This window comes from Faecalimonas canis (assembly GCF_054601575.1).
The window spans coordinates 57297-114967 of sequence record NZ_BAAHSI010000036.1 but is presented as its reverse complement, the minus strand read 5'-3'; the positions used below and the strand labels follow the sequence as shown (position 1 = coordinate 114967).

Genomic DNA, 57671 nt, shown 5'->3' with positions numbered 1-57671 from the left:
AATTCTTGAATTTATTGCAAAGAAAGAAAATTTAGATATTGCAGGATTAATGAACGTGTTAAATAAAAAATCAGGTGTATTTGGTTTGTCTGATAATTTATCAAGTGATTTCCGTGATTTGACTGCCGGAGCAGCAGATGGAAACAGACCGGCACAGATTGCTCTTGACGTATTCTGCTATCGTGTAGCAAAATATGTAGGAAGTTATACAGCGGCAATGAATGGAGTAGATGCAATTGCATTTACAGCGGGAATCGGTGAGAATGTATGTATCGTTCGTTCAAAAGTTTGCGAATATCTTGGATACTTAGGTATTACTGTAGATGAAGAAGCGAATGCAAAACGTGGAGAAGAAATTATGATTTCTACACCGGATTCAAAAGTAAAAGTATTAGTTGTACCTACAAATGAAGAACTTGCAATCGCTCGTGAAACAGTTGCGTTGATTTAATAAATTTTTTTAAAGAATGAATTGACAAATCTGTTTTACATGATATAATAGTTTAGGTATGAATAGGAGTAACACTATGTTAATTAACCTATCAGATGTTTTGTCTGAGCATCATAAGACAATTGAACAAGATTGTCCGATTGAAATGGAAGAATTTAAAAGTGAGTTAGGTGTTTTTCCAATTACAGAGAAAGAAACTTTTCATATTGTGATTAAGCATATAAAGGGAAGAGAACTTTTGATTAGGGGAAATGCAAAACTTACTATTGTAATTCCTTGCGACCGTTGTCTGACGGATGTTCCAACAGAATTTGGACTGGATTTTGAGAAGACTGTCGATTTAAGTGATGAACAGAAAGACGAATTAGATGAAAAGAATTATATTGACGGATATCATTTAGACGTAGACAAATTACTCTACAATGAGATTTTGATAGGATGGCCGATGAAAATTCTATGCAGCGATGACTGTAAAGGCATTTGCAACGTATGTGGTCAAAATCTAAATGAGGGAACTTGTGACTGTGAAGATACGAGTCTTGACCCTAGAATGTCAGTTATCCGCGATGTGTTTAAGAATTTTAAGGAGGTGTAATCTATGTCAATTTGTCCAAAAAATAAATCTTCTAAAGCAAGAAGAGACAAAAGAAGAGCGAACTGGAAAATGAGTGCTCCAAATTTAGTAAAATGTAGCAAATGTGGAGAATTAATGATGCCTCATCGCGTATGTAAAGCTTGTGGCTCATACAACAAAAAAGAAATTATTTCAGTTGACTAATAGGTATTTATGCCTGAGAAGCGTGAGTTTATACTGTGAACTCACGCTTTTTCTGTCTGAAAATTAGGTATTGCTTTTTAAGGTAATGTTTAGTAAAATTAGCATTAGCAATTAGGAGGTAGAATCATGTCTGAAATTACAAAAGTAGCATTAGATGCTATGGGCGGTGACAACGCACCCGGAGAAATTATTCAGGGAGCGATAGATGTCGTAGCAAAAAGACAGGATATTCATATTTTTCTTGTAGGACAGGAAAAGGTTATTGAAAAAGAATTGCAGAAACACGAATATCCAAAGGAACAGATTTCTATTATTAATGCAACAGAGATTATTGAAACGGCAGAACCACCGGTAATGGCAATTCGCAGAAAGAAAGATTCTTCTATTGTGGTAGCGATGAATATGGTAAAGAACGGAGAAGCAGATGCTTTTGTTTCCGCTGGAAGTTCGGGAGCTATTCTCGTAGGCGGACAGGTTCTCGTAGGGCGTATTAAAGGCGTTGAAAGACCGCCTTTAGCACCATTGATTCCGACACAAAGGGGAGTTTCTTTATTAATTGACTGTGGGGCGAACGTAGATGCCAGACCATCTCACCTTGTTCAGTTTGCCAAAATGGGCTCTATTTATATGAAAAATGTTATCGGTATTGAAAATCCGAGAGTAGCCATTGTCAATATTGGGGCTGAAGAAGAAAAAGGGAATGCATTAGTGAAGGAAACGTTTCCTTTATTAAAAGAATGTGAGGATATTAATTTTATCGGCAGTATAGAAGCGAGAGAGATTCCTCACGGAGAAGCAGATGTTATTGTCTGTGAAGCTTTCGTAGGAAATGTTATTTTGAAATTATTTGAAGGTGTAGGCTCGACATTAATAGGTGAAATTAAAAAAGGGCTGATGACAAATCTTCGCAGTAAAATGGGCGCTTTATTGGTAAAACCAACGTTAAAAGAAACTTTGAAGAAATTTGATGCAAGCGAATATGGCGGTGCACCATTATTGGGATTGAATGGATTGGTTGTAAAAACCCATGGAAATTCCACTGCAAAAGAGGTGGCTAATTCCATTATTCAATGTGTTACATTCAAAGAACAACATATTAATGACAAAATTAAAGAAACCATTCAGAAAAAGGATGAATAAGATATAAGAAAAGAGAGGATTAATTATGGAATTTGAAAAAATTAAAGCAATTATTGAGGATGTATTAAATGTAGGACCGGAAGAAATCACAATGGATACTACGTTTGTAGATGACTTAGGAGCAGACTCCTTGGATATTTTCCAAATTATTATGGGAATTGAAGAAGCATTTGATATTGAAATTGAAAATGAAGATGCGGAAAAAATTGTTACTGTAGGAGATGCGGTAGAGCAAATAAAAAATGCTATTAATTAGTCAATAACAGAAAAAGCCCTCAAGGGCTTTTTCATTTTATGAGGGAGAAATATGAAACAAAAATTAAGAGAATTAGAAAAAAAAATCGGTTACAAATTTCAACAGTTTGACTTATTGTGTCAGGCAATGCGTCACAGTTCTTATGCTAATGAAAAACATATGGAAAAGAATGAATGCAATGAACGTTTGGAGTTTCTTGGAGATGCTGTTTTGGAACTTGTATCAAGTGAGTTTTTATTTTTTGAAAATAAAAAGATGCCAGAAGGAGAATTGACAAGAACAAGGGCAAGTATTGTCTGTGAGCCGTCGCTGGCATTTTGTGCTAGAGAATTGGACTTAGGTTCATATTTGCTTTTAGGAAGAGGAGAAGAAAATACAGGGGGAAGATATAGAGATTCTCTTACTTCGGATGCTTTGGAAGCGTTGATTGGAGCAATTTATTTAGATGGTGGTTTTGCTAGTGCAAAAGAGTTTATACACCGCTTTATTTTGAACGATTTGGAACATAAAAAACTCTTTTTTGATAGCAAGACTATCCTGCAGGAGATTGTACAGGGGAATTTTAATGAGCCTATTGAGTATACACTCCTCAAAGAAGAAGGACCGGACCATAATAAATCCTTCTTTATTTCTGTTTCTATTGGAAATGAAGTTTATGGTAATGGTAAAGGAAGAACAAAGAAAGCAGCAGAACAGGAGGCTGCGTATCAGGCAATTTTGGAATTACATAAAAGAAAGTTAAAATAGGTGCTATATGTATTTGAAAAGTATTGAGGTACAGGGCTTTAAGTCTTTTGCCAACAAAATTGTATTTGATTTTCATAATGGAATTACTGGAATTGTCGGACCAAACGGAAGTGGTAAAAGTAATGTTGCTGATGCAGTTAGATGGGTTCTTGGAGAGCAGAGGGCAAAACAGTTGCGAGGCGGTTCTATGCAGGATGTTATTTTTTCGGGAACAGAAAACAGAAAGCCGCTAAGTTATGCGTCTGTTGCCATTACCCTTGATAATACAGATCATCAGTTAGCCATTGATTTTCAAGAAGTTACGGTGACAAGAAAACTGTATCGTTCGGGAGAAAGTGAATATTTAATTAACGGAAGTATATGCCGTTTAAAAGACGTAAATGAATTGTTTTATGACACGGGTATCGGTAAAGAAGGATATTCTATTATCGGACAGGGCCAAATTGATAAAATTTTGAGCGGGAAGCCGGAAGAACGCCGTGAGTTATTTGATGAAGCGGCGGGAATTGTTAAATTTAAAAAGAGAAAAAATATGTCTGTAAAAAAACTGGAAGAAGAAACACAAAATCTGCTTCGAGTTACGGATATTTTATCTGAATTAGAAAAACAGATCGGTCCATTAGAAAAACAATCCGAGAAGGCAAAAGAATATTTAAAAAAGAAAGAAGAATTAAAGACATATGATATTAATTTGTTTTTGTTAGAGAGTGTGCGTATGCGTGAGCAAATCCAAGAAGTAGAAAAGCAATTAGCAAATGCACAGGAAGAATTTTGCTCTGCACAGACAAAGTATGATAATACAAAAACAGAATATGAAGAAATTGAAGGTCAGTTAGAAAAGATTGACGATACAATGGAACGTACAAAAAATCAACTCAATGAAACACATTTGTTAAAACAGCAGTTAGAGGGGCAGATTGATTTATTGAAGGAGCAGATTAATAGTGCGAAAATGAGCGATGAACATTTTGCTCAGCGTTCTTCGCATATTTATGAGGAAATTGAGGAACGCAAAAAACAGCGTGAAGAATACTTGAAGGAGCAGGAAACCTTACAAGAACAGTTAGATACGCAAAAACGTATAGAAAATGAAATCAGTTCCCGATTGACTGAGATACAACTGCGAATTACAGAATTGACTGCAAATGTTGAACAGTGGAAACAGGACATTATGGATGTACTGAATCATAGGGCAGTGACAAAAGCGAAAATGCAGCATTTCGACACATTGCTTGAACAGGTACGTGTACGCAAAGCAGAGATGAATAAAAAGCTAATTGAAATCAGTAGCGATGTAAGTGTACAGGATGAGTCGATTCAACGGTATGAACAGGAATTAAAAGGAATTACCGAAGAAATTCAAGGATATGCTATTGAAGTGAAAGAGCAGGAAGAAAAAATAGAAATTCTGCAAAAAACACTTGCAAAGCAGACGGAACAGTTAAGAGCAGGACAGACTGCTTATCACAGGGAAGCCTCCCGTTTAGAGTCCTTAAAAAACATTACAGAAAGATATGACGGTTATGGAAACAGTATCCGAAAAGTAATGGAGAAAAAAAAGCAGGAAAAAGGATTACTCGGCGTTGTTGCTGATTTGATTAAAGTGGATAAGAAATATGAGATAGCCATTGAAACAGCCCTTGGAGGCAATATTCAAAATATTGTAACAGATAGTGAAGATACTGCCAAAAGAATGATTCAGTATTTGAAACAAAACAAATTTGGGCGAGCAACATTTCTTCCGCTTACAAGCATAACTGCTGGAGGTAGTATTCGTTATCCGGAGGCTTTAAAGGAGAGCGGAGTAATTGGCCTTGCAAACACACTTGTCACAGTGGAAGATAAATTTCATGTTCTCGCCGATAGTCTTCTCGGAAGAACAATTGTTGTTGAAAAAATTGATGACGGAATTTCCCTTGCACGAAAATACAGACAATCTCTCCGTATTGTTACGATAGAAGGGGAACTGATTAATCCAGGTGGTGCAATGACCGGTGGTGCATTCAAAAATACAAGTAATCTGTTAGGAAGACGAAGAGAAATTGAAGAGTTTGAAAAAACAGTTGTACAATTGCAAAAAGAAATGATTTCGATGGAGGCGGAAATTGCAGAGGCGAAACGTGAACGAACCGGCTGTTATGAAAAAATTGAAGAAACAAAACAACAGTTACAGAAAAAATATGTTATTCAAAATACATTAAAGATGAATTTGAATCAGGCAAACACTGAGAAAGAAAATATTTTGAAGATGACGGGGGATATGCATCGCGAAGGAAAGGAACTTGAAGAACAGGTTGCTGAACTTTTAGAAAATCAGGAATCCATTCAGATTGAACTGGACACTTCTGAAAATATGGAAGCAGAATTGAATAAAAAAATCGAGGAACAGCAGGCACTTTTAGAAAAAGAAAAAAATTCTGAGAATGAAACGATGCAGAAAGCAGAAAATATTCATTTGGCATTGGCAAATTTAGAACAGAAAAATGAATTTATTCTCGAAAATCTTTCTCGTATACAAGAGGAAACAGACAAGTTCCAAGAAGAATTACATCAATTACAGCAAAATAAGGAAAACTCCTCTTTAGAAATCGAAGACAAAGAAAAACAAATTCAGGAAATTCGGACAACCATTATCAATTCAAAAGAGTTGTTTGAGGAGATTGAATTAAAAATTCAAAAATTAAATAGTGAAAAAGAAGTTTTAACGCAAAAAAATAAAGATTTTCTTGCAAAGAGAGAAGAACTTTCTAAGCATATGGCGGATTTGGATAAGGAAAGCTTCCGATTAACAAGTAAAAAGGAAGGATTTGAGGAAACTTTAGAAAAACAAATCAATTATATGTGGGAAGAGTACGAGATTACATACAGCAAGGCACGTGAATTGCGAAACGAAAGTTTTACGGATTTGTCAGAAATAAAACGTCAGATTCAATTGTTGAAATCGGACATTCGCAGTTTGGGATCAGTCAACGTAAATGCGATAGAAGATTATAAAAACGTATCTGAGCGGTATGCATTTTTAAAAACACAGTATGATGATTTGGTGGAAGCAAAGGAAACTCTCATCCAGATTATCGAAGAATTAGATACAGCCATGCGAAAACAGTTTGCAGAACGTTTCAAGGAAATAGCAAGTGAGTTTGATAAAGTATTTAAACAATTATTCGGCGGCGGAAAGGGAACTCTTGAATTAATGGAAGACGAAGATATATTGGAAGCGGGTATAAGAATTATCGCTCAGCCTCCGGGGAAAAAACTGCAGAATATGATGCAGTTATCAGGTGGTGAGAAAGCATTGACGGCGATTTCATTATTATTTGCTATTCAAAATCTGAAACCGTCACCGTTTTGTCTTTTAGATGAAATTGAGGCGGCACTTGATGATTCAAACGTAACAAGGTTTGCACAGTATCTTCATAAACTGACGAAAAATACACAGTTTATTGTTATTACACACAGACGAGGTACAATGACTGCTGCGGACAGACTGTACGGTATTACTATGCAGGAAAAAGGAGTTTCCACACTCGTATCGGTGGATTTATTGGAAAAAGATTTAACAAAATAGGAGAAACATTATGGGTGAAGAGAAAAAAGGATTTTTTAAACGACTTGTTTCAGGACTAACAAAGACAAGAAACAGTATCGTTTCAAGTATGGACAGCATTTTCAAAGGGTTTTCTAAAATAGATGAGGAATTTTACGAGGAACTGGAAGAAGTGCTTATTATGGGTGATTTAGGCGTACAGGCAACTTACGCTGTTTTGGACGATTTGCGTGCAAAAGTTAAAGAGCAGAGAATTAAAGAGCCTATGGAATGCAAACAACTTCTTATAGACAGTATTAAGGAGCAGATGCGTGTGGGTGAAACGGCGTATGAATTTGAAAACAGAACGTCCGTTGTTCTTGTTATCGGTGTAAATGGAGTTGGAAAGACAACAACTATCGGGAAACTTGCAGGAAAACTTCGTGCAAATAATAAAAAGGTTGTATTGGCTGCCGCAGATACATTCCGTGCTGCTGCAGGTGAACAACTTGTAGAATGGGCAAGAAGAGCAGATGCAGAATTAATCGGAGGTCAGGATGGTGCAGACCCTGCTGCTATTGTGTATGATGCGGTAGCGGCAGCAAAGGCAAGACATGCTGACGTACTTCTTTGTGATACTGCCGGAAGACTTCACAATAAGAAAAATCTTATGGAAGAATTGAAGAAAATCAATCGTGTTCTTGAGAGAGAGTATCCTGAAGCGTACAGGGAAACATTAGTTGTTTTGGACGGTACAACAGGTCAAAATGCACTTGCACAGGCGCGAGAGTTTAATGAAGTGGCAGATATTACCGGAATTGTATTAACTAAAATGGATGGAAGTGCCAAAGGAGGTATTGCGGTAGCCATTCAGTCAGAGTTGAAAATACCTGTAAAATATATCGGTGTCGGAGAATCTATAGAAGACCTTCAGAAATTTGATTCTGACGAATTTGTCAATGCACTGTTTTATACAGATGACTCATCTGACAAATAGAAAGGGGAAATGGACATGGAGTATAAGACGGTCGCGAAAGGGGAATGTTACAAATTTCCGGAAGGAAAACGCTGTCAGGTTATAGAAGTGGCAACGGATTTTCAGACGGGGGAAGAAATGGTTGTCTATAAAGAAACTGGCGGAGAAGAGATGGTGTATGTAAGAAAACTTACTTCTTTTGTAACAGAAATGGAAAGAGTTTCTGATGAGGAAATGTATCTGATAGAAGAGTTTCTTGATATAGATGAAAATGAGCAGAAATTACATTTTCTGCAGAAACATAAACGTGACATCACAGAAAAATTTATTACTATCGCAGCACAGAGCATGGACTTTGTAGAGAAAGAAACTTCCTTGGAAATGCGGTATCAGGATATTTTACATTTTATCCGAATGAAAATGAAATATGAATGCGGTAGACTTTACTAAAGAGAATCTCCTTATCACAAATGTGGTAGGGAGGTTTTTTTCTTGACAAAAACTGTATAATTGTATACAATTATACAAAATGTAATCGTAGAGAGGAAAGTAAATGGAAAAGGATAGAGGATTTTCTTTAAGTGAAAAAGTATTTCACAAATTGCGTGATGATATTTTATCCGGTGTTTATGAGGAAAACGATGAGTTAAGGGAGATGACAATCGGAAAGGAATTAGGGGTTAGTAGAACTCCGGTCCGTGAAGCATTTAAAAAATTAGAATTGGAAGGACTTGTGAAAACAATTCGGAATAAAGGAACTTATGTGACGGGAATCAGTAAAGAAGATATACATGATATTTTCATTATCCGCTCCCTGTTAGAAAATTTATGTACGGAATGGGTAATTGATAATATTACACAGGAGGAAATGAATGAATTAGAAGAAATTATTCTTCTGTCGGAGTTTCATCTGAAAAAGTCAGGAACTGACAAAATGGCAATATTAGATGGAAAATTTCACCGTATTTTATATGAATCCTGTGGCAGTAAAATTTTAAAACATATTTTATCTGACTTATATAATTACGTTCAGTTTGCAAGAGTATATTCAGTAAAAACAGAAGGGCGTCTTGAACAGTCGGTAGAAGAACATAAGGCCATTTTGGAGGCGATTAAACAGAAAGATAAAGATCTTGCGGGACAATTGATAACCGAACATATGCAATGTGTATTACAAAATTTAGAAAAACATGGTTTTAAATAAAAGGAGGACACTAAAATGGAAAAAATTAAAATGACAACCCCACTTGTCGAGATGGATGGAGATGAAATGACACGTATTCTTTGGAAAATGATTAAGGATACTTTGTTAATTCCGTATATTGATTTAAAAACAGAGTATTACGATCTAGGGTTAGAAAATCGTAATGCTACAGATGATCAGGTTACTGTTGATTCCGCAAATGCGACAAAGAAATATGGTGTTGCTGTTAAATGTGCTACCATTACACCAAACGCTGCCCGTATGACAGAATATAATTTAAAAGAAATGTGGAAAAGTCCTAACGGAACAATTCGTGCTATGCTGGATGGAACGGTTTTCCGTGCACCAATTGTTGTAAAAGGAATTGAACCATGCGTGAAAAATTGGAAAAAACCAATTACGCTGGCAAGACACGCATACGGAGATGTATATAAAAATACAGAAATGATTATTGACAGACCGGGAAAAGTAGAATTAGTTTATACGTCAGAGGATGGCACGGAAAAGAGAGAACTTGTTCATCAGTTTAACGGAGCAGGAATCGCACAAGGTATGCATAATACAAATGAATCTATTGAAAGTTTTGCGAGAAGTTGTTTTAACTATGCGTTGGAAACAAAACAGGATTTATGGTTTGCAACAAAAGATACTATTTCAAAAAAATACGATCATACATTTAAAGATGTTTTCCAAGAAATTTATGAGAAAGAATATGATGCGAAATTTAAAGAGAGTGGTATAGAATATTTTTATACATTGATTGACGATGCAGTAGCGAGAGTGATGAAGGCAGAAGGCGGATTTATCTGGGCCTGCAAAAATTATGACGGAGATGTAATGAGTGATATGGTTTCTTCTGCGTTCGGTTCTTTGGCAATGATGACTTCTGTTTTAGTTTCTCCTGAAGGTTATTATGAATATGAGGCGGCTCATGGTACAGTGCAAAGACATTACTATAAGCACTTAAAAGGGGAGGAAACATCGACAAATTCTGTGGCAACTATTTTTGCATGGACAGGAGCGTTACGTAAACGTGGTGAACTGGACGGCAATAATGAACTGATGAAGTTTGCGGATAGATTGGAAAAGGCAACTCTTGATACGATTGAGAGCGGTAAGATGACGAAAGATTTGGCGTTAATCACATCTATTCCAAATCCAACTGTATTAAACAGTGAAGAATTTATTCAGGCGATTGCCGAGTTACTATAATAATAAAAGGCAAACCTTAAAACGATAAGGTTTGCCTTTTATTATTCCGCCAGTTCCTCCCACTGTTCATACAGAAGTTCCAGTTCCTGCATAATGTTTGCTTTTTCTTCGGAAAGTTCACGGCATTTTACAGAATTGGTATAAATGTCTTCCTGTGTCATTAGTTCGTCAATTTCACCGTCACGTTCCTCCAGAGCGGAAATTCGTTCTTCTGTTTTTCGCAAATCGTTTTGTCGTTTACGTTCTTTTGCCTGTTGTTCTTTTTGTGCTTTCCAATCCAATTTTGTTTCTGATTCAGTTTGGATAGAAGCGGAAGAGAGGGCTTCATTTGCATTTGTGTAAGCGGCAGTTAATTCTTCCTTTTTCTCCAAATAATAATCATAGTTTCCGATATAATTAACAAAGGTATGATTGACTAAGTCAAGAATACGTGTTGCTGTCTGATTGATAAAATATCGGTCGTGAGATACATATAAAATTGTTCCACTATAATCATTTAATGCTTTTTCCAAAATTTCTTTTGACGTAATATCCAAATGGTTTGTCGGTTCATCCAAGATTAAAAAGTTTGCTTCAGAAAGCATTAATTTTGCCAGAGAAACACGACCGCGTTCGCCACCACTTAAATCTTTAATCTGTTTATATACATCATCGCCTGTGAAAAGAAAAGCGGCAAGAGTATTTCGTATCTGTGTATTTGTCAAAGTCGGATAATCGTCTGAAATTTCATCAAAAATTGTTTTTTCCATATGTAGCACATGGTGTTCCTGATCGTAATATCCGATATGTACATTTGTTCCTAAGGTAAATACGCCGCTATCTGCAGGCTGTACCTCATTTAGAATTTTTAAAAGAGTTGTTTTTCCTGTTCCGTTGTCACCGATAACGGCAACGTGTTCGCCACGTTTGATTTCAAAACTAATATCCTGAAATAATTTTAACGCTCCAAAAGACTTGCTTAAATGTTCAACAGTCAGCACATCATTTCCGCTTACGCAGGAGGGTTCAAGAGAAATGTGAAATTCAGATGTCGCCTCCATAGGTTTTTCTACCAGTGTCATCTTGTCCAACATTTTTTCTCGGCTTTCTGCACGGCGAATGGATTTTTCACGGTTAAAAGAACGAAGTTTTTCAATAACTGCTTCTTGATGTTTGATTTCTTGTTGCTGCTTCATATATTCTTTTAATTTTGCTTCACGGACAAGTTTCTTCTTTTGGGCAAATGAAGTATAGTTGCCTAAAAACATCATAATATTGCCTTGCTCCACTTCAATAACTTTTGTCACGACACGATTTAAAAAATAACGGTCATGGGATACGATAAGCACTGCCCCCTGATAGTTGGAAAGATACGTTTCAAGCCATGCAATTGAATTTAAGTCCAAATGGTTTGTCGGTTCATCGAGAAGAAGAATGTCGGGTTTTGTAAGAAGAAGTTTACCTAAAGAAACCCTTGTTTTCTGACCTCCCGAAAGTGTATCTACGGATTTTCCAAAATCTTCTTCAGAAAAACCAAGTCCTTTTAAAACACCTGTTATTTCGCTTTCATAGGCATATCCATTAGCTCGTTCATAAGAAGCGGTAAGATGATGGTATGTCTGTAGACGTTTCTCCAGTTCTTCTCCCTTAAGGTGTTTTAATTCCAATTCGATAGAACGAATTTGATTTTCTAAGGCGATAATATCGGATTTAGCCGTCTTTACTTCCTCGTAAATGGTATTCCCACTTTCTAATTTCTGATGTTGGGAAAGATAACCGATTGTTTTCCCTTTTGCAAGAATAACCTCTCCGCTGTCCAAAGGCAATTCTCCCATAATCATTTTCAAAATAGTCGATTTGCCTGCCCCGTTTAATCCGATTAAGGCTGCTTTTTCATGTTCTTCTATATGAAAAGAACCATCTTTAACGATGATTTGTTCTCCAAATGCTTTATTAAGATTATGACATGCTAAAATCATAATAAATCCTCCCAAAATAACTCATATCTTTTATATTATACTCAAATAGTGCAAAATACAACTAAAAAATTGACTTTACGGGAACTATTCTATATAATATTGCGTAGAATAGATTGGAAGGTGAAATGGATGGAAGAAAGAGAGATTTCTCAGGCAGTAATCCGAAGATTGCCTAGATACTACAGATACTTAGGAGAGTTACTGGAAGACAATGTAGAGCGTATTTCTTCAAATGAATTAAGCAAAAGAATGCAGGTGACTGCTTCTCAGATACGTCAGGATTTGAATAATTTTGGCGGATTCGGACAGCAGGGATACGGCTATAACGTAAAATATTTATATACAGAAATCGGTAAGATTTTAGGATTGGATATAGACCATAATATGATTATTATCGGTGCGGGTAATTTAGGACAGGCGCTGGCAAATTATACATCTTTTGAGAGAAGAGGATTTATTTTCAAAGGCATTTTTGATGTGAACCCAAGACTTTCAGGTGTATCTATACGTGGTGTGCCGATTCGTATGATGGACGAATTGAAAGATTTTATCAATGAACATAATATTGATATAGCCGTTCTCACAATCCCGAAGGCAAAAGCGGTTGAAGTGGCGAAACTTTTAGTAGATAACGGTGTACGTGCTATTTGGAATTTTGCACATACAGATTTAGATTTACCGGAAAATGTTATTGTAGAAAATGTACATTTGTCCGAAAGTCTTATGCGTTTATCTTATAATCTCAGCCGTTATAACAAAGAACATACAGAATAGAATTGAAACAACGTATAGAGAAGATGTGGGAATCCGCCTTTTCCTATGCGTTGTTTTCTTCTGAATGGAAAATGGAGGTGTATGATGTGAGATATGTACTAACGGGCGAAGAGATGCAGTACGCAGATAAATATACGATTGAACAGATGAAAGTTCCATCTTGTGTTTTGATGGAAAGAGCGGCACTTAAAGTTGTAGAGATATTGGAAAAGGAAAAGATAGACTGTTCGGATACGCTGATTGTATGCGGTTCGGGAAATAACGGCGGTGACGGTCTTGTCATTGCACGGCTTTTACATCTGAAAGGGGTTCGTGTAGAAGTATGCTACATGGGTAATAGAGAAACTGCCAGCGAAGAAAACAAACGGCAGTACATGATAGCTGAAAATTATGGCATATCTATCAGAAACACATTAGTGAAAAAAGAATATAGTGTTATTATAGATGCTCTTTTGGGAATTGGGTTAAAAAGAGAAGTTTCAGGAAAATATAGAGAGATTATTGAACAGTTAAATGAAATGAAGGGTACAAAAGTGGCAGTAGATATACCTACAGGAGTATGTGATACAACAGGTGAAATAAAAGGATGTGCTTTTAGTGCGGATTTGACGGTCTGTTTTGCTTTTGAAAAAGTTGGAATGTTGCTTGGAGAGGGACGTCGGTATATTGGAAAAACATATGTTGCGGATATTGGAATTTCGCCGGATGCACTTCCGAGCGGACAGAAACTATATACATATGATCGAGATGATAAAGATGTTCCGATGCCACAGAGAAACCTAAACGGAAATAAAGGAACATTCGGAAAGGTACTTATCATAGCGGGAAGTAAGGGAATGGCAGGCGCTGCTTATTTGAATGCAAAGGCCGCCTATTTAGCAGGCGCAGGGCTTGTACAAATTTATACCCATGAGGATAACCGTGTGATTTTGCAACAGTTACTTCCCGAAGCAATTCTTTCTACATATGAAACATTTGACAAAAACCGTCTAAAAGAATTGTTTGATTGGGGAGATGTACTTTTGGTCGGCTCAGGACTTGGGAAAAGTGATTTGTCAGAAAAAATATTTACATATGCAATGCAGTATGCAAAAGTTCCGTGTGTAATTGACGGGGATGGATTAAATATTTTATCTGAAGATTTATCGCTTTTGGAACATAAAAAACAAGTCATACTAACTCCTCATTTAAAGGAAATGGCCAGGTTGCTTCAATGTACGATAAAGGAGATACAGGAAAACAGAATTGAGGCGATAAAAGATTTTGTCCGCGAATATCCTGTTGTCTGTGCAATGAAGGATGCGAGGACATTTGTAGCAAATGATGAGGAAGATATTTATATAAATACAACAGGAAATCAATCTATGGCAAAAGCAGGAGCAGGAGATGTTCTTGCAGGTATAGCGGCGGGATTTCTTGCACAGAAGATGACTTGCAGGGGCGCTTGTGAAACTGCTGTTTATGTACACGGATTGTGCGGAGATTATGTGCAAAAAGAAAAAGGAAGTTACAGTGTATTGGCAAATGATTTGCTTGATGCAATCGGTCGTGTAATGAAAAAACTTGAGAAGGAGCATACAAGATGAAAACTTACAGTAGAGTATATGCCAAAATCGATTTAGATGCAGTGACATATAATATGGAACAAATGAAACAGAGGGTCAACGGTGATACGAAAATTATGGCGGTTATCAAAAGCGATGGATATGGTCATGGTGCAGTTCAGGTTGCGGAGGTGCTGGAAAAATATGATTATATTTGGGGATTTGCAGTTGCCACACTCGATGAAGCGGTTGTTCTTCGTACGGAGGGGATCAAAAAGCCGATACTTGTGCTGGGATGTATTTTTCCTGACCAGTACTTAGAAATGCTGGATAATGATATTCGTATGAATGTGTACACGGAAGAAATGGCAAAAGAAATTTCTTATATGGCAAGAAGAGAAGGAAAAACTGCCTATTTACATATTAAATTAGACACCGGAATGGCCAGACTTGGCTTTGCGGTAAATGACGAAAGTATTGATGCCATTACAAGAATAAGTAAATTGCCAAACGTAAATATGGAAGGTGTATTTACGCATTTTGCCAAGGCAGATGAAATGGATAAAACATTTACAGAAAATCAGATTAGTCAATTCATAGCCATGACGGAGAAGTTAAAGGAGAGAGGGGTAACTTTCCCATATGAACATTGTGCAAACAGTGCTGCAATTATTGATGTGGAAGATGCTCGTTTTGACATTGTGCGTGCAGGAATTTCTACTTATGGATTATATCCGTCAGAAGAAGTGAACCAAGATGCCGTGCATTTAAAGCCTGCCCTTGCATTAAAGAGCCATGTTGCTTTTGTAAAAGAAATAGAAAAAGGAACACCTGTAAGTTACGGCGGTACATTTATTGCTGAGAAAAAAATGAAAATAGCCACCATTCCTGTCGGATATGGTGACGGTTATCCGAGAAGCCTTTCGGGGAAAGGCTACGTGCTTATTCGTGGGAAAAAAGCAAATATTTTGGGGCGTATCTGTATGGATCAGTTTATGGTTGATGTAACAGACATTGAAGGAGTAAGTTTTGGAGATAAAGTAACCTTAATAGGACGTGACGGCAATGAATCTATTTCTGTTGAGCGGTTGAGTGAATTGTCAGGCAGATTTAATTATGAATTTATCTGTGCATTAGGAAAACGAATTCCAAGAGTATATGTGAAAAACGGTAAAATTGCGGAGCAAGTTGATTACTTCGCATAGATAGGAAAACTCTATTTATAGAATACTTCCGAAAAAGATGGAAATACTAATTTTATCTTAAAGAAATCGGAGTGTGAGATAGAGTGCAGGTTAGACGCGGAGATATATATTATGCAGATTTAAGTCCGGTGGTAGGGTCGGAACAGGGCGGAATACGTCCGGTTCTTATTATTCAAAACGATGTGGGAAACAAACACAGTCCCACTGTGATTTGCGCTGCCATCACTTCAAAAATGAATAAGTCAAAACTTCCGACGCACGTGGAAATTGATGCGGGAAAATATCATATTGTAAAAAATTCAGTTGTATTGTTAGAGCAAATCAGAACAATCGACAAACAAAGATTAAGGGAACTGGTTTGCCATGTAGATAAAAAGTTAATGTTAAAAATTGATGAAGCAATCAAAATCAGTTTTGAACTTCATACATAGAAAAGGAGTAAAGAACAATGGAGGAAGGCAGTAGTCTGTGGGACAGACTGATGTATAATTTTTCTGAAGAAGATAAGGAACAGGAAGATGTAGAACACGAGATTTTATCTCTGATCCAGGAAGGCAGAGAAAGAGGATTTTTTGCGGGAGGTGAAGGAGAACTAATCAGTAATATTTTTTCTTATAATGAGAAAAAAGCAGAAGATATTATGGTTCACCGCAAACACATCATTGCCTTAGACGGTGAGAAAACAATTCAGGAAACAGTGGAATTTATGTTGGAACAGAAAAATTCCAGATTTCCGGTATATGAGGAAGATATTGATTCTATTATTGGCATTTTCCATCTGCGTGATGCGGTCAGGTGTTATTTTCAGAGAGATTTACGAAATATTCCTATCAAAAATTTAAAAGAATATATGCATCCGGTCAGTTTTGTTCCCGAAGCAAAAAGTATAAACAAATTATTCAAGGAAATGAAACAGAAGAAAAACCATATGGTTGTCGTGTTGGATGAATATGGACAGACAGCAGGTATTATTGCCATGGAAGATATTATTGAGGAGATTGTCGGAAATATTCAGGATGAGTATGATGATGATGAAGAGTGTATCCAAAAAATTTCTAATGACGTTTATATGGCGGATGGCATGACGGAATTGGATGAATTGGAGAAAATTTTACAGATTTCATTTGAAAATGAAGATTTTGGAACATTGAACGGGTATCTTGTTCACTGCCTTGAACATATTCCGACAGAGGAAGAAGATTGCTCGGTGGAGTATGAAGGGTATCGTTTTCACGTTATTTCCGTGAGCAATAATCTGATTGAAAAAGTACGGATTGAAAAAATCTAGCCTTGTAAACACTGGAAAAGAATGATAAAATAGGAAAAGCAATTTTAGAAAAAAGAAAAGAGGTACGAAAAATGTCAGGACATTCAAAGTTCGCAAATATTAAACATAAAAAAGAAAAAAATGATGCGGCAAAAGGAAAAATCTTTACAATTATCGGTAGAGAGATTGCCGTTGCGGTAAAGGAAGGCGGACCTGATCCGGCAAATAACAGCAGACTTCGTGATGTTATTGCGAAAGCTAAATCCAACAATATGCCAAATGATACGATTGAACGTGGAATTAAAAAGGCGGCCGGGGATGCCAATTCCGTGAATTACGAATCTGTTACATATGAAGGGTATGGACCAAGCGGAGTAGCAATTATTGTTGATGCTCTTACAGATAATAAAAACAGAACAGCATCTAATGTTCGTAATGCTTTTACAAAAGGAAGCGGAAGTGTAGGAACACAGGGATGTGTGTCTTATATGTTTGATAAAAAGGGACAGATTATCGTTGCAAAAGAAGAATATGAAACAGATGCTGATGAATTAATGATGCTTGCATTAGATGCAGGAGCGGAAGATTTCTCAGAGGAAGAAGACAGTTACGAAATTTTGACTGCACCGGAAGATTTCAGCGATGTGCGTCTTGCACTTGAAGAAGCAGGTGTTCCGATGGCATCAGCAGAAGTGACAATGATTCCACAGACATGGGTGGAACTTACTGATGAAACAGATTTAAAAAATCTTCAGAAAACATTAGATTTATTAGATGAAGATGACGATGTTCAGGTAGTATATCACAACTGGGACGAATAAGAGAAAATAGGTAGAGGAGGAATATCAGATGTATTCCGAGGCGCAGGAAACTTTAATCAATTTATTTGAAGATGCTTTAGTTTTAGGAAAGCGTTTTAAACGTGATGTTTATAAAAATGATTTTGAGGTACATTACAATAAATATAAAGATTTTTTTGTAAATGTAAATGAATCTTTGAGAGAAGAAGAAGGAAAAGATACGGTTATAGCAGAACTTGCCGGAATTATTCCAAAATATGTTGATGAAAAACTAAAAAAAATCGAACAGAAAAGAAAAAGGGAACTTCTTATTCTTGACTATAATATGGCTTTGGTTACTTATGTTCTCCCGGTAATCAATTACGGTGACGGTGAATATGGAAAAGCCATTTCAGAAAAACTTGTGGAATTATGGAATAATAATATTTCAACGGTTACAATTAAAAACGCAACCTACGAATCTATCACGGAAGGGTTTAAACAGAGATTATGTTATATTACGACAGCAGTATGTGAAAGTCTGGGAAAACCAGATAATTGTTATGAATTGGAATTGTTGAGAAACTACCGTGATAAATATTTGATTGAAGAAAATGCAGGAAGAGATATTGTACAGCAATATTATAATATTGCACCTACTATTGTAAAACGAATCAGTAAACGGAATGATGCAAAAGAAATTTATAACAGAATTTGGACAGACTATTTGACACCGTGTATTCAACTTGTTGAAGAGGATGAGAAAGAAGCCTGTAAAGAAGTGTACAGCGATATGGTACACGATTTACAAAAGAAATATATATATTCATAGGAGGGCAAGAGAATGAGCAGCAACTACAAAATAGAAACAAAATGTATCCAATCAGGCTGGCAGCCGAAGCAGGGAGAACCTAGAGTTGTTCCGATTTATCAAAGCACAACATTTAAGTACGACACAAGTGAACAGATGGGGCGTTTGTTCGATTTGGAAGATTCGGGATATTTCTATACAAGATTACAGAATCCAACAAATGATGTTGTTGCTAATAAGATTTGTGACTTGGAAGGCGGAGTAGCAGCAATGCTTACTTCATCAGGTCAGGCGGCAAATTTCTATGCAATTATGAATATCTGTGAGGCGGGTGACCATATTGTCTGTGCATCAGCACTTTATGGTGGTACATATAATTTGTATGCCCATACAATTAAAAAAATGGGAGTAGATGCAACTTTTGTTGATCCGGATGCAAGCGAAGAAGAAATCAGTAATGCTTTTAGAGAAAATACAAAAGCATTGTTTGGTGAAACGATTTCAAATCCGGCATTAGTTGTGTTGGATTTGGAAAAATTTGCAAAAGTGGCTCATGAACATGGAGTTCCGTTTATTGTAGACAATACATTTGCAACACCGATTAACTGTCGTCCGTTTGAATGGGGAGCCGATATCGTTACACACTCCACAACAAAATATATGGATGGACACGCAATGAGCGTCGGTGGCTGTATTGTAGACAGTGGCAATTTTGACTGGGCAGCATATGGAGATAAATTCAGTTGCCTGACATCGCCAGACGAAACATATCATGGAATTGTATATACAGAAAAATTTGGAAAAGGCGCTTATATCACAAAGGCAACAGCACAACTTATGCGTGACTTGGGATCTATTCAGTCGCCTCAAAATGCCTTTTTGCTAAATGTGGGATTGGAAACACTTCATTTAAGAATGCCTCGTCACTGCGAAAATGCAAAAAAAGTGGCAGAATTTTTGAAAAACCACGAAAAAGTAGCATGGGTTAGTTATCCGGATTTGGAAGGAGATAAATACCATGCACTCGCACAGAAATATCTTCCAAACGGAAGTTGTGGTGTATTGACCTTTGGCATTAAAGGTGGAAGAGATGCTTCTGTCACATTGATGGATAATTTGAAACTGGCTGCAATCGTAACACATGTAGCGGATTCAAGAACTTCTGTACTTCATCCTGCAAGTCACACACATCGTCAGATGAATGAACAGGAATTGATTGAAGCGGGCGTGCAGCCTGATTTGATTCGCTTCAGTGTTGGTGTTGAAAATGCAGAAGACATTATTGATGATTTAGCACAGGCTTTAGAATTAGTATAGCATATGAGGGAAAGAAAATTTCAGAAGAAGTTTTCTTTCCTTTTTTTATGGATTTTACATAAATGAGAATTTTCTGCAAATACTAAAAGAAAAAAAGGCAGGAAAGAAATATGAGTGAAAATGCGGAAAAACAAAATGAAGAAATAAAAGAAATGGGAACGTTGTCTTTGGCACATAATAAGAAACAGCATAATATTCAACTTCTTACCATCATCGGAGAAATTGAAGGACATGAAGCGGTTTCAGGAAACACAAAGGCAACAAAGTATGAACATTTACTTCCTAAACTTGCAGAAGTGGAGGACAACGAAGAGATTGAAGGGCTGTTAATTTTATTAAATACACTTGGAGGGGATGTGGAAGCCGGACTTGCCATTGCGGAAATGATAGCGTCCCTAAGTAAACCGAGCGTATCTCTTGTGCTTGGTGGAAGTCATTCTATCGGAGGTCCGTTGGCAGTTTCGGCAGATTATTCATTTATTGTTCCTAGTGGGACAATGGTTATTCATCCTGTGAGGTCAAGCGGTATGTTTATCGGAGTAATGCAAAGTTATCGAAATATTGAAAAGACACAAAATCGGATTACAAAATTTATTTCTAAGCACTCAAATATTAGTCAAAAACGAATTGAGGAATTGATGCTAGATCCGACACAACTTGTAAAAGATGTGGGAACGATGCTTGAAGGGGAAGAAGCAGTAAAAGAAGGATTGATTGACGAAGTTGGAGGTATGAAGGAGGCTTTGCAAAAATTACACGAATTAATAGAAAAACGGACGAAAAATAAATAATGACACAGGTTTCCTAAAATGCTATAATAGGATATGTATGTTTAAAGTTAGAGGAGGAGAGTTCATGGCAGCAAAGTCAAACAAAAGCAAAAAGGCAGCCAAACGAACGACAGCGAAAAAGACAACCAAAAAGCAGACGGGAAAAAAGGCAGTACAGCAAAATACATTTTTAAAAAACGAAATTTTCATTCTGCTTTCCCTTGCAGTATGTATTTTATTACTCATCAGTAATTTTGGTATAGGGGGAATTATGGGTGATATAGTATCCTCCTTTTTATTTGGAACTTTTGGGTTACCGGCATATATTATACCGATTCTTCTTTTTATCGGAATTGCTTTTGCTATTTCAAATAAAGGCAATTCCGTTGCGTACATAAAACTTGGAGCAGGAATCGTATTGACAATGCTGATATGTACATTTACACAATTACTTACGTTTGAATACAATGACACAGTGACATTGTTGTCCTATTATGATACATCTGCACTACATAAACAGGGCGGGGGAATTGTCGGAGGAATGTTTTCAAAATTTTTATGTCATTTTGTAGGCGTTATCGGTGCATATGTAATTGTAATTATTTTAAGTATTATCTGCCTTGTTATTATAACGGAGAAATCATTTCTGCGGGGAGTGAAAAAAAGTGGAGAAAAAGCATATAAGACGGCAAAAGCAGATGTGCAGAAAAGAAAAGAGCAGTCTGTTGTGCGAAGAGAAGAAAAACGCCAGAACAAAGAATTAAAAAGACGGGATAGACAAGTTAAGGGTGTATCTTTCGATACAACATTAATGCCAAAAGAACCTGCTAAAGATGTAAAGGAGCTATTTCCTGAGGAGATGCCTCCATTATATTCAGACGAACCTTTAGAATCACCGTTTCATGAAGAAGTAGAAGAACCGATTTCTGAAAATATGATTATTCATCGTACAGTAGAAGAAGTTTCGGAAATGCCAAAAGAATCGATGGCAAAAAAGAAAAAAGAAAAAGTAGATGCTTCCGCTCAAGTGGAAGAAGTTGAGAAAGTCATTGCAAATGAAAAAGGGCATTCCAATTCGGAATATGAATTTCCACCATTGGATTTATTGAAAAAGGGGAAACGTTCCAATGGTGATTCCGATACTTATTTAAGAGAAACAGCAATAAAATTACAGCAGACATTGAAAAATTTCGGGGTAAATGTTACTGTAACAAATGTAAGTTGCGGTCCTTCCGTGACAAGATTTGAATTACAGCCTGAACAAGGAGTGAAAGTAAGTAAAATTGTTGGACTGAGTGATGATATAAAACTGAATTTAGCGGCGGCGGATATTCGTATTGAGGCTCCGATTCCAGGAAAGGCGGCTGTAGGAATTGAAGTTCCTAATCGTGAAAATACAGCAGTAATGTTAAGAGATTTGTTGGAAACAAAAGAATTTCAATCACATCCGTCAAATATTGCTTTTGCTGCCGGAAAGGATATTGCGGGTAAAGTTGTTGTTGCCGATATTAAAAAGATGCCTCATGTTCTGATTGCAGGAGCGACAGGTTCCGGAAAGTCCGTATGCATCAATACACTTATTATGAGTATTCTTTATAAGGCAAGGCCGGATGAAGTTAAATTGATTATGATTGATCCTAAAGTTGTTGAATTAAGTGTTTACAACGGTATCCCGCATCTAATGATTCCGGTTGTCACCGATCCGAAGAAAGCATCGGGGGCGTTAAACTGGGCGGTTGTGGAAATGGAAAAACGTTATCAGTTGTTCGCTGAATATAACGTAAGAGATTTAAACGGATACAACGATAAAGTTGAGCAGATAAAAGATATTGAAGATGAAACAAAACCGGAAAAACTTCCACAAATTGTTATTATTGTAGATGAATTAGCCGATTTAATGATGGTTGCTCCGGGAGAAGTTGAAACTGCTATATGCCGTCTGGCACAGTTAGCGAGAGCTGCGGGTATACATTTAGTATTGGCTACCCAGCGTCCGTCCGTAAATGTTATTACCGGACTGATTAAGGCAAATATGCCTTCTCGAATTGCATTTTCCGTTTCATCAGGAGTAGATTCCCGCACTATCATTGATATGAACGGTGCTGAAAAACTGCTTGGCAAGGGAGATATGTTATTTTACCCTTCGGGTTATCAGAAACCTGCCCGTGTACAAGGGTCATTTGTATCCGACAAAGAAGTGCAGGCAGTTGTTGATTTCCTTGTAAATCAAAATGGAAATGTTTCATATGATGAGGAAATAACAAAACAGGTAAACAGTGCTTCAGTAGGCGGAGTAAATACAACTGCTGCAGGAAACGTTGGAAATGAGCGGGATGTTTATTTTGCTGATGCAGGTCGTTTCATTATCGAAAAAGATAAGGCATCCATAGGAATGTTGCAAAGAGTATTTAAAATCGGTTTTAACCGTGCAGCACGTATTATGGACCAACTTTTTGAAGCGGGTGTTGTAGGTGAAGAAGAAGGAACAAAACCGAGAAAAGTATTAATGTCTATAGAAGAATTTGAACAATATATAGAAGAAAATGTCTAAAACAAAGGAGGAAAAAAGATGAAAACAGATATTCAGATTGCACAGGAAGCAACTATGCAGCACATTAAAGAGGTGGCAGCCTCTATAGGAATTAAGGAGGATGATTTAGACTTTTACGGAAAATACAAGGCGAAAATCTCTGATGAATTATGGGAAAAAGTAAAAGATAACGAAGATGGTAAATTAGTATTGGTGACAGCCATCAATCCAACTCCGGCAGGAGAGGGGAAAACAACTACAAGCGTAGGTCTTGGGCAGGCGTTTGCAAAGTTAAATAAAAAGGCAATTATCGCTCTTCGTGAACCATCTTTAGGACCATGCTTCGGTATTAAAGGCGGTGCAGCAGGCGGGGGATACGCACAGGTTGTTCCTATGGAAGATTTAAACTTACATTTTACAGGGGATTTTCATGCAATTACGTCTGCAAATAACTTATTGGCAGCGATGCTTGACAATCATATTCAGCAGGGAAATGCTTTGCAGATTGATCCAAGACAAGTTGTATGGAAACGTTGCTTAGACATGAATGACCGTGTTTTGAGAAATATCGTTGTCGGTCTTGGAAATAAAATGGACGGAATGGTTCGTGAAGATCATTTTGTTATTACGGTAGCATCTGAAATTATGGCAATTTTATGTCTTGCAAATGATTTACAAGATTTAAAAGAAAGATTAGGAAAAATTATTGTTGCTTATAATTTTGCGGGAGAACCTGTAACTGCTGACCAGTTGGAAGCAACAGGTGCAATGACTGCCCTTTTGAAAGATGCAATCAAACCAAACTTAATTCAGACATTAGAACATACACCTGCATTAGTACATGGCGGTCCGTTTGCCAACATCGCACACGGATGTAACAGTGTTCGTGCAACAAAGACAGCATTAAAATTATGTGATATTGCCATTACGGAAGCCGGATTTGGTGCTGATTTAGGAGCAGAAAAATTCATGGATATTAAATGCAGAAGTGCTAATCTGAAACCTGACGCAGTTGTTTTAGTTGCCACAGTCAGAGCATTAAAATACAACGGTGGAGTTGCTAAAAAAGATTTGGCGGAAGAAAACTTAGACGCGCTGAAAAAAGGAATTGTAAACTTAGAAAAACATATTGAAAACGTACAGAAATTCGGAGTGCCTGTTGTTGTAACATTAAATTCATTTGTAACAGATACGGACGCTGAAAATGAATATATCAAAAACTTCTGTGAAGAACGCGGATGCGAATTTGCTTTATCAGAAGTATGGGAAAAAGGCGGCGAGGGCGGAATTGCTTTAGCGGAAAAAGTTTTGGAAACACTTGAAAAGAAAGAAAGTCATTTCCATACATTATATAATGATGAATTATCATTAAAAGAAAAAATTGAAACAATTTCAAAAGAAATTTACGGAGCAGCCTCTGTGGAATATGCTCCTGCAGCAGAAAAACAGTTGGCAAAAATCGAAAGTATGGGATTTGGAAATCTCCCAATTTGTATGGCGAAAAACCAATATTCTCTATCTGATGATGCCACATTATTAGGACGTCCTGAAAACTTTACAATTCATATCAGAGAAGTATATGTAAATGCGGGAGCAGGCTTTGTTGTCGCTTTGACAGGTGCTGTTATGACAATGCCGGGACTTCCAAAAGTTCCTGCTGCAAATGGAATTGATGTAAATGAAGAAGGTAAAATTACCGGATTATTTTAAATGTAAGGGGTGATACGATGCCGAAATTAATTGACGGAAAAAAAATTGCATTAGAGATAAAAAATGAATTAAAAACAAAAGTAGAACAACTTAAAAGAGAGGGAAAAGACGTATGTCTTGCAGTTATTCAGGTTGGGAACGATGCGGCATCGACAGTATATGTAAACGGGAAAAAGAGAGATTGCGAATACATTGGTATTCGCTCTCTGTCTTATGAATTGCCTGAAGAAACTACGGAACAGGAATTAGTAAATTTAATAGAGAAATTAAACGGGGATGTGAATGTACACGGTATTCTTGTTCAATTGCCTCTTCCTTCACATATACATGAAGAAGTAGTTACACAGGCGATTTCTCCTGAAAAAGATGTGGACGGGTTCCATGAAGTGAACATTGGACGTCTTTGCATAGGAGAACAAAGTTTTGAATGCTGTACGCCGGCGGGAATTATTCAGTTGTTAAAGCGTTCCGGAATTGAAATCACGGGGAAAGAATGCGTTGTTATCGGCAGAAGCAATATTGTCGGAAAACCTACAGCGCTTTTATTGCTTAGGGAAAACGGAACGGTTACAATTACTCATTCCCGTACAAAAAATTTAAAAGAAATTACAAAACGTGCAGATATTGTCATTGTAGCAATTGGAAAACCCAAATTTATTACAAAAGAATATTTAAAACAGGGAGCTGTTGTTATAGACGTAGGTATTCATCGAAATGAAGACAATACTTTATGTGGTGATGTGGACTTTGATGATGTAGCGGAAATAGTAAGTGCAATTACTCCCGTACCGGGCGGTGTAGGAGTGATGACACGGGCAATGCTTATGTATAATTGCGTCAGTGCAGTATGCAAGGAGGCATTATAGTGAAATGTAGGAAATGTGGTGCTGAAATAAAAGAAGGCTCTTTATATTGTGAAAGATGTGGAGAGGAAGTGCGAATTGTTCCGGATTACAATTCACTGGATGATCTTCTTGCTGAACATGTAAGAAATGAATTGTATAGTGGAAGTCAGCAAAAGCAATCGAAAAAAACATCCGGAAAATCAAAGAAAAAACGACAAAATAGTCATAAAAAAATAGTTATTATTTTAACTTCACTTCTTTTTGTCATTTTAATTGGATTGTTACTTTATCAGACCTCCTATGCGGGATATATCAAGAAAGGATATAATGCATTAGAAAAAAAGAAATATGATACGGCAATCCGTCATTTTGAATCCGCTATAGAAAAGGACAAAAAGAAGGCGGAAGGGTATATCGGAATTTCAGATGTATATTTAGCAAAAGATGATTTCTATTCTGCAGAAGAAGTGTTTTTAGAAGAAATAGAAAATCAGAAAAATAATATAGAATTATATAAAGGGTTAATTGAAGTCTATATGAATTCTGAAAAAAAAGACAGAATTTCCATCCTTATGGCAAACTGTAAATCCGATTCAGTTTTATCTGCACTTTCTGATTATGTTGTAGAAAAACCTACTTTTTCTTTAAAAAAGGACTCTTATGATGAAAAAGAAGAATTGGAGTTGTATTCTAAGGGAAATGATATTTACTATACGCTGGATGGTTCAGAACCTTCAGAAACTACCGGTGCAAAATATAATAAAGATTTACCGATACTTTTAGAGGAGGGAAATTGGATTGTAAGAGCAGTTGCCGTAAATAAAAAAGGTGTTCCGAGTCTGTTGTCAAAACATACATATAAAATAGAAACACCGCTTATGGAAGCTCCTATCGTTTCCCCTTCAAGCGGTTTGTATGAACAGCAGGAAAAAATTACGGTTGAAGTTAAAGAAGGATATACGGCTTATTATGCTTTCGGAACAACAGAACCTACGGAAGAAAACTGGAAAAAATATATAGGGCCTATACCTATGCCGCAGGGAAATCTGATTTTTAGTGCAGTGCTTGTAGAAAACTCTACCGGAAAAGCAAGTGCGGTAACAGTGCGAAACTATGACTTGGAATTGGATGTGACAACAGAAGAAAATGTATTGGAATAAAATATAAATTATTTGCATAAATTCACCAAAAAGTATTGCGTTAAATATTTAACAGTTGTATAATATTACTGTCGAAAATTTGACAAAGAATATATTCAAAGGAGATGCAGAATAATGAGCAGATTTACATTACCAAGAGATATTTATCATGGAAAAGGTTGTTTGGAAGAACTGAAAAACTTAAAAGGTAAAAAAGCAATTCTTGTAGTTGGTGGCGGTTCTATGAAACGTCAGGGCTTCTTAGACAAAGCGGTTAACTACTTAAAAGAAGCAGGTATGGAAGTTCAGTTATTCGAAGGTGTTGAACCTGACCCATCTGTAGAAACAGTTATGAAAGGCGCTGAAGCAATGCGTGCTTTTGAACCAGACTGGATTGTTGCCATGGGTGGAGGTTCACCAATTGATGCCGCTAAAGCAATGTGGGCATTTTATGAATATCCGGACGTAACATTTGAAGATTTATGTATTCCATTTAATTTCCCTGAATTAAGACAGAAAGCAAAATTTGCTGCTATTCCATCTACATCAGGAACAGCAACAGAAGTAACAGCATTCTCTGTTATTACAGATTATGCAAAAGGAATTAAATATCCTTTAGCAGACTTTAACATTACACCTGATGTTGCTATCGTAGATTCAGAACTGGTAGAAGGGCTTCCTGCACATCAGGTTGCATATACAGGAATGGATGCGTTGACACACGCTATCGAAGCATATGTATCTACTTTGAATTGTGCATATACAGATCCACTTGCTATTCAGGCAATTGAAATGGTATTTGATTACTTACCGGCATCGTTTAAAGGCAATATGACAGCAAGAGCAAAAATGCACGATGCACAGTGTCTTGCAGGTATGGCATTTTCTAATGCTTTACTTGGAATCGTACATTCAATGGCACACAAAACAGGTGCTGCATTCTCAACAGGACATATTACACATGGTCTTGCAAACGCTATGTACCTTCCATACGTTATTAAATATAATGCAAAAGACCCTGTAGCAGCAAAACGCTATGCTGAAATCGCTCGCAGAGTAGGTCTTGTAGGAAATTCAGAACAGGCATTAATCAATAGTTTATGTGCTAAGATTGATGAATTTAATGTAATTCTCGGAATTCCGGCAACATTAAAAGACTTTGGAATTAAAGAGGATGAATTTAAAGAAAAAATTTCTGCCATCGCAGAAAATGCAGTAGGAGATGCCTGTACAGGTTCTAACCCTAGAGCAATTGATCCGGCGACAATGGAAAGATTATTTACTTGCATTTATTACGGAACAGAAGTTGATTTCTAAAAAAATATTTTTAAATGGGCGGCTGCAAATCAGTCGCCTTTTTAGTACCTTATATGATGAATACTTTCCAATATTCATCTTGATATTTTGGGAATGATGTTTTATCATTATAGGTAGAGAAAATTTAAGGAGGCACGTGATGTATAAAATATTAAAAGCAGAAGAACTTGCAGATAAGATTTATCTCATGGACGTGGAAGCACCAAGAGTTGCAAAACATTGTGAGCCAGGTCAGTTCGTAATTGTAAAAATGGATGATAAGGGAGAGAGAATCCCATTGACAATTTGTGATTACAACAGAGAAGCAGGAACAATCACAATTGTATTTCAGATTGTAGGAGCATCTACTCAAAAAATGGCTGAATTAAAAGCAGGAGATAGTTTCAGAGATTTTACAGGACCTTTGGGATGTGCATCTGAGTTTGTTTCAGAAGATTTAGAAACATTAAAGAATAAGAAGATGCTGTTTGTAGCGGGTGGAGTTGGAGCAGCTCCGGTTTATCCGCAAGTTAAGTGGTTACATGAAAAAGGCATTGATGCAGATGTTGTTGTTGGATGCAAAACAAAGAATATGCTTATTTTGGAAAAAGAGATGGAAGACGTCGCAGGAAACCTTTATGTCTGTACAGATGATGGTTCTTACGGTCATGCAGGAATGGTTACAAGTATGGTTGAAAAACTTGTAAAAGAAGAAGGTAAAAAATATGACGTATGTGTGGCAATCGGACCAATGATTATGATGAAATTCGTTTGTCTGCTTACAAAACAGTTAGAACTTCCAACAATCGTAAGTATGAATCCAATTATGGTAGATGGAACAGGTATGTGTGGTGCCTGTCGTCTTCAGGTAGGCGATGAGATTAAATTTGCCTGTGTAGACGGTCCTGAATTTGACGGTCATTTAGTTGATTTTGATCAGGCAATGAAAAGACAGCAAATGTACAAAACTGAAGAAGGTCGTGCAATGTTAAAATTACAGGAAGGTGATACACATCATGGTGGATGTGGTCATTGTGGAGGTGACAACTAATGGCTGATGTATTAAAAAAAGTTCCGGTACGAGAACAAGAACCGGCAGTTCGTGCTAAAAATTTTGATGAAGTCTGTTTAGGATATAATAAAGAAGAAGCAATGGAAGAAGCTACAAGATGTATTAACTGTAAAAATGCAAAATGTATCGAAGGTTGCCCTGTTTCTATTAACATTCCTGCATTTATCAAAGAAGTAAAAGAAGGAAATATTGAAGAGGCATATAAAGTAATCGGACAATCTTCAGCACTTCCTGCCGTTTGTGGTCGTGTATGTCCGCAGGAATCACAGTGCGAAGGAAAATGTATCCGTGGTATTAAGGGAGAACCTGTATCTATCGGTAAATTAGAAAGATTTGTGGCAGATTATGCTCTCGAAAATAATATTAAACCGGTTGGTGCAGAAAAGAAAAACGGACATAAAGTTGCCGTTATCGGTTCAGGCCCTGCCGGACTTACATGTGCCGGTGATTTGGCAAAATTAGGATATGACGTAACTGTTTTTGAAGCACTTCATGAATTGGGTGGTGTATTGGTATACGGTATTCCTGAATTTCGTCTTCCAAAACACGCTGTAGTAGCTAAAGAAATTGAAAAAGTAAAAGAATTGGGCGTTAAATTTGAAACAAACGTTGTTATCGGGAAATCAACGACAATCGATCAGTTAATTGAAGAAGAAGGATTTGAAGCGGTATTTATCGGTTCAGGTGCCGGTCTTCCAAAATTCATGGGTATTCCGGGAGAAAATGCTAATGGGGTATTTTCAGCTAATGAATACTTGACAAGAAGTAACTTGATGAAAGCTTTTGATGAATCTTATGATACTCCTATTGCTGCCGGACACAAAGTTGCCGTTATCGGTGGAGGCAACGTTGCTATGGATGCTGCAAGAACAGCACTTCGTCTTGGAGCAGAGGTTCACATTGTATATCGTCGAAGTGAAGAGGAACTTCCAGCCAGAGTAGAAGAAATTCACCATGCAAAAGAAGAAGGAATTATCTTCGATTTATTGACAAATCCAAAAGAAATCTTAGTAGATGACGCAGGATATGTAAAAGGAATGGTTTGTGTAAAAATGGAATTAGGCGAACCGGATGCATCAGGAAGAAGACGTCCTATCGAAGTTGCAGATTCAGAATTTACAATTGACTTAGATACAGTTATCATGTCGCTTGGTACATCTCCAAACCCATTAATTTCTTCAACAACAGAAGGTTTGGAAGTCAACAAGTGGAAATGTATCGTTGCAGAAGAAGAAACAGGAAAAACAACAAAAGAAGGCGTTTATGCCGGAGGCGATGCCGTAACAGGAGCGGCAACTGTTATCTTAGCAATGGGTGCAGGTAAAGCAGGTGCAAAAGGAATTCACGAATATCTTTCAAACAAATAGAAAGAATATAAATTCTTGAAAAAGCATTGAAAAATATCTTTGGACAAAATGTCCAAAGATATTTTTATGCAGCCATATATGGCAAAATATTTATAGGATATTTTATTAGGGGGAAATTATGCAGAAAGAAAAAATCAGAAACAGTATATTACTTTTATTGACGGCAATTATTTGGGGAACGGCTTTTGTGGCGCAGAGTGTAGGAATGGACTACATAGGACCGTTTACTTTTAATGCAGCTAGATTTTTGATAGGAGGAACAGTATTAATTCCGTTAATCGTGTACCGTTCAAAGAAAAATCCGCTTTTGAGAAATCGAAGCATAGAAGAAAAATATACAAATCGAAAAATGGTTTGGATAGGTGGTATCTGTTGTGGTATTGCACTCTGTGGAGCCAGTCTTTTGCAGCAAATGGGTATTCAGCATACAACAGTAGGAAAAGCGGGATTTATCACAACATTATATATTATCATTGTTCCACTGGTCGAATTGCTTTTTGGTAAGAAAATTGCGAAGAAAATATGGATTGGTGCGGTTATGGCAGTCATCGGATTATATTTACTTTGCATTAATGAAAATTTTTCTATTGGTAAAGGTGATTTTCTTGTACTGATTTGTGCAGTTTTATTTGCAATACATATTTTAGTTATTGATCATTTTGCGCCAAAAGCAGACGGAGTTTGTCTATCTGCCATCCAATTTTTTATAAGCGGTACGATCAGCGCAATCGGTGCAATTTTATTTGAAAATCCAAATCTTTCGGCAATGACAGATGCAATTGTACCAATTTTATATGCCGGAGTTATGTCCTGTGGCGTTGCTTATACATTACAGGTTATCGGACAAAAAGATATGAATCCGACAGTTGCTTCTATGATATTAAGTCTGGAATCTGTCATTTCCGTTTTGGCAGGTTGGATTATTTTGGGGCAGGCATTAAGTATTAAAGAGATTATCGGTTGCCTTATTGTATTTATGGCAGTTATTCTTGTTCAGTTACCGGAAAAGAAAAAATAATATTACTTATAAAACAAATCTATAAATGTATGAAAATAAACAATAAAAAGAACTTCTTATTGTATGTTAAACTATAACAGTAAAGAGTTTATACATAAGGAGGAAACAACAATGAAAATTGGAGTAACTGAAATCAGTCCAAGAACCGTTCAACAAGTGGCTGAGAAAAAATTTAAGGAAGGGTATTATTGCTGTGAAGCTTTAGTGAGCGCTATCCGCGATGAATTTAAGTTGGATGTTCCCAAAGAAGTTATTGCAATGGCGTCAGGTATGGCCGTAGGTGCAGGAAAGTCAGGATGTGTCTGCGGAGCATTTAATGGCGGAATCCTTGCCCTTGGACTGTTTTTCGGGCGTACAGAGCAGGATGGCCCAACAAACCCCAAAAGCATAAAATGTATGGAACTTACAAAAGAACTTCATGATTGGTTTAAAGAGGCAAATGGTAAAAATGTAATTTGCTGTCGTGTCCTTACAAAAGAATTTGATAAAGGACGTGGAGAACACAAAGAACAATGTATCTTTTTTACAGGACTTTGTGCGTGGAAAGTTTCTCAAATCATTTGTCGTGAATTAGGAATAAGAAATTTGGATGAAATCGATGAGCCTGCGCAAAGACGTGTGATTGCCGATATTTAAGATAAAGGAAGGGATGAAAATGAAAAAGGTAATTAAAAAAATTCCACTTTCCCTTTCCGGAGTTATTCTTGGATTTGCGGCTCTTGGTAATCTTTTACAGAGTTACGGAGAAAGCGTTCGATATATCTGCGGAATGGCGGCTGCATTTTTGCTTCTTTTACTTATTTTGAAACTGGTTATGTTTCCCAAATTAATAAAAGAAGATATGCAAAATCCTATTATGGCCAGTGTTTCGGCTACATTTCCGATGGCATTGATGCTCTTAAGCACTTATATCAAACCATTTATTAGTACAGGTGCAAAAATTATTTGGTTTTTTGCAATTTGCTTACACATAGCATTGATTGTTTATTTTACAGTAAAATTTATACTGAAAATTCAATTCCAAAAAGTATTCGCAAGTTATTTCATTGTATATGTAGGAATTGCCGCTGCGGCTGTTACTGCCCCTGTTTTTGAAGAATTAAAAGTTGGTGTTTTTGCATTTTGGTTTGGGCTGATTACATTATTTTTCTTATTGATTCTTGTAACAATGCGTTACATAAAATACAAAAATATTCCGGAGTCAGCAAAACCTCTTTTTTGTATTTATGCAGCGCCGACAAGTCTTTGTATCGTAGGATATGTTCAATCTGTTACACCAAAATCAAAAGCTTTTTTATTGGTTATGTTATTTGCGGCAACAGTATTTTATGTTTTGGCACTTATAAAAGCAATTGGTTATTTAAAATTAAAATTTTATCCAACCTATGCGGCATTTACATTCCCATTTGTAATCAGTGCAATCGCAACGAAACAGACAATGGTCTGTCTTGCAAATATGAAACAACCGCTTCCCATTCTTCAATACATTGTTTTAATTGAAACAATAATTGCCGTGCTGTTTGTATTGTATACTTTTGTTCGATTTATGCAGTTTATTTTTGCGGGGAATTTAGCAAATAAATAATGAAGTGTCTCTTTACGTTAATAGAGAAATATTATAAAATGTCTTTGTGTGATGTTTACACAAAGACATTTTTAGTTAAAGGAATAGAAAAATGAAGATTACAGTTATTACCGTTGGAAAGTTGAAAGAAAAATATCTGAAAGATGCTATTGCAGAATATACAAAACGTTTGAGTAAATATTGTAAATTAGAAATTATAGAAGTAACTGATGAAAAAACGCCGGATTCTGCCAGTGAAACACTGGAAACTCAAATTCGTTCTAAAGAAGCGGAACGTATTATGAAATATGTAAAAGAAGATGCGTATGTGATTACTCTTGAAATAGCAGGAAAACAACTCACCTCAGAAGAACTTGCTGATAAAATCGAAAAACTAGGCGTACAGGGGATAAGTCATATTACGTTTATTATCGGCGGTTCAATCGGACTTGGAAAAGAAGTGTTAAATCGTTCAGATTATGCACTTAGCTTTTCTAAAATGACTTTTCCGCATCAACTTATGAGAGTTGTTTTGTTGGAACAAATTTATCGCAGTTACCGTATTATAAATGGCGAACCGTACCATAAATAGAAAGGAGGATAAAACTATGTTGAAGCATGAACAAGAAGAATTAATGAACCTCTTCTTAAAAGGTGATGGAGGAAATGTTATTGAAAATTTAATGGAATTTAACAGACTCATGATGAAATATCGCTCGGCAATCAGGGAAGTGACTACGAAGTTAGAAGTTTTAAATGATGAATTATCTTTGGAAGGAGATCGTAATCCGATTGAGAGTATTCAAAGCCGTATTAAAAAACCAATCAGTATCGCCGAAAAACTTCAGCGTCTTGGAAAAACCTTCAGTAATGAAAATATTCAACAAAACTTAAATGATATTGCCGGAATACGTGTTATCTGTCCGTTTATTGAAGATATTTATCATGTGGCAGAAATGCTTACGAAACAAGATGATATATCTGTTATAACTGTGAAGGATTATATTAAAAATCCGAAAGAAAACGGCTACCGCAGTTATCATTTGATTTTAGAGATACCTGTGTTTTTCTCGGACTGTAAACAGCCTATGCGTGTGGAAGTACAGATTCGTACGGTGGCAATGAATTTTTGGGCGAGTTTAGAACATCAAATTCGATATAAGAAAAATATTTCCAATCAGCAGGAAATTTGTGAAGAATTGAAAAAATGTGCGGATACAATTGCTTCTACGGATGTTCGTATGCAGGAATTGCGTCAATGGATTGAAAGCGAGCAATAAATTCAAAAAAAGATTGACCTTATACCTACTATATCCCTTATATTTTAGGCAGAAAATAAGAAAAAGGGGGCAATTCATATGCTGAATATTAAATTTGTTGAGGAACAGACAGGAATTACAAAACAAAACATTCGTTACTACGAAAAGAAAGGACTTCTTTCTGTAAAAAGAAATACAGAAAATTCTTACAGAGAATATGATGATGAAGATATACGCACGTTAAAGATCATTAAATTATTGCGGAAGTTAGATATGCCTATCGAAGAGATACGAAAAATTCTTGCTGAGGAAATTTCTCTTTCTGATGCAATCATTGCCCAGAAAGAATATTTGGAAAAAGAACAGAAAAGGTTGCAGGGCGCCATCTTCTTTTGCGATAAGATGGAACAAAACACACTGTTTACTTTGGATATAGATACATATTTGGCAAATATGGAAAGAGAAGAAAGAAATGGTTCTGTTTTTGCCGATATTATGAATGATTTTAAAAAAATGGCAGCGGCCGAAGAGGTATGCGAGTTTTCGTTTCGTCCTGAAACGATGTGCATGAATTCAACCGAATTTACGGAAGAATTGCTGAAATATGCCAAAGATAATCATTTGAACATTTTCATTACCAAAGAAGGTATGTATCCTGAGTTTGAGTTAAATGGAGTAGAGTATATGGCATATAGATATTTTGGACGTTTTGGGGCGAATGTTGTTTGCAAGGCAAAAGATGCAGATAAATTTAAACCGAAAGATATATCAAAGGGGAATAAAATATTCTATACAATTTTCAAAGTATTATCTCCAATTATGGTGGTAGGTTTTCCAGTATTCCTCACATTTATACCAAAAACAAATGGAACTACATTTCTCCTTCTTGTATATATAATTATTTTAGTGGGAGGATTTTTCCTGTATAATCGTTTAAGAAAATAATGAAAGGTACTCTATAAATGACAATTGAATTAGAAAAGTATTATAATAAATTTTGTGAAGAAAAAAGACTGACAAGAAGACATGGTCAGGTGGAGTTTATTACTTCCATGAAATATATCCATGAATATTTGAAAGGAAAAGAAAGGGCGAGTATTCTTGATGTGGGAGCTGGAACAGGGCGTTATTCTGTCGCCCTCGCCGAAGAAGGATACGATGTAACTGCTATTGAACTTGTAAAATATAATTTGGGGATTTTGAAATCAAAAGGAAGTAATGTAAAAGCTTATCAGGGGACGGCGTTAAATTTATCACGTTTTCAAGACAATACATTTGATATGGTACTTGTATTCGGACCGATGTACCACTTGTATACAATGGAAGATAAAATAAAAGCACTTTCAGAAGCTAAAAGAGTTGTAAAAGAAAACGGAATTATTCTTGTTGCTTACTGCATGAATGAATATAGTATTTTAACTTATGGTTTTAAGGAAAATCACATTGAGGAAAGTATTCAAAGCGGGAAAGTAAACGGAGAATTTCATGTCGTTTCCGAGGCGGAAGATTTGTATGATTACGTTCGCATTGAAGATATAGACGAGGTACGAAAAGGAGCGGGATTAGAGAGAATTAAATTAATTTCTGCAGACGGTCCTGCCAACTATATGCGTCCGATTCTTAATGCCATGACACCGGAAACATTTGAAACATTTATCAAATATCATTTATCTATATGTGAAAGACCCGAATTACTGGGAGCCGGGGCACATACTTTAGATATTTTAAGAAAAACAGAAAGATAAAGGAGAATTTACGTGAGAAGAGAAGTGAGCATGGAAGAAATTTCAGATGGAAAGTTATATACTGCTAATGATCTTGTAAAAGCAGACTGTAATGATTGCCAAGGATGTTCTGCCTGTTGTCAGAAAATGGGGGAATCCATTATTCTTGATCCGCTAGATATATATCGTCTGACTTTCGGATTAAATCAAAGATTTGAACAACTTTTGGCAGATAAAATAGAATTAAATGTAGTGGACGGCGTTATTTTCCCCAACTTAAAGATGACAGGAAAAGAAGAACAGTGTGCTTTTTTAAATAGTGAAGGAAGATGTAGTATTCACAGTATCCGACCGGGAATTTGTCGTCTTTTTCCGCTTGGAAGATATTATGACGGAAAATCTTTTCAATATTTTTTACAAATACACGAATGCAAAAAAGAAAATCGTACAAAAGTTAAAATAAAAAAGTGGATTGATACACCTGACTTAAAGAAAAATGAAAAATATATTTCTGACTGGCATTATTTTTTGACGGATGTACAAAAAATATTAATTAAACTTCAAAATGATGAGAAGGCCAAAAAAATAAATGTGCTACTTTTACAGACGTTCTTTTTAGAACCATATCATCAGGAAGAAGATTTTTATACACAATTTTATGAACGTTTAGAAAAATTGAAAATATCTATTCAATTATTAACAGGGAGAGAATAGACGATGAAATACTATTTAGCACCACTTGAGTCGGTTACAACTTATGTTTTTAGAAATGCTTATCACAAATATTTTCTTCCGTTAGATAAATATTTTACTCCTTTCATTGTTCCTCATCCGAATAAACGTTTTAATACGAGGGAGAAAAAAGAACTTTCTATAGAGAATAATAAAGGGCTTTACGTTGTACCTCAACTTTTGACAAATAAATCTGAAGACTTTATTACAACGGCAAAAGAAATTCAAGATATGGGATATAAGGAAATTAATTTAAACTTAGGATGCCCGTCCGGAACGGTTGTTGCAAAAGGGAAAGGCTCAGGGTTTTTAGCATATCCTGAAGAATTAGATCGTTTTTTAGATGAAATTTATTCTAAATTGGATATGAAAATTTCCATAAAAACACGCATAGGCAAAAATTCAGTGGATGAATTTCATCGCCTGATTGAAATTTATAATAAATACCCGGTGGAAGAACTGATTGTTCATCCGAGATTACAGATTGATTTTTATAAAAATAAGCCTAATTGGGAGATTTTTCAAGATGCTGTAAATAAGAGCCGACATTCGCTCTGCTATAATGGGGATATTTATACGATTGAGGATTTTAAGCGATTTTGTGATAGATTTCCTTTTGTAGAAAAAATTATGTGCGGAAGGGGAGTAGTTGCAAATCCTTCACTGTTTTCTTCAATTGAAAAGAAAGTAAAACCAGATATAAACAGATTTAAAAACTTTCATGACGATATTTATGTTGCCTATCAAGAAATCAGTTCTGGAGAACGAAATACTCTATTTAAAATGAAAGAACTTTGGTCTTATATGGGACAGTCTTTTGAATATGCCGAAAAATATATGAAAAAAATTAAGAAATCGGAAAAGTTATTTACTTATGAAAAAGCCGTTACGGACTTATTTGCGAATTGTCCGTTTAAGAAAGGAATTTAACATTTATGAAAAAAACGTATATTTCCTTTGATTTGGAAACAACCGGATTAAATGAAGAGAAGGATTATATTATTGAAATAGGTGCTGTGAAAGTAAAAGACGGAAAGGTCATAGACAGGTTTGCACAATTTCTAAAACCACCTGTACCAATTTCAAATGCCATTACTAATCTAACCGGTATTACAAATGATATGGTGAAGAATGCGGGTGATACAAAAGAAGTAATTCAAGATTTTGTTACATTCTGTGACGGTTACTTTTTACTTGGACATAACATTCAGTTTGACTATAAGTTTATGAAAACATATGCTGTGCGTTATGGATTTACTTTTGAAAAGGAAGGGATTGATACGCTGAAAATTGCACGGAAAGTACATAAAGATTTGGAGTCAAAAAGTTTAGAAAGTTTATGCGGATACTATAATATCGTTAATGCGGCAGCGCATCGTGCTTATCATGATGCATTGGCGACGGCAAAATTATATCATATGCTGGCACATGATTTTGAAAAATCCGTTCCCTCTCTTTTTACTCCGACGCCTCTTTGCTATAAACCCAAAAAAGTTCAGAAGATTACTAAGAAACAGTTAGACTATTTAAGATTATTGCTTAATTATCATTCTCTGACTGAAAAAGAAGATTTGAAAAAGTTAACAAGAAGTGAGGCATCTAAAATGATAGATAAAATCATGTTAAAGTATGGATATATGCGGTAAGGAAGTGTGAAGGCACTTCTTTATTTTTTGTGAAGAAATCACAACCTAAATAATGAATGAATTTATATTATTCCTAATATTATCTATATTATATAATATTCATATTTTAATGAATAAGTATTGATTATAGATAATTATAGGTATATAATCTCCTTAAAAGGAGGTGTTTATATGTTTTTCTTCTTTTTTTCTAAACCATATATATCTATTGTCGGAGAAGTTCTTTCATCAAAGAATACTGAAGAAAAAAGGCAACAGCAAAAAAAGTTGAATACTGTATTACAAACAATTAATCAAGAACATGATGAAGATATTTCTGCAAAGTTTATGCCAACAATTGAAAATGAATTTCAAGGACTTATTTGTAGAGGATGTAATTTAATGAAATTGCTTTTAGAAATTAAAAATGAGATGTATCCTGATAGAGTTCGATTTGGCATAGGTATCGGTGAGATTGAGGCGGATTTTCAATCCGAGAATGCCATAACCATTTCAGGTGCGGGTTATGAAAAAGCGAGAGAATCTTTAAAAATATTGCAAAACAGAGATAAGAAAAAACAAAAAGCATTTACGGATATCCATTTAGAAATCGCAGGAGAGCAGAATGAAAGAGTACATCTCATAAATACTATTTTTTCACTTTTAGCCACTTTGGAATTATCATGGAGTGACAGGCAAAGAGAAATCATTTATAATATGATAAAGTATCAGGATACACAGACAACTGCTGCCAGACGTCACGGCGTAACACAGTCTACGATACAGAAAACTTTAACAGCCGGAAATTATTATGCCTATGAAGAAGCATCTTCTACTTTGACGGCAATATTTTCCGAAATAGGAGATAAACAATGAAAAGCAACAAATTAACAATCGGTATATTGGCCCATGTAGATGCAGGAAAGACAACCCTTGCCGAGAGTATTTTATATAAAACAGGTCAAATTCGGAAACTTGGACGTGTAGATCATAAAAACGCATTTTTAGATACAGATGCCCTTGAGCGTTCACGAGGCATTACCATTTTTTCTAAACAGGCAAATTTTTGTTTAAACGAGAAAGAAATCACGCTCTTGGATACTCCCGGACATATTGACTTTTCGGCTGAAATGGAACGTACTTTGCAAGTGCTGGATTACGCTATTCTCGTTATCAGTGGTGCAGACGGTGTGCAGAGCCATGTACAGACACTTTGGAAACTATTGGACAAATACAATATTCCGGTTTTTCTTTTTATTAATAAAATGGATCAGCAGGGAGCAGAACGAGAATCCTTGTTGAACGAACTGCAAAACCGCTTAAATTCACATTGTATTGATTTTAGCGATAAAGTAAATAAGGAAACTTTTATGGAGAATATTGCAGTTTGTGATGAAATACTTTTAGAAAAATATTTGGAAACTGAAAATATTTCTCAAGAAGAAATCCGAACACTTATAGAAAAACGTAAATTGTTCCCATGTTATTTTGGCTCGGCACTTAAACTGGAAGGGGTTGACTTTTTTTTAGAAGGAATTTATCAATATACAAATGAAAAAAACTATGGAGATGAATTTGGCGCAAAGGTATATAAAATTTCCCGTGACCAACAGGGAAATCGTCTTAGTCATTTGAAAATTACAGGCGGAACATTAAAAGTAAAAGAAAAAATAAAAGATGAAGAGAAAATAGAACAAATTCGTATTTATTCCGGCGCATCTTATCAACCGATAAATGAAGCGACAGCAGGGATGATTTGTGCTGTTACAGGTCTTAATACTTCAAAAGCAGGTGAGGGACTTGGAAATGAGAAACATTCTGAGAAACCTGTGCTTGAACCCGTATTAACATACTGCCTTCACTTTCCGGAAGAATGTGATATGCACGGAATGTTTCTAAATTTAAAACTATTAGAAGAGGAAGAACCGGAATTACATATCGTATGGAATAAAGAAGCAGGCGAAATTCACGCGCAGGTCATGGGCGAAATTCAGTTAGAAATATTAAAAAGTTTAATTTTCGAACGCTTTCACACAGATGTTTCTTTTGGACAGGGACAGATTATTTACAAAGAAACAATTAAGGAAGCAGTAGAAGGGGCAGGACATTTTGAACCTCTAAGACATTATGCGGAAGTCCGACTCCGGTTAGAGCCGAGAAAACGGGGAAGTGGACTGCGTTTTTCAACAGAGTGCAGTGAAGATGTTTTAAATAAGAACTGGCAGCGTCTGATTTTAACACATTTGGAAGAGAAACAGCATAGGGGAGTTTTGACCGGTTCTGAAATTACAGATATGAATATTATCCTTACAACAGGAAAATCACACATTAAACATACAGAGGGAGGAGATTTTCGTCAGGCAACTTATCGTGCCGTTCGACAGGGATTAAAACGTGCGGAATCTATTTTATTAGAACCGGTTTATGAATACAGGTTGGAAGTTCCAAGTGAAATGATCGGTCGGGCAATGTCGGATTTACAGAGAATGAAGGCAGATTTCTCATCACCTGAAACAGAAGGAGAAATGAGCATCTTAACAGGAACAGCACCTGTAGTACATATGCAGGAATATCAGAAGGAAGTTCTTTCTTATACAAAAGGACAGGGACGACTCTTCTGTTCATTAAAAGGTTATGAACCGTGTCATAATTCCGAAGAAGTGATTGAAAAAATACAGTATGATTCGGAATCTGATTTGGAGAATCCAACCGGTTCTGTGTTCTGTTCTCATGGTGCGGGATTTAATGTAAGTTGGGATAAAGTAGAAGAGTATATGCATACTTCATCCCAAGAGAAAAAAATAACAAAGAACATTTCCTGTGAAAGTGTATATCTTCCACCTGTCATTGATGAGGAAGAACTATTGGAAATTTTTGAACGAACTTATGGACCGGTGAAACGTAAGAAAATCAACTTTAAAAAACAGATTTCTTCTCAGAACACTATAGGAAAACCTGTAAAAAAGAAAGAATACGAAAAAGAGTATCTTCTTGTTGACGGTTATAATATTATTTTTGCATGGGAAGATTTAAAAGAATTGTCCGAAGTAAATATAGAAGGGGCAAGAAATAAACTGATGGATATTTTAAGTAATTATCAGGGATACCGTCAATGTACGCTAATCCTTGTTTTTGATGCTTATAAAGTATCGGGAAATGTAGGTGAAGTACAGAAATATCACAATATCCATGTCGTGTATACAAAAGAAGCGGAAACTGCTGACCAATATATTGAAAAGACCGTACATGAATTAGGAAAACATTATAAAGTCACTGTTGCAACTTCCGACGGTCTGGAACAGATGATTATTATGGGACAGGGGGCAAATCGTTTGTCTGCAAAAGGTCTTTTAGAAGAAATTCTTGTTGCAAATGAAGAAATAAGAAGAGAACATCTGAATCAGCCGATAAAAAATAAGCAATATCTGTTTGACAATGTTTCAAAGGATACGGCGGAATACATTGAACAGGTAAGAAATGGGGAAATGGAAGGTTTATGAATAAAATAAAAAGAAATCTTGTTTTTTATGTCGTATTGACTATAGCGTTTTATGGTATTCCTTGGGCTATAACAGATACTGGCAGTGCAATGTTTATGATGTTGGTAATTATTCCTATAATATGTTTTATGACATCTGTTATGTATGGACTAAAAAATGGATTTAGTTTCAGTTATGTTTTGATTGCAGCAATTATTTTCATTCCAACCATATATATTTTCTATAATTCAACTGCGTGGATTTATGTGATAGCATATAGTGTTATTGCAATACTTGGAAATCTAACAGCGTTGCCATTCAGAAAAGGATAATTTTCGATTTAATAGGAAAAATACCTGTCGATACTCTTTATACTTAGACTTATCGACAGGTATTCTTTTATGTTTCATATATCATTAATGTTTCATTTCTTCGTGTAATTCTCTTGCATATGTGTCAAAAAGTTGAACTGTCGTTCTCATATCATCTCTTGTTGTTTCAGGATGTAATGCACAGATACGGAGAACTTTCTTTCCGTTTAAAATAGTTGTGAATACGGCAGCATAACCGCTTTCTACGATTTTTTCAGAAACTTTTTCATTTAATAAGTCCGCTTGTTCATCTGTCAAATCATCTGCTGTGTAACGGAAGTTAAGCATAGCCAATTGTGCTTTCGAAACAATTTCCCAGTTATCCAGTTCCTCTAATGCTTCCTGCGTCCATTCGGCAAGTTGGAAACCGTGTTCAATAGCACTTCCAATTAAACGTGTTCCAAGCACCTGTAAAGTCAGCCATAATTTTAATCCCCTTGCCGGTCTTGTCAGTTCCATTCCAATATCCCATGTATTGATATGCTCCATATCGCCCTCTACATCTTTTAAATATTCCGGATTCACATGAAAACTGTTAAATAAATGCTTAATATCTTTTACCAAAACCATAGCACAGCCATATGTCTGGAAAAGCCATTTATGTGCGTCCCAACTGATACTGTCCGCTAATTCAGTGCCTTTTAGTAAATGTCTGTATTTAGGACTGAGCAGAACGGAAGCACCATACGCTCCGTCAATATGGAACCACATCTGATTATCTGAACAAATTTTTGCAATTTCTTCAAGAGGGTCAATACTTCCTGTATTTGTTGTCCCTGCTGTTCCTATTACAACAAAAGGAATGAATCCGTTTTCCTTATCTTTTGCAATCATATCCTTTAACATATCCATATCCATTTGGAATGCGGAGTTTGTTGCGACTTTACGGATGCGACTGTTAGGAATGCCGATAATACGAAGTCCTTTTGCTACAGAACTATGTGTCTGTTCTGAAACATATGCAACACCAAGATGAAGATTTTCGTCATTCAATTTACAATCACGAGCCGCTGTAAGTGCTGTAATATTTGCCATAGAACCGCCGCTGACAAATACTCCTCCAGAATTTCCGGTAAAACCTACTTGTTTACAAAGCCAACGGAGAACTTCTTGTTCGATGCAATTTACCATAGGAGCAAGTTTGCTTCCGCCTGCATGAATGTTATAAGCCGAAGTCATAATATCCCCAAGCCACGAGATAGAAGAGGCGGGACCGGGAACAAATCCGAAAAATCTAGGGTGATTTGCATCTCCGCGATAACGGTAAACTTCATTTGTCATTTCAGAAATAACTTCATCTACAGGACGCCCTTCTTTAGAAATACCAATTTGTTTTATTTTTTCAAGCTGTCCCTTTGATGTATACCAAGTTACTTTTTGAGAATGTATGTCGTGCTTTTCAGTACAAAACTGATGTACAAATTTTTCGATTGCTTCTTCTAACTGTACACTATTTAAAATATTTTCACTGTTTATCATCTTATTAAGACTCCTCTCTTTACTATTACTGTACAGTAGTGTACACTAAACTCACATATATGTAAAATTTATATATTTTATAATATATATGATTTTTTTTAATATAGAGGTTGTTATGGAATTACGAAATATTAATACATTTTTAAAGGTGGCGGGAACGCAAAATTTTTCTAAGGCAGCAGAACAATTAGGCTATTCGCAATCTGCCGTGACCGTTCAGATTAGACAATTAGAAAATGAACTGCAGACGCAATTGTTTGAGCGTATTGGAAAACGAGTATATTTAACGGAGAAGGGGCAAGCGTTTGTCGCTTATGCTAATGACATTATGCGTGTAACAGACAACGCAAAATACTTCGCTCGACAAAACAATATTTTAGAGGGGACACTCCGGATTGGAGGTGTGGAGTCTATTTGTACCGCACTTCTTCCTGATTTGCTTTTGAAATTTTATCAAATCTGTCCAAATGTACAGGTAACAATTAAGTCAGGTACAACTGATGAATTAATGGAAATGGCTAAAAGTAATGAAATTGATTTTGTCTATACTTTGGATAAAAAAATCTTAGGAAAAGAGTGGATCCGTGCGGTTATCACCGAGGAAGAGATTGTATTTGTCACCTTGGTCGATAAAATAAATGTTCCTTCCGGTAAAATATCTATTCAACAGTTAATCGAAAAACCGTTTATTTTAACCGAAAGAGGAGCAGCGTATCAGTATGAACTCGAAAGACTTCTTTCTGAAAAGGATTTGGAAATAAATCCTATTTTAGAAATTGGAAACACAGAAACAATTATCAACCTGTTAAAGAAGGGAATGGGCGTTTCTTTTTTACCCAAATTCACGGTACAGAAAGAATTGGATAAAAAGGTGCTTTCAGAAGTACGGACAAATTTGTCGGGTGTAAAAATGTACAGTCAACTATTTTATCATAAAAATAAATGGGTTACGAAACAGATGTTAAATTTTATTGAATTGGTGGAGAAAAGATTGTAAACTTTTATAGGGGGGGGAGATGAACAGTTATCATTTATGTAAGAGTATATTATGATTTGACTATTTCGGCAAATTGTAATATCATCTAAAATGATGTTTTGTATTATAAAATATTCAAAAATACTAACAAGTTTTAAGTAATAGGATAAAAACTAAAATGCTTACGCAAAATGTACAAATAAACAGGAGGTTTTCATGAGAAAACTAGCTTTAAACGATGAAATATTACTAAAAATCGATAAACCTGCCCGCTATATCGGGAACGAGGTAAACTCGGTAATGAAAGACAAAAATGAAGTAGATATCCGTTTCGCCATGTGCTTTCCGGACGTTTCTGAAGTGCTATAATGTAGCAGTGCTAAAGAACAATATATAGTGTTGTTCTGTGATTTGAAGTACGAGATGTATGGATTGGATGAAACTAAACGAAACTGAAAATGAAAGAATGATATTGTTACGAAATTGAATTTGTTACGCAAAAATGGTAATTTGGAGTGAATATCATTCAGAATAATTAAATATAAATGCAAGGGTTATATGTTTTCTTTTGTCGAGAGAAATTAAAGGGTTGGAGTCGCATCATGGGCTTCAGCCTTTTTGTTTTCTATTAAGTATGCTAGAGAACAAAATCATTTGTGCTGGAGTATAACAATGAAGTTATATTATGGTCAAATGATATTTAGACCAATAAAAAGTAATAAAATGTGTTATAATTAGAGTAATTAATATTTGGTGGTGCTAATATGAGACTAAAAGCAGAAAATGTATTTAAACCTGGAGCGTATCCGGAATATACATATGTCTCCAGGAATTATGAAAATACAGGTATATCATATGAATTACGTTTAAAGCAGGCATTGAGAACAGCGGGTTGCCTTACATCATTAATTGGACCATCAAAAATGGGAAAGACAATCTTATGCGAGAAGGTAATTGGATTTGACAACATTGTTGAAATTTCTGGTGCGGATTTTAACAGCAACACAGATTTTTGGGCAATTGTTGCTGCAAAAGTGGGGTTGCCTTATAAAGGAGAATTGACAACAGAAAGAGAGGTTAATGAAGTAAATAGTAAGGAAACAGATAGTAAAAGTGAAAAGTATGTTCTAGCGAAAGATACCGTTATTCAATATTATAAAGAGCACGATAAAGTATTAGTAATTGATGATTTTCATTATGCTTCAAAAGAGATGCAGACAAAAATGGCACAACAGTTCAAAGATGCAATTAGAAGAGAATTAAAGGTAGTCGTAGTTTCTCTTCCGCATAGGGCAGACGATGCAATTCGACAGAATGCAGATTTATCGGGAAGATTGAGTTTAATTAATATTGAAGCGTGGGAAAAAAAGGATTTAAAAGAGATTGCTTTAAAAGGATTTAAACAACTTGACATTAAGATAACAGATGAAGTTGCAGAACAGTTGGCAGTTGAATGTCTTACATCACCACAGTTAATGCAGTATATTTGTCTGAGCATTTGCACATTGTTGGAAGACAAAAATGAGCATATTGTAAATTTTGATATGTTGGAAATGGCATATAAATTTACAACGGTTAACTTTAACTATTACGATGTGGTAAATGTAATGTCTAAAGGTCCAAATCCGCGTGGAAAGAAAAGAAATTTATACAAAACATTAGATGGAAAAGAATTGGATTTGTATGGACTGATTGTGGAATCGTTAGCCAAAAATCCTCCGATTATGGAATTAGATTTTGACACAGTTTATGACAGAATCATAAACCTTATTCCTAAAACAGAAGGAAAACCGGATAGAAATTCTGTAAAAAGTCATTTAAATAATTTACAAACAATCCTAAAAGAAAAAGAAGAAATTTATAAAGCAATAGAATGGAAAGACGGAAAAGTGTATGTTTTGGATCCATTATTTTTGTTTTATCTGAGATGGGGGAGAATGAATGGATAATATGCTGAAAGAGTATATCGAAAAGTTGAAATTAGTGGATACTGTAGAGGAATATGAGGCATTTATATTGAAGCTGCACCAGATGATGAAACAAGAATCATATAAGAATGATATTGTTCAAAATATTAGAAATAAACAGAAATATATGGTGAACAAATTTTCAAAAGAATCTACCCGTGAAAATATGTTAAAGGCAAAAGAAAATCTGTTAATCTATTTGGACAGTATTTTATGTGAAGAATATGAGGAGTCATCACAATTTATTCAAAAGGAGATTGAAAGGTATCTGCGAAATTTTTATTTCTTCTTAGAAGCGTTTAGGGAAGTAAAACCAGATAAGAGGGCATCACTTACGTCTGAAAACTTGAAAAAAATACAGATTGAAAATGAATATGATTTACAGCATTTGCTTTATGCAGTTATAAAGCCATTGTATCCGGATGCTAGAAGAGAGGCTTGCCTGGCTGACAAATAGATCTTTTGCATCCAGGATACGGACATCTGCCGGAATCATGTCCCCGGCAGATAAATGGACGATATCACCTACCACCAGGTCATCCATGGGTATCTCTGTTTTTTCCTGTCCTATGCGGGTGACGGTACAGGTCGTTGTGATCATTGCAAGCAGCTTTTCCGCCGCATTTCCGCTGCGGGATTCCTGCACAAAGCGAAGGGTACCGGAAATAAATACCATAGTTAAAATGATAACGACTGTTAAAAAATCAAAGTCCTCTGATACGCTTCCAAAGAGTGAAAAATACGGGAAAATCATATCCGTAATCGTGGAAACAACAAAAGCAAGGCAAAATAAAATAGCAGTAAAAGGGTTGATAAATGCACCTGCCACACGTTTTGCCAGGGATTTCTTTTTTTCGTGGGTGACTTTGTTCGTACCGTATTTGGAACGGTTTACGGATACGGTATCTGCTTCTAACCCCCTAAGTGTGGTATGAAAGATTTTTAAAACCTCTTTTACCGGGTTGGTTGCTGCAGATTGGATGCGACGGTTCTGTTCGTCACGGATGACTGCCTTTTCTACAGTCTGGCGAACAGCCATACGATTTTCTTTTTTGTTCATTGGTCTTACCTCCTTGAATTATTGTAGGGGCAAGGAAAATTATATGAGGGATACGGAATCTGTGGACACTCATACAATATTCTATGCCTTCGTGGACTGTCTTCAGAGTCCATGTCTTTCACCTCACAATCTTTAAAAGCTATCTATGTAAAACCGCAATGGGAATTACGGCCTGTGATATCGGTTGCCTTTTTTGATATACCAGACATCTAAGCCGGCAAGTATCATCCATGCAATCATTGCAGATACAAACCAGTGGCTTGAAAATAAGGGAAAAAATCCTTTTACCAGAAAGATGATACCGTTTAAGGCAATAATTCCTCCGATATTACGGCCAAGAGGGACAATTCGAAGTTTATCCTTCTCTTTTTGCGGCATATTTTTCCATAGGGAAAGATGGAGGTAGCCTTTTCCAAAGACAAACCAAAGACCGGCAAGGGTAAATAGGATTCCAAAAAAAATGCAGGTAAAGTCCATTGTCTGATCCTCCTTTTAGTGATAGAAGCGGTTGCTTCGTTTTGTCAGTTTCAAAAGTTTGGTGATAAGTACAATCATGGTGGCAGCACGAATCACTACCATATTTTATATATTTCTTTGACCACGAAAAGTATATAAAAAACAGTAGGGGAATCCTATGGCTAAAGTCTTGCGATTTACTTGCGATTTGGCAAGAAAATAGACGGGCTGAAACCTAAAATGGTCTCAGTCCGCCTTTCTTATAACTCATCATTAAATTTGTAACCAATCCCCCAGATGGTTAAAATGTATGTGGGAGAATCCGGGGCAGGTTCAATCTTTTTTCGCAGTTTCTGGATAAAAGCCATGATGTTGCTGTTATCTAGAAGATAATCTTCCTCCCATACTGCACGGTAAATCTGTTCTTTTGTAAATACTTCTCCACGATTCTTAGCCAAAAAATACAAAATATCGAATTCCTTTGATGTCAAACTGATTTCAGAACCTTTCATCAGGACTTTATGGCTCCTTGGATGAATTTCCAGATCACCGATTAGAAGTTCATCTGAGTGTACACCAATGGGCACCTCTGTATCTTCTAAGGCTCCTAATAACAGCGAGGATACTTCTCCGCTTATCATGTCCTGAATACCGGAAATCAGCTCTTTTGTATAAGCACTTTCCGGCGGTTCTCTTAATAATTTTTCCAAGAGCCAGATTTCAAGGGCATGATCCATGGGAATATAACTGATATTCTTTTTCATCATGGACGCCTCCTTTAAATCAACTCTTGATATTTGTTCTTATAAAAATATTTGGTTACGGAACTCAGCAGCATATAGAAAATGCCACATGCAGCAAAAAGGCAAAATACCAAAGTGGTAATTTTGTCAGTCCAAACAGTGATGCCCCGCTGGTAAACGTAAGGGTTACCTTTGTCAGCCGGATGTCCGCTGGAACACGATCACCAGCAGAAAACAGAATCAGATCGCCTACTACTAATTCTTCACCGGGAATTTCACGTAGTTCCCCATTCCGTCTTACGGTAACCTTTTCGTGAATCAAACGCTCAAGCTGTTCGGCTGTGCTTTTCGCCCGCAGCTCCTGAATTAAACGGATGATACCGCTGATACAATCATGGAAAAAATGATAAGGGCAGTAGTAGCATTCCGTGTAAAATTAGAGGCCATAAAAACATCGGTAACAAGAGAAACAATACCTAAAATAAATAGAATCACATGAAATGGATTAATAAACGCTCGCCGCAATCGCTGGATGGTGGTATCTGTTTTACGTTCCTGAAAACTGTTTTTGCCATATCTTTCCCGCATTGCATCCACCTGTTCTTTGGATAGCCCAAGGGCAGATGTACCAAGATCCCGGTAGATTTCTGGCGGCTTACAGTAAGCGTACTTTTTGATACGGCTGTCAAATAGTGTTGCTTTCGACAAAAATAGATTCCTCCCTTCGTAGTATAAGTAAGAATATTTTAACATAGAGTTGTGAAAATGACAGATTTATATTCTTGCTTTTTTCTTGCGATTCGTTGGAGGGATTTATTCTAAACGCTACGACCTTTTCAGAATAGGTAAAGTATGGCAGAATAAAATTTTTTTAGGAGAAGCATTATGGCAAAACAAAAAACGGGAAATACATTTTTGGAAGAGCAGATTGGATATAAAGAAGTTTTACGTCTATAATATAAAATTGATTTGAAACTATGCGCTTTCCTAAATCTTATTATTCCGAAATTCCGATGGACGAAGTCCCGTCTGTTTTTTGAACAGTCTGCTGAAATACAGCGGATTATTATACCCAACGATGGATGCCACCTCGGATACAGAATATGTAGTAGTCCGGAGCAGTGTCTTTGCATTTGTGATCCGGAGATTTAGTATATACTGCATGGGAGTTACGCTATTGTAACGTTTAAAGCTTCGGATAAACCAGCTGATACTGAGGTGTTTGTCCATGGCGTACTGCTCAATCGATATTTCTTCTGCAAAATGTTCATTAAAATACTGTGTAGCTTCTTCCATTTCTTTTTGCAACATCCGGTTCTGGGAAGAGATGCCCATAGGAGCCTGGCGGCTAATCAGAAGGAACAGTTCCCTGAGCAGGAGAGATAAGTATTCTTCATAATGAGGACGGGTAAGCTGGAGTTCCTGAATCATTTTTCGGAAAATCTGATGATATTCCGTAGAGTTTCCAGTCTGGATAATCTGTCCGGATTCAAACAAATGGTATTCTCTTAAAATATTTTTTACATTATTACCGGTAAAATGAACCCAGTAAACTTCTGTCTGGTCTGTCCCATAATAAACATATCTTTGCATTTCCCGTGGCTTGTATAAAATCATATGTCCGGCCTCTATAATCTCTTTCTTGCCATTCAAAAAGAAATGACCTTTCCCTGCAGCAATATAAAGCAATTGATAGTCAATCCTTCCCCGGGGGCGATACGTGGGAAGCTTGGGCTGGTGGATCAGCCGGTATGTCCCACAGCTTCCCACTACTAGTGGTTTGCTCTTATCTTTAAAATCCAATAATGAATTATGCAGATAACCAGAGTTGATATACATGATGCGTCTCGCACCTCCTTTAAACAAGTAGGCTTCTGTTAAAGATAGTGTATCATTTCGTGCATGTTTTGTCCAATAGAGTTTATGGACGAATAGTGTAAAAATAGCGTAAAATAATGATAAACCAAAGGAAAAATCATAAAAATAAAGGGGGAAAATATTATGATCGTGCCAAGACATTACGAGGACTTAAAAATAATGCATGAAAACACTATGCCCAGCAGAGCATATTATATGCCAGCTTCCCATGATATGGGACCACTGGTAGAGGATCGTTTTTCTTCAGATCGGGTTATCTGTCTGAATGGAACATGGGAGTTTCAGTATTTTAACAGTATCTACGATTTGCAGGAAAAATTTTACGAACAAGGATATGACTGCAGCAGATTTACACAGGTAGAGGTGCCGGGGGTGTGGCAGAATTACGGATATGACAGCCACCAGTATACTAACGTGAGGTATCCGATTCCACTGGATCCGCCTTATGTTCCACAGGAGAATCCATGCGGAGCCTATGTCAGGAAATTTTACTATGAAATACCAGAGGAGGCGCCCAGAGCATATCTGAATTTTGAAGGGGTGGATTCCTGCTTTTATGTCTGGGTAAATGGAAAGTATGTAGGTTACAGTCAGGTTTCCCATGCCACAAGTGAATTTGATGTGACGGAAGTTCTGAAAAATGGGGAGAATACGCTGGCGATACTGGTTCTGAAATGGTGTGATGGAACTTATCTGGAAGATCAGGATAAATTTCGAATGAGTGGAATCTTCCGGGATGTGTATTTTGTGAACCGCCCGGAAAATGTGGTCTATGACTACTTTACAACTACCGAAATCCAGGAGGAACAGGCAGTAATTACAGTACAGGCTAGTTATCAGGGAAAGGCAGTGCCAACAAAACTTACTTTGTATGATGCAGAACATAAGGAGATTGCTTCTCAGGTATTTCAGGAAAATACAGGTACTGTTTATACACATAAAGCAGTAATTCTTGTAAAAGAGCCAAATCTGTGGAATCCGGAACAGCCGTATTTATATACTCTGGTTCTGGAAACGGAAGGGGAAGTGATTACAGACCGGATTGGCCTCCGGGAAATCTGTGTCAAAGATGCAGTCCTTTATGTAAATGGAACCGCCATCAAATTCAAAGGGGTGAACCGTCATGACTCCGATCCAGTAACAGGGTTTGTGATTGGACTGGAGCAGATGAAGAAGGATCTGCAGATGATGAAAGAAAGCAACTTCAATGCAGTCCGCAGCAGCCATTATCCGAATGTGCCTTATTTTTACCAGCTCTGTGATGAATATGGATTCTTTGTGATTGCAGAAGCAGACAATGAAAGTCATGGAACCCAGTCCCAGTATTTAAAAGATTCCAATTGGGAAAATGTAAGCAGGAAATGGAATGAACGGATCTCGGACAACCCGGAATTTATCCCGGCAACTCTGGATCGTACAAAACTTTGTGTACACAGGGAAAAGAACCGCCCTTGTATTATTATCTGGTCTATGGGAAATGAATGTGGTTATGGCTGTACTTTTGAGGAAGCTTTAAAATGGACAAAAGGGTTTGATTCTACAAGGCTCACCTGTTATGAAAGTTCTTTTTATCGCAGCGACAGAAGGAAATATGATTACAGTAACATTGATATTTTCAGCCGGATGTATCCTTCCCTGGAAGAAATTCAGGAATATATGGACAAAAAACCGGACAAACCTCTCCTGTTGATTGAATACTGTCATGCCATGGGAAATGGACCGGGAGATTTAGAAGACTATTTTCAAATAATTTATGAGTATGATGTCCTCTGCGGCGGCTTTGTGTGGGAATGGTGCGACCATGCCATTTATCAGGGACAGGCTGCTAATGGAAAAGAAAAGTACCTTTATGGAGGTGACTTTGGAGAAGAAGTCCATGATGGGAATTTCTGTATGGACGGCCTGGTATATCCGGACAGAACACCCCATACAGGGCTTTTGGAATACCAGAATGTGTACCGTCCGGCAAGAGTGGTGTCTTTCTGTCAGAAAACAGGGGCGCTGTGTCTGGAAAACTATATGAACTATGTGGATTTAAAGGATTATATCTATTTGGTATACGAAGTAAACTGTGACGGAAAGCTGCTGGAGAAAAAACAGTTCATTTTGCAGGAGTCTGTACTGCCTCACAAGAAAGGAACTATTTTGTTGGATATTACCGTTCCAGACAGCGGAAAATGTTATTTGAAAGTATCTTATCATTTAAAGCACGGTACCAGTGTTATGGCGCAGGGCAGTAGGATGGGATTTGATGAAATCCTTTTGAAAAATCAGGATGGAAGAAACCAGCAGGCAACAGCTTTGTTGGAAACTCAGGAACAGAAAGAAGCAGAGGTACAGGTTTCTGAAACAGATCGTTTTCTTTCCATCCGGTCAGATACATTCTTCTATGTTTACAATAAACTTTCGGGTTTATTTGAGCAATTAAGTGTAGATGGAGAGGAACTTCTGGAAACCTCTATGGAACTGAATATCTGGAGAGCACCTACGGATAATGACCGGAAGATCAAACAAGAATGGATAGATGCCGGATATGACCGGAGCAAAGCCAGGGCTTATGATACTCATTGGGAAATGAATGGGGAAGGAATTCGGATTTACAGTACGGTGTCCGTGGCTGCAGTAGCAATTCAGAAGATTTTGGATATAGAGGCCGTATGGAAGATTTACAGGACAGGAGAAATATCTGTCAAAATGCACGTCAAAAAGGATAGGGAATTTCCGCAGCTTCCTAGATTTGGCATCCGCCTGTTTTTGAGGGGAGAATATGAAAATCTGAAATTTTATGGATTGGGACCGCACGAAAGTTATCGGGATAAATGCCGTTCCTGCAGCCATGGATTGTATGATACAACGGTAGAGGAACAGCATGAAGATTATATCTGCCCGCAGGAGAATGGAAGCCATACAGATTGTGATTATCTGATGTTGGAAAAGGAGAATCAGACCGTTACAGCAGTATCTTCCAGGCCGTTTTCCTTCAATGTGTCTTATTACTCACAGGAAGAACTGACGAGAAAGGCACACAATTTTGAATTGGAAAAATCGGGAAGTACCATTGTCTGTCTGGATTATGCACAGAACGGCATTGGTTCCAACAGCTGTGGTCCGGAACTACGGAAAGAGTACCAGTTTACAGAAGAAACCTTTACATTTGATATGAAGTTTTTATTTGGGAAGGAATGGTAGGAACACATGAAAGAGAAAACGTATTTAAAATGGTATAACAAAGTTGGGTATGGCTCTGGGGATATTGCAGGAAATGTCGTGTATGTGTTCCTGTCCTCTTTTGTCATGATTTATCTTACCAATACAGTAGGATTAAATCCGGGAATTATTGGAACCTTGATTGCCGTATCTAAGTTATTCGATGGAATTACGGATGTTTTTTTGGGAACCCTGATTGATAAAACAAAGAGTAAAATGGGAAAAGCAAGACCTTGGATGCTCTATGGCTATATTGGCTGTGCCGTAACCTTAGTCGCTATTTTTGCAATACCTGCAAATATGGGAGAATTTGCACAGTATGCCTGGTTTTTTATTGCGTATACACTGTTAAATGCAGTATTTTATACAGCGAATAATATTGCGTATTCTGCTCTGACAGCCCTGGTAACAAAGAATAGTAAAGAACGTGTACAGATGGGTTCTTATCGCTTCATTTTTGCTTTTTCCACAAGTCTGTTGATTCAGTCTCTGACTATTGGCTTTGTAGAATGGATGGGTGGCGGAGCTGCCGGCTGGAGAACAGTTGCGATTATCTATGCAGTAATTGGATTGATTGTCAATACGATTTCTGTACTTTCTGTAAAGGAATTAGCGGAAGAAGAATTAAATGATGGGAAACAATCCGGAAATGATGAAAAATATTCCCTTCTGGATGCTGCAAAACTGTTGTTTACCAATAAATACTATGTTATGATCTGTGCTACCTATATCCTTCAGCAGATTTATACTGCTATGCTGAATTTGGGTATTTACTATATGACGTATATCCTGTTCAATGAAAATCTGTATGGTGTATTTTCCTGGGCCATTAATATTCCACTGATTATTGCATTGCTCATTACACCGATGCTGGTGGAAAAGTGGAGAGGAATGTATAAACTGAACCTTACAGGATACGTGATTGGAACGATTGGAAGAGCCCTGGTCGTAGTAGCCGGTTATCTGGGAAGTGTGCCACTGATGCTTTTATTTACTGGCATTGCAGCTTTTGGTATGGGACCATGGCAGGGGGATATGAATGCTGTGATTGCCTCCTGCTCAGAATATACATATCTCACAAAGCATAAAAGAGTAGACGGAACCATGTATTCCTGTACTTCTCTTGGTATTAAGCTGGGCGGTGGAATTGGAATTGCCATTACCGGCTGGCTTCTGGATTTCAGTGGCTTTGATGGCACACTGGCTGTACAGTCTGATTCCTGTATCCAGATGCTGCAGATCATGTATTTATGGATTCCAGTAGTAATTACGCTTATCATTACCGCTATTATGGCAAAGATGAATGTAGAGAAGGCAAATGAGAAACTTTTACAGGAAAAGTCTATGAAAGACGGTATGCATGATTGAAGTAAACCGCATAAAAATTCATGACTTTCTGTAAGTAATTCATCAGTTTTTTCATTCTGGTTTTCCTCCTTTCCTGATTACTGAGTTTATTATATCGGATGGGCAGAAAACCTGCGTGCCATATTAAAAAGAAATGTAGCCAATTCTTGAGAGGGGAAAGAAATATCATGCAGCCGTCTTATGAAGAGAAAAAAGAAAAGTTCAGTATGATAAGGAAAAAACCACATCATGTTCCCCCTCACCTTCACAATGCCATAGAACTGGTATATGTAACAAAAGGGGAGGTGGAGCTTGGCATTGGATATGAGTTGTATCATATGGAAAAGGGGGATTTTGCTATTGTTTTTCCAGATTTGATTCATCATTATCAGGTGTTTTCAAAGGGGAAAAATGAGGTGTACCAGTTTTATGCTTCTTTGGAACTAAGTGGTCCGTTTATGGCGCTTCTTCAGAAGAAATGTCCGGAAAACCCGGTGATTGCCAGCGCAGATTTACATAGAGAAGTTAAAAACGCCCTGAGTTGTCTGATAAAAGATCAGAAAGTCAGTGAGGTTGTGGGGCAGGCTTATTTGCAGATTATATTATACCGGTGCAGGGAAACATTCCGATTCATAGAAAAAGACAGTGTGGGGAGTAATGATCTGATATATGCAGCGATGACCTATCTGTTGTCACATTTTCAAGAGGAACTTACACTTAGGAAAGTGGCATCAGCTCTGGGAACTAATAAGTTTGCCCTATCAAAAATTTTTTCAGGTATTTTTCATACAAATTTCAACCAATACTTAAATGAAATTCGTTTAAATTATGCGACCTCTTTGTTGGAAAATACGGATAGAAGGATTACAGATATTTATCTGGAAGCTGGATTTGAAAGCCAGAGGACATTTAATAGAGTTTTTCGACAAAAGTATGGGCGGACGCCTAGTGAATATCGAAAAACATGGTGGGAAAAATAGAACATGTCTCATTATTACTTATAGAAAAGAAACATATCGACAAGTAAATTTAAAGGATATATTCAAAGAGAAGTATTATATTTCAATTAAAGATTAAATGGAAAAATTTTAGAGGTAGGAAAAATACGATTATAATGAATGGTCGATAGATTCCTAAATTTAGATGTAAAGTAGAATTTATTAAATGATTTGGCACAAATTTCGTCATATGATGAAGAAGTGTTTAGATGAATAAAAATTCTGAACGCTTTGTGTTATAAATATAAGATTAAATTATTTCGAAAAATTTTTCTCTTTTAAGGAAAGATGATTTTAAATAGAACTATATTGTATGTAACCGTTATGTTCAAAAAATGATATTACGATGCTATTGTTTGAATTAGTACATACTTTATAACAATTACAAGGACAAAGATAGTTTGATTGGGAGAATAGTTTAGAAGTAATATCTTTATTTCTAAATCGTGGAGTGAAAAGCCGATACGTTCTGTTTCAAAAAAATTTCAAAGATGTTGACGACAAGATTTTTCGGGAGTATCAAAAACTAGAAAATAAAACGGAAAGAAAAAAACAGATTCGGATACTCCTTTTTTACTGTTGACTGGAGAGGAGGGAAGATTGTGCAATGTCAGGGGGAAGGGAGGATCCATTATCCACAGGAAATGGTAGAATTTGTTTGCTTAAGATAATAGCAACACAGGCAGAGGGATTAGAATATTCTTCTGCCTTTTCTTATAAAGAAAGGAGCAGAATTGATTATCCACTTACTGTAGATGATATTTTTTCTTGTCTTGGTGATTTTTGTTTTCAAGAAAAGGTGGAACAGGAGATTAAAGCAAATGTGAAAGCAGGATTATCCTACGTAGAATATAATATGCAAAGCAAAAACGGACCATCAAAAATCTGGTCTACAGCAAAACATATTTTGGGGCGAATATGAAATTTGTCTGGATAGTGAAAAATATAAGGGCGTTTTACGGGCATTGGCATTTTTGACTTTGGTAAAAAACAGTTTAACATTTATGATGGGTGGTTGGAAAGATTTTTTAGGTTTTAATAAATTCAATTCAGATTAACCATCCAAAGTTATAAAAATTGGAAATATTTATCGTATTCCCAAGTCTTTCTTCGC

The 57671-nt window shown here is 36.4% G+C and carries 53 protein-coding genes and 2 pseudogenes (1 of these 55 only partly in view); 48 read left to right on the top strand and 7 right to left on the bottom strand.

Annotated elements, in window-relative coordinates:
• The 11 genes from ACYPXO_RS10390 to ACYPXO_RS10340 form a co-directional block, all read left to right on the top strand.
• Positions 1–451, top strand: the end of a protein-coding gene (locus ACYPXO_RS10390) for an acetate kinase (RefSeq protein ID WP_459640493.1). 740 nt of this gene lie to the left of the window's left edge; only the last 451 of its 1191 coding nucleotides appear in the window; its start codon lies beyond the left edge, outside the window; the stop codon is at positions 449–451.
• 76 nt (positions 452–527) lie between these two features.
• On the top strand, positions 528–1046 hold the full coding sequence (locus ACYPXO_RS10385) for a YceD family protein (protein ID WP_459640492.1): 519 nt from the start codon (positions 528–530) through the stop codon (positions 1044–1046).
• A 3-nt stretch (positions 1047–1049) separates the two neighbouring features.
• Complete coding sequence (gene rpmF, locus ACYPXO_RS10380) at positions 1050–1229, top strand: 50S ribosomal protein L32 (protein ID WP_004068723.1); 180 nt, start codon at positions 1050–1052, stop codon at positions 1227–1229.
• Between the two features lie 126 nt (positions 1230–1355).
• Complete coding sequence (gene plsX, locus ACYPXO_RS10375; RefSeq protein WP_459640491.1) at positions 1356–2369, top strand: phosphate acyltransferase PlsX; 1014 nt, start codon at positions 1356–1358, stop codon at positions 2367–2369.
• Between the two features lie 25 nt (positions 2370–2394).
• Positions 2395–2625: an acyl carrier protein gene (gene acpP, locus ACYPXO_RS10370; protein ID WP_009756960.1), complete on the top strand. Its 231-nt coding sequence runs from the start codon at positions 2395–2397 to the stop codon at positions 2623–2625.
• Positions 2626–2676: 51 nt separating this feature from the next.
• Positions 2677–3372 (top strand): ribonuclease III, encoded by a 696-nt coding sequence (gene rnc, locus ACYPXO_RS10365; protein WP_459640490.1) that lies wholly within the window; start codon positions 2677–2679, stop codon positions 3370–3372.
• A gap of 7 nt (positions 3373–3379) precedes the next feature.
• Complete coding sequence (gene smc, locus ACYPXO_RS10360) at positions 3380–6940, top strand: chromosome segregation protein SMC (protein WP_459640489.1); 3561 nt, start codon at positions 3380–3382, stop codon at positions 6938–6940.
• Between the two features lie 10 nt (positions 6941–6950).
• The gene (ftsY, locus tag ACYPXO_RS10355; RefSeq protein WP_459640488.1) at positions 6951–7895 is read left to right on the top strand and encodes a signal recognition particle-docking protein FtsY; all 945 of its coding nucleotides are present in this window, start codon (positions 6951–6953) and stop codon (positions 7893–7895) included.
• A 15-nt stretch (positions 7896–7910) separates the two neighbouring features.
• A complete protein-coding gene (locus ACYPXO_RS10350) occupies positions 7911–8324 on the top strand; it encodes a DUF1653 domain-containing protein (protein ID WP_459640487.1) in 414 nt (137 codons plus the stop codon).
• Between the two features lie 103 nt (positions 8325–8427).
• The gene (locus tag ACYPXO_RS10345) at positions 8428–9078 is read left to right on the top strand and encodes a GntR family transcriptional regulator (RefSeq protein WP_459640486.1); all 651 of its coding nucleotides are present in this window, start codon (positions 8428–8430) and stop codon (positions 9076–9078) included.
• Positions 9079–9093: 15 nt separating this feature from the next.
• Positions 9094–10290 carry an NADP-dependent isocitrate dehydrogenase gene (locus tag ACYPXO_RS10340; protein ID WP_459640485.1) on the top strand — a complete coding sequence of 399 codons (1197 nt, stop codon included), beginning with the start codon at positions 9094–9096 and terminating at the stop codon, positions 10288–10290.
• A 41-nt stretch (positions 10291–10331) separates the two neighbouring features.
• On the opposite strand, the gene abc-f is transcribed toward ACYPXO_RS10340, so the two are convergent.
• Positions 10332–12248: a ribosomal protection-like ABC-F family protein gene (abc-f, locus tag ACYPXO_RS10335; protein ID WP_459640484.1), complete on the bottom strand. Its 1917-nt coding sequence runs from the start codon at positions 12246–12248 to the stop codon at positions 10332–10334.
• 129 nt (positions 12249–12377) lie between these two features.
• Here abc-f and ACYPXO_RS10330 point away from each other — a divergent pair, with 129 nt between their 5' ends.
• From ACYPXO_RS10330 to ACYPXO_RS10190, 29 genes are all read left to right on the top strand, one after another.
• Positions 12378–13022, top strand: a complete 645-nt coding sequence (locus tag ACYPXO_RS10330) for a redox-sensing transcriptional repressor Rex (protein WP_459640483.1) — start codon at positions 12378–12380, stop codon at positions 13020–13022.
• A gap of 86 nt (positions 13023–13108) precedes the next feature.
• Positions 13109–14608: an NAD(P)H-hydrate dehydratase gene (locus ACYPXO_RS10325; protein WP_459640482.1), complete on the top strand. Its 1500-nt coding sequence runs from the start codon at positions 13109–13111 to the stop codon at positions 14606–14608.
• Positions 14605–15771, top strand: coding sequence for an alanine racemase (alr, locus tag ACYPXO_RS10320; RefSeq protein ID WP_459640481.1), 1167 nt, complete (start codon positions 14605–14607; stop codon positions 15769–15771). The genes ACYPXO_RS10325 and alr overlap by 4 nt, the downstream gene beginning before the upstream one ends.
• A gap of 83 nt (positions 15772–15854) precedes the next feature.
• Positions 15855–16202 carry a type II toxin-antitoxin system PemK/MazF family toxin gene (locus ACYPXO_RS10315; RefSeq protein ID WP_459640480.1) on the top strand — a complete coding sequence of 116 codons (348 nt, stop codon included), beginning with the start codon at positions 15855–15857 and terminating at the stop codon, positions 16200–16202.
• A gap of 17 nt (positions 16203–16219) precedes the next feature.
• Positions 16220–17059, top strand: a complete 840-nt coding sequence (locus ACYPXO_RS10310) for a hemolysin family protein (protein ID WP_459640479.1) — start codon at positions 16220–16222, stop codon at positions 17057–17059.
• 71 nt (positions 17060–17130) lie between these two features.
• The gene (locus ACYPXO_RS10305) at positions 17131–17859 is read left to right on the top strand and encodes a YebC/PmpR family DNA-binding transcriptional regulator (protein ID WP_459640478.1); all 729 of its coding nucleotides are present in this window, start codon (positions 17131–17133) and stop codon (positions 17857–17859) included.
• Positions 17860–17887: 28 nt separating this feature from the next.
• Complete coding sequence (locus tag ACYPXO_RS10300) at positions 17888–18649, top strand: CFI-box-CTERM domain-containing protein (RefSeq protein ID WP_459640477.1); 762 nt, start codon at positions 17888–17890, stop codon at positions 18647–18649.
• A gap of 12 nt (positions 18650–18661) precedes the next feature.
• Positions 18662–19945 (top strand): O-acetylhomoserine aminocarboxypropyltransferase/cysteine synthase family protein, encoded by a 1284-nt coding sequence (locus ACYPXO_RS10295; protein WP_459640476.1) that lies wholly within the window; start codon positions 18662–18664, stop codon positions 19943–19945.
• Between the two features lie 110 nt (positions 19946–20055).
• Positions 20056–20736, top strand: coding sequence for a ClpP family protease (locus ACYPXO_RS10290; protein WP_459640475.1), 681 nt, complete (start codon positions 20056–20058; stop codon positions 20734–20736).
• A gap of 64 nt (positions 20737–20800) precedes the next feature.
• Positions 20801–23266 (top strand): FtsK/SpoIIIE family DNA translocase, encoded by a 2466-nt coding sequence (locus tag ACYPXO_RS10285; protein ID WP_459640474.1) that lies wholly within the window; start codon positions 20801–20803, stop codon positions 23264–23266.
• 18 nt (positions 23267–23284) lie between these two features.
• Positions 23285–24955, top strand: a complete 1671-nt coding sequence (locus tag ACYPXO_RS10280; RefSeq protein WP_459640473.1) for a formate--tetrahydrofolate ligase — start codon at positions 23285–23287, stop codon at positions 24953–24955.
• 17 nt (positions 24956–24972) lie between these two features.
• Positions 24973–25821, top strand: coding sequence for a bifunctional methylenetetrahydrofolate dehydrogenase/methenyltetrahydrofolate cyclohydrolase FolD (gene folD, locus ACYPXO_RS10275; RefSeq protein WP_459640472.1), 849 nt, complete (start codon positions 24973–24975; stop codon positions 25819–25821).
• Positions 25821–26960 (top strand): chitobiase/beta-hexosaminidase C-terminal domain-containing protein, encoded by a 1140-nt coding sequence (locus tag ACYPXO_RS10270; protein ID WP_459640471.1) that lies wholly within the window; start codon positions 25821–25823, stop codon positions 26958–26960. The genes folD and ACYPXO_RS10270 overlap by 1 nt, the downstream gene beginning before the upstream one ends.
• Before the next feature lie 114 nt (positions 26961–27074).
• The gene (locus ACYPXO_RS10265) at positions 27075–28256 is read left to right on the top strand and encodes an iron-containing alcohol dehydrogenase (RefSeq protein ID WP_459640470.1); all 1182 of its coding nucleotides are present in this window, start codon (positions 27075–27077) and stop codon (positions 28254–28256) included.
• A gap of 139 nt (positions 28257–28395) precedes the next feature.
• On the top strand, positions 28396–29286 hold the full coding sequence (locus ACYPXO_RS10260) for a sulfide/dihydroorotate dehydrogenase-like FAD/NAD-binding protein (protein ID WP_459640469.1): 891 nt from the start codon (positions 28396–28398) through the stop codon (positions 29284–29286).
• Positions 29286–30674, top strand: coding sequence for an NADPH-dependent glutamate synthase (gene gltA, locus ACYPXO_RS10255; RefSeq protein ID WP_459640468.1), 1389 nt, complete (start codon positions 29286–29288; stop codon positions 30672–30674). Before ACYPXO_RS10260 ends, gltA begins: the two co-directional genes overlap by 1 nt.
• 118 nt (positions 30675–30792) lie before the next feature.
• Positions 30793–31692 carry a DMT family transporter gene (locus tag ACYPXO_RS10250; protein WP_459640467.1) on the top strand — a complete coding sequence of 300 codons (900 nt, stop codon included), beginning with the start codon at positions 30793–30795 and terminating at the stop codon, positions 31690–31692.
• Positions 31693–31803: 111 nt separating this feature from the next.
• On the top strand, positions 31804–32328 hold the full coding sequence (locus ACYPXO_RS10245; protein WP_459640466.1) for a C-GCAxxG-C-C family protein: 525 nt from the start codon (positions 31804–31806) through the stop codon (positions 32326–32328).
• A 19-nt stretch (positions 32329–32347) separates the two neighbouring features.
• Entirely contained in the window at positions 32348–33277 is a 930-nt protein-coding gene (locus ACYPXO_RS10240) for a TDT family transporter (protein ID WP_459640465.1), read from the top strand.
• Between the two features lie 91 nt (positions 33278–33368).
• On the top strand, positions 33369–33848 hold the full coding sequence (gene rlmH, locus ACYPXO_RS10235) for a 23S rRNA (pseudouridine(1915)-N(3))-methyltransferase RlmH (protein WP_459640464.1): 480 nt from the start codon (positions 33369–33371) through the stop codon (positions 33846–33848).
• A 43-nt stretch (positions 33849–33891) separates the two neighbouring features.
• Positions 33892–34536, top strand: a complete 645-nt coding sequence (locus tag ACYPXO_RS10230) for a GTP pyrophosphokinase (protein ID WP_459640521.1) — start codon at positions 33892–33894, stop codon at positions 34534–34536.
• A gap of 78 nt (positions 34537–34614) precedes the next feature.
• Complete coding sequence (locus ACYPXO_RS10225) at positions 34615–35460, top strand: MerR family transcriptional regulator (RefSeq protein WP_459640463.1); 846 nt, start codon at positions 34615–34617, stop codon at positions 35458–35460.
• Positions 35461–35477: 17 nt separating this feature from the next.
• Positions 35478–36260: a class I SAM-dependent methyltransferase gene (locus tag ACYPXO_RS10220; protein ID WP_459640462.1), complete on the top strand. Its 783-nt coding sequence runs from the start codon at positions 35478–35480 to the stop codon at positions 36258–36260.
• 12 nt (positions 36261–36272) lie between these two features.
• Positions 36273–36953: a YkgJ family cysteine cluster protein gene (locus tag ACYPXO_RS10215; RefSeq protein WP_459640461.1), complete on the top strand. Its 681-nt coding sequence runs from the start codon at positions 36273–36275 to the stop codon at positions 36951–36953.
• A gap of 3 nt (positions 36954–36956) precedes the next feature.
• The gene (locus ACYPXO_RS10210) at positions 36957–37901 is read left to right on the top strand and encodes a tRNA dihydrouridine synthase (protein ID WP_459640460.1); all 945 of its coding nucleotides are present in this window, start codon (positions 36957–36959) and stop codon (positions 37899–37901) included.
• A gap of 5 nt (positions 37902–37906) precedes the next feature.
• Positions 37907–38617, top strand: a complete 711-nt coding sequence (locus tag ACYPXO_RS10205) for a 3'-5' exonuclease (protein WP_459640459.1) — start codon at positions 37907–37909, stop codon at positions 38615–38617.
• A gap of 171 nt (positions 38618–38788) precedes the next feature.
• Complete coding sequence (locus ACYPXO_RS10200; RefSeq protein WP_459640458.1) at positions 38789–39472, top strand: SatD family protein; 684 nt, start codon at positions 38789–38791, stop codon at positions 39470–39472.
• A complete protein-coding gene (locus ACYPXO_RS10195; protein WP_459640457.1) occupies positions 39469–42096 on the top strand; it encodes an NYN domain-containing protein in 2628 nt (875 codons plus the stop codon). Before ACYPXO_RS10200 ends, ACYPXO_RS10195 begins: the two co-directional genes overlap by 4 nt.
• Entirely contained in the window at positions 42093–42407 is a 315-nt protein-coding gene (locus ACYPXO_RS10190) for a hypothetical protein (protein WP_459640456.1), read from the top strand. Before ACYPXO_RS10195 ends, ACYPXO_RS10190 begins: the two co-directional genes overlap by 4 nt.
• An 84-nt stretch (positions 42408–42491) precedes the next feature.
• On the opposite strand, the gene ACYPXO_RS10185 is transcribed toward ACYPXO_RS10190, so the two are convergent.
• Positions 42492–43925 carry a pyridoxal phosphate-dependent decarboxylase family protein gene (locus ACYPXO_RS10185; protein WP_459640455.1) on the bottom strand — a complete coding sequence of 478 codons (1434 nt, stop codon included), beginning with the start codon at positions 43923–43925 and terminating at the stop codon, positions 42492–42494.
• Positions 43926–44040: 115 nt separating this feature from the next.
• Between ACYPXO_RS10185 and ACYPXO_RS10180 the strand changes: the two genes are divergently transcribed.
• The 4 genes from ACYPXO_RS10180 (at position 44041) to ACYPXO_RS10165 (ending at position 47325) form a co-directional block, all read left to right on the top strand.
• Positions 44041–44922 (top strand): LysR family transcriptional regulator, encoded by an 882-nt coding sequence (locus tag ACYPXO_RS10180; protein WP_459640454.1) that lies wholly within the window; start codon positions 44041–44043, stop codon positions 44920–44922.
• Between the two features lie 195 nt (positions 44923–45117).
• Positions 45118–45270, top strand: coding sequence for a hypothetical protein (locus ACYPXO_RS10175; RefSeq protein WP_459640522.1), 153 nt, complete (start codon positions 45118–45120; stop codon positions 45268–45270).
• 395 nt (positions 45271–45665) lie between these two features.
• Positions 45666–46850 (top strand): ATP-binding protein, encoded by a 1185-nt coding sequence (locus tag ACYPXO_RS10170; RefSeq protein WP_459640453.1) that lies wholly within the window; start codon positions 45666–45668, stop codon positions 46848–46850.
• Positions 46843–47325: a PD-(D/E)XK nuclease domain-containing protein gene (locus tag ACYPXO_RS10165; protein WP_459640452.1), complete on the top strand. Its 483-nt coding sequence runs from the start codon at positions 46843–46845 to the stop codon at positions 47323–47325. The genes ACYPXO_RS10170 and ACYPXO_RS10165 overlap by 8 nt, the downstream gene beginning before the upstream one ends.
• Here ACYPXO_RS10165 and ACYPXO_RS10160 read toward each other — a convergent pair.
• The 5 genes and pseudogenes from ACYPXO_RS10160 to ACYPXO_RS10140 form a co-directional block, all read right to left on the bottom strand.
• A pseudogene (locus ACYPXO_RS10160) lies at positions 47299–47928 on the bottom strand (cation-transporting P-type ATPase); the annotation flags it as partial. The gene ACYPXO_RS10165 and the pseudogene ACYPXO_RS10160 overlap by 27 nt on opposite strands.
• A 165-nt stretch (positions 47929–48093) precedes the next feature.
• Positions 48094–48405, bottom strand: coding sequence for a DUF3784 domain-containing protein (locus ACYPXO_RS10155; RefSeq protein WP_459640451.1), 312 nt, complete (start codon positions 48403–48405; stop codon positions 48094–48096).
• Between the two features lie 239 nt (positions 48406–48644).
• Positions 48645–49148 (bottom strand): winged helix-turn-helix domain-containing protein, encoded by a 504-nt coding sequence (locus tag ACYPXO_RS10150; protein ID WP_459640520.1) that lies wholly within the window; start codon positions 49146–49148, stop codon positions 48645–48647.
• Between the two features lie 130 nt (positions 49149–49278).
• Positions 49279–49835, bottom strand: a pseudogene (locus tag ACYPXO_RS10145) (P-type ATPase); the annotation flags it as partial.
• A 279-nt stretch (positions 49836–50114) separates the two neighbouring features.
• Positions 50115–50966 carry an AraC family transcriptional regulator gene (locus tag ACYPXO_RS10140; protein ID WP_459640450.1) on the bottom strand — a complete coding sequence of 284 codons (852 nt, stop codon included), beginning with the start codon at positions 50964–50966 and terminating at the stop codon, positions 50115–50117.
• A gap of 162 nt (positions 50967–51128) precedes the next feature.
• On the opposite strand from ACYPXO_RS10140, the gene ACYPXO_RS10135 reads away from it, so the two are divergent.
• The 4 genes from ACYPXO_RS10135 (at position 51129) to ACYPXO_RS10120 (ending at position 57479) form a co-directional block, all read left to right on the top strand.
• Positions 51129–54194: a glycoside hydrolase family 2 TIM barrel-domain containing protein gene (locus ACYPXO_RS10135; protein WP_459640449.1), complete on the top strand. Its 3066-nt coding sequence runs from the start codon at positions 51129–51131 to the stop codon at positions 54192–54194.
• A 6-nt stretch (positions 54195–54200) separates the two neighbouring features.
• Positions 54201–55580 carry an MFS transporter gene (locus ACYPXO_RS10130; RefSeq protein ID WP_459640448.1) on the top strand — a complete coding sequence of 460 codons (1380 nt, stop codon included), beginning with the start codon at positions 54201–54203 and terminating at the stop codon, positions 55578–55580.
• Between the two features lie 167 nt (positions 55581–55747).
• Positions 55748–56539, top strand: a complete 792-nt coding sequence (locus ACYPXO_RS10125) for a helix-turn-helix transcriptional regulator (RefSeq protein ID WP_459640447.1) — start codon at positions 55748–55750, stop codon at positions 56537–56539.
• A gap of 625 nt (positions 56540–57164) precedes the next feature.
• Positions 57165–57479 carry a hypothetical protein gene (locus ACYPXO_RS10120; protein WP_009262008.1) on the top strand — a complete coding sequence of 105 codons (315 nt, stop codon included), beginning with the start codon at positions 57165–57167 and terminating at the stop codon, positions 57477–57479.
• Positions 57480–57671: the final 192 nt, after the last annotated feature.

Coding starts and splice junctions, on each gene's coding strand:
- ACYPXO_RS10385 (WP_459640492.1), top strand. CDS start 528: ATGTTAATTAACCTATCAGATGTTTTGTCTGAGCATCATAAGACAATT.
- rpmF (WP_004068723.1), top strand. CDS start 1,050: ATGTCAATTTGTCCAAAAAATAAATCTTCTAAAGCAAGAAGAGACAAA.
- plsX (WP_459640491.1), top strand. CDS start 1,356: ATGTCTGAAATTACAAAAGTAGCATTAGATGCTATGGGCGGTGACAAC.
- acpP (WP_009756960.1), top strand. CDS start 2,395: ATGGAATTTGAAAAAATTAAAGCAATTATTGAGGATGTATTAAATGTA.
- rnc (WP_459640490.1), top strand. CDS start 2,677: ATGAAACAAAAATTAAGAGAATTAGAAAAAAAAATCGGTTACAAATTT.
- smc (WP_459640489.1), top strand. CDS start 3,380: ATGTATTTGAAAAGTATTGAGGTACAGGGCTTTAAGTCTTTTGCCAAC.
- ftsY (WP_459640488.1), top strand. CDS start 6,951: ATGGGTGAAGAGAAAAAAGGATTTTTTAAACGACTTGTTTCAGGACTA.
- ACYPXO_RS10350 (WP_459640487.1), top strand. CDS start 7,911: ATGGAGTATAAGACGGTCGCGAAAGGGGAATGTTACAAATTTCCGGAA.
- ACYPXO_RS10345 (WP_459640486.1), top strand. CDS start 8,428: ATGGAAAAGGATAGAGGATTTTCTTTAAGTGAAAAAGTATTTCACAAA.
- ACYPXO_RS10340 (WP_459640485.1), top strand. CDS start 9,094: ATGGAAAAAATTAAAATGACAACCCCACTTGTCGAGATGGATGGAGAT.
- abc-f (WP_459640484.1), bottom strand. CDS start 12,248: ATGATTTTAGCATGTCATAATCTTAATAAAGCATTTGGAGAACAAATC.
- ACYPXO_RS10330 (WP_459640483.1), top strand. CDS start 12,378: ATGGAAGAAAGAGAGATTTCTCAGGCAGTAATCCGAAGATTGCCTAGA.
- alr (WP_459640481.1), top strand. CDS start 14,605: ATGAAAACTTACAGTAGAGTATATGCCAAAATCGATTTAGATGCAGTG.
- ACYPXO_RS10310 (WP_459640479.1), top strand. CDS start 16,220: ATGGAGGAAGGCAGTAGTCTGTGGGACAGACTGATGTATAATTTTTCT.
- ACYPXO_RS10305 (WP_459640478.1), top strand. CDS start 17,131: ATGTCAGGACATTCAAAGTTCGCAAATATTAAACATAAAAAAGAAAAA.
- ACYPXO_RS10300 (WP_459640477.1), top strand. CDS start 17,888: ATGTATTCCGAGGCGCAGGAAACTTTAATCAATTTATTTGAAGATGCT.
- ACYPXO_RS10295 (WP_459640476.1), top strand. CDS start 18,662: ATGAGCAGCAACTACAAAATAGAAACAAAATGTATCCAATCAGGCTGG.
- ACYPXO_RS10290 (WP_459640475.1), top strand. CDS start 20,056: ATGAGTGAAAATGCGGAAAAACAAAATGAAGAAATAAAAGAAATGGGA.
- ACYPXO_RS10285 (WP_459640474.1), top strand. CDS start 20,801: ATGGCAGCAAAGTCAAACAAAAGCAAAAAGGCAGCCAAACGAACGACA.
- ACYPXO_RS10280 (WP_459640473.1), top strand. CDS start 23,285: ATGAAAACAGATATTCAGATTGCACAGGAAGCAACTATGCAGCACATT.
- folD (WP_459640472.1), top strand. CDS start 24,973: ATGCCGAAATTAATTGACGGAAAAAAAATTGCATTAGAGATAAAAAAT.
- ACYPXO_RS10265 (WP_459640470.1), top strand. CDS start 27,075: ATGAGCAGATTTACATTACCAAGAGATATTTATCATGGAAAAGGTTGT.
- ACYPXO_RS10260 (WP_459640469.1), top strand. CDS start 28,396: ATGTATAAAATATTAAAAGCAGAAGAACTTGCAGATAAGATTTATCTC.
- gltA (WP_459640468.1), top strand. CDS start 29,286: ATGGCTGATGTATTAAAAAAAGTTCCGGTACGAGAACAAGAACCGGCA.
- ACYPXO_RS10250 (WP_459640467.1), top strand. CDS start 30,793: ATGCAGAAAGAAAAAATCAGAAACAGTATATTACTTTTATTGACGGCA.
- ACYPXO_RS10245 (WP_459640466.1), top strand. CDS start 31,804: ATGAAAATTGGAGTAACTGAAATCAGTCCAAGAACCGTTCAACAAGTG.
- ACYPXO_RS10240 (WP_459640465.1), top strand. CDS start 32,348: ATGAAAAAGGTAATTAAAAAAATTCCACTTTCCCTTTCCGGAGTTATT.
- rlmH (WP_459640464.1), top strand. CDS start 33,369: ATGAAGATTACAGTTATTACCGTTGGAAAGTTGAAAGAAAAATATCTG.
- ACYPXO_RS10230 (WP_459640521.1), top strand. CDS start 33,892: ATGAACCTCTTCTTAAAAGGTGATGGAGGAAATGTTATTGAAAATTTA.
- ACYPXO_RS10225 (WP_459640463.1), top strand. CDS start 34,615: ATGCTGAATATTAAATTTGTTGAGGAACAGACAGGAATTACAAAACAA.
- ACYPXO_RS10220 (WP_459640462.1), top strand. CDS start 35,478: ATGACAATTGAATTAGAAAAGTATTATAATAAATTTTGTGAAGAAAAA.
- ACYPXO_RS10210 (WP_459640460.1), top strand. CDS start 36,957: ATGAAATACTATTTAGCACCACTTGAGTCGGTTACAACTTATGTTTTT.
- ACYPXO_RS10205 (WP_459640459.1), top strand. CDS start 37,907: ATGAAAAAAACGTATATTTCCTTTGATTTGGAAACAACCGGATTAAAT.
- ACYPXO_RS10200 (WP_459640458.1), top strand. CDS start 38,789: ATGTTTTTCTTCTTTTTTTCTAAACCATATATATCTATTGTCGGAGAA.
- ACYPXO_RS10195 (WP_459640457.1), top strand. CDS start 39,469: ATGAAAAGCAACAAATTAACAATCGGTATATTGGCCCATGTAGATGCA.
- ACYPXO_RS10190 (WP_459640456.1), top strand. CDS start 42,093: ATGAATAAAATAAAAAGAAATCTTGTTTTTTATGTCGTATTGACTATA.
- ACYPXO_RS10185 (WP_459640455.1), bottom strand. CDS start 43,925: ATGATAAACAGTGAAAATATTTTAAATAGTGTACAGTTAGAAGAAGCA.
- ACYPXO_RS10180 (WP_459640454.1), top strand. CDS start 44,041: ATGGAATTACGAAATATTAATACATTTTTAAAGGTGGCGGGAACGCAA.
- ACYPXO_RS10175 (WP_459640522.1), top strand. CDS start 45,118: ATGAGAAAACTAGCTTTAAACGATGAAATATTACTAAAAATCGATAAA.
- ACYPXO_RS10170 (WP_459640453.1), top strand. CDS start 45,666: ATGAGACTAAAAGCAGAAAATGTATTTAAACCTGGAGCGTATCCGGAA.
- ACYPXO_RS10165 (WP_459640452.1), top strand. CDS start 46,843: ATGGATAATATGCTGAAAGAGTATATCGAAAAGTTGAAATTAGTGGAT.
- ACYPXO_RS10155 (WP_459640451.1), bottom strand. CDS start 48,405: ATGGACTTTACCTGCATTTTTTTTGGAATCCTATTTACCCTTGCCGGT.
- ACYPXO_RS10150 (WP_459640520.1), bottom strand. CDS start 49,148: ATGAAAAAGAATATCAGTTATATTCCCATGGATCATGCCCTTGAAATC.
- ACYPXO_RS10140 (WP_459640450.1), bottom strand. CDS start 50,966: ATGTATATCAACTCTGGTTATCTGCATAATTCATTATTGGATTTTAAA.
- ACYPXO_RS10135 (WP_459640449.1), top strand. CDS start 51,129: ATGATCGTGCCAAGACATTACGAGGACTTAAAAATAATGCATGAAAAC.
- ACYPXO_RS10130 (WP_459640448.1), top strand. CDS start 54,201: ATGAAAGAGAAAACGTATTTAAAATGGTATAACAAAGTTGGGTATGGC.
- ACYPXO_RS10125 (WP_459640447.1), top strand. CDS start 55,748: ATGCAGCCGTCTTATGAAGAGAAAAAAGAAAAGTTCAGTATGATAAGG.
- ACYPXO_RS10120 (WP_009262008.1), top strand. CDS start 57,165: ATGTCAGGGGGAAGGGAGGATCCATTATCCACAGGAAATGGTAGAATT.